60 protein-coding genes and 1 pseudogene (2 of these 61 running past the window's edge) are annotated in these 54,817 nt (G+C 48.6%); 33 read left to right on the top strand and 28 right to left on the bottom strand.

Annotated features, from left to right (window positions below):
• Positions 1-1,137, top strand: partial view of a hypothetical protein gene (locus K7B67_RS09095; RefSeq protein WP_252180033.1) — the 3' portion only. Its footprint begins 480 nt before the window's first position; 1,137 of the gene's 1,617 nt are visible here — the last part of the coding sequence; its start codon lies beyond the left edge, outside the window; it ends in the stop codon at positions 1,135-1,137.
• 201 nt (positions 1,138-1,338) lie between these two features.
• Here K7B67_RS09095 and purB read toward each other — a convergent pair whose 3' ends face one another.
• The 3 genes from purB to mnmA all read right to left on the bottom strand — a co-directional run bounded on the left by purB (position 1,339) and on the right by mnmA (position 4,640).
• On the bottom strand, positions 1,339-2,709 hold the full coding sequence (gene purB / locus K7B67_RS09090; RefSeq protein ID WP_252180032.1) for an adenylosuccinate lyase: 1,371 nt from the start codon (positions 2,707-2,709) through the stop codon (positions 1,339-1,341).
• A 78-nt stretch (positions 2,710-2,787) separates the two neighbouring features.
• On the bottom strand, positions 2,788-3,399 hold the full coding sequence (gene hflD, locus K7B67_RS09085; protein WP_252180031.1) for a high frequency lysogenization protein HflD: 612 nt from the start codon (positions 3,397-3,399) through the stop codon (positions 2,788-2,790).
• Between the two features lie 92 nt (positions 3,400-3,491).
• Complete coding sequence (gene mnmA / locus K7B67_RS09080) at positions 3,492-4,640, bottom strand: tRNA 2-thiouridine(34) synthase MnmA (RefSeq protein WP_252180030.1); 1,149 nt, start codon at positions 4,638-4,640, stop codon at positions 3,492-3,494.
• Between the two features lie 265 nt (positions 4,641-4,905).
• Here mnmA and K7B67_RS09075 point away from each other — a divergent pair, with 265 nt between their 5' ends.
• The 3 genes from K7B67_RS09075 (at position 4,906) to clpA (ending at position 10,126) form a co-directional block, all read left to right on the top strand.
• Entirely contained in the window at positions 4,906-7,137 is a 2,232-nt protein-coding gene (locus K7B67_RS09075; RefSeq protein WP_252180029.1) for an NADP-dependent isocitrate dehydrogenase, read from the top strand.
• A gap of 284 nt (positions 7,138-7,421) precedes the next feature.
• A complete protein-coding gene (clpS, locus tag K7B67_RS09070) occupies positions 7,422-7,805 on the top strand; it encodes an ATP-dependent Clp protease adapter ClpS (protein ID WP_252180028.1) in 384 nt (127 codons plus the stop codon).
• A gap of 20 nt (positions 7,806-7,825) precedes the next feature.
• On the top strand, positions 7,826-10,126 hold the full coding sequence (gene clpA, locus K7B67_RS09065) for an ATP-dependent Clp protease ATP-binding subunit ClpA (RefSeq protein WP_252180027.1): 2,301 nt from the start codon (positions 7,826-7,828) through the stop codon (positions 10,124-10,126).
• A 37-nt stretch (positions 10,127-10,163) separates the two neighbouring features.
• Here clpA and infA read toward each other — a convergent pair whose 3' ends face one another.
• From infA to aat, 3 genes are all read right to left on the bottom strand, one after another.
• Entirely contained in the window at positions 10,164-10,382 is a 219-nt protein-coding gene (gene infA, locus K7B67_RS09060; RefSeq protein ID WP_252180026.1) for a translation initiation factor IF-1, read from the bottom strand.
• A gap of 162 nt (positions 10,383-10,544) precedes the next feature.
• The gene (locus tag K7B67_RS09055) at positions 10,545-11,255 is read right to left on the bottom strand and encodes an arginyltransferase (protein ID WP_252180025.1); all 711 of its coding nucleotides are present in this window, start codon (positions 11,253-11,255) and stop codon (positions 10,545-10,547) included.
• Between the two features lie 25 nt (positions 11,256-11,280).
• Positions 11,281-11,970 (bottom strand): leucyl/phenylalanyl-tRNA--protein transferase, encoded by a 690-nt coding sequence (gene aat, locus K7B67_RS09050; protein WP_252180024.1) that lies wholly within the window; start codon positions 11,968-11,970, stop codon positions 11,281-11,283.
• 158 nt (positions 11,971-12,128) lie between these two features.
• Here aat and K7B67_RS09045 point away from each other — a divergent pair, with 158 nt between their 5' ends.
• From K7B67_RS09045 to K7B67_RS09035, 3 genes are all read left to right on the top strand, one after another.
• Positions 12,129-13,583 (top strand): aminoacyl-histidine dipeptidase, encoded by a 1,455-nt coding sequence (locus tag K7B67_RS09045; RefSeq protein WP_252180023.1) that lies wholly within the window; start codon positions 12,129-12,131, stop codon positions 13,581-13,583.
• A 267-nt stretch (positions 13,584-13,850) separates the two neighbouring features.
• Positions 13,851-14,249 carry a hypothetical protein gene (locus K7B67_RS09040; RefSeq protein WP_252180022.1) on the top strand — a complete coding sequence of 133 codons (399 nt, stop codon included), beginning with the start codon at positions 13,851-13,853 and terminating at the stop codon, positions 14,247-14,249.
• A 274-nt stretch (positions 14,250-14,523) separates the two neighbouring features.
• Positions 14,524-14,820: a 4a-hydroxytetrahydrobiopterin dehydratase gene (locus tag K7B67_RS09035; protein WP_252180021.1), complete on the top strand. Its 297-nt coding sequence runs from the start codon at positions 14,524-14,526 to the stop codon at positions 14,818-14,820.
• Positions 14,821-14,824: 4 nt separating this feature from the next.
• Here K7B67_RS09035 and K7B67_RS09030 read toward each other — a convergent pair whose 3' ends face one another.
• From K7B67_RS09030 to K7B67_RS09020, 3 genes are read right to left on the bottom strand one after another with little or no spacing between them, the layout of a single operon-like run.
• Positions 14,825-15,169 (bottom strand): SH3 domain-containing protein, encoded by a 345-nt coding sequence (locus tag K7B67_RS09030; RefSeq protein ID WP_252180020.1) that lies wholly within the window; start codon positions 15,167-15,169, stop codon positions 14,825-14,827.
• Positions 15,170-16,351 carry a VWA domain-containing protein gene (locus K7B67_RS09025; RefSeq protein WP_252180019.1) on the bottom strand — a complete coding sequence of 394 codons (1,182 nt, stop codon included), beginning with the start codon at positions 16,349-16,351 and terminating at the stop codon, positions 15,170-15,172. It abuts the gene before it with no gap.
• A gap of 9 nt (positions 16,352-16,360) precedes the next feature.
• Positions 16,361-17,197: a MoxR family ATPase gene (locus K7B67_RS09020; RefSeq protein WP_252180554.1), complete on the bottom strand. Its 837-nt coding sequence runs from the start codon at positions 17,195-17,197 to the stop codon at positions 16,361-16,363.
• 126 nt (positions 17,198-17,323) lie between these two features.
• Between K7B67_RS09020 and K7B67_RS09015 the strand changes: the two genes are divergently transcribed.
• The 5 genes from K7B67_RS09015 (at position 17,324) to K7B67_RS08995 (ending at position 21,815) form a co-directional block, all read left to right on the top strand.
• Positions 17,324-17,794, top strand: a complete 471-nt coding sequence (locus K7B67_RS09015; RefSeq protein ID WP_252180018.1) for a hypothetical protein — start codon at positions 17,324-17,326, stop codon at positions 17,792-17,794.
• Between the two features lie 894 nt (positions 17,795-18,688).
• Positions 18,689-19,162, top strand: coding sequence for a hypothetical protein (locus tag K7B67_RS09010; RefSeq protein WP_252180017.1), 474 nt, complete (start codon positions 18,689-18,691; stop codon positions 19,160-19,162).
• 199 nt (positions 19,163-19,361) lie between these two features.
• Positions 19,362-20,276 carry an SPFH domain-containing protein gene (locus K7B67_RS09005; protein ID WP_252180016.1) on the top strand — a complete coding sequence of 305 codons (915 nt, stop codon included), beginning with the start codon at positions 19,362-19,364 and terminating at the stop codon, positions 20,274-20,276.
• Positions 20,277-20,293: 17 nt separating this feature from the next.
• Positions 20,294-20,743, top strand: coding sequence for an NfeD family protein (locus tag K7B67_RS09000; RefSeq protein ID WP_252180015.1), 450 nt, complete (start codon positions 20,294-20,296; stop codon positions 20,741-20,743).
• Positions 20,744-20,759: 16 nt separating this feature from the next.
• On the top strand, positions 20,760-21,815 hold the full coding sequence (locus K7B67_RS08995) for a potassium channel family protein (RefSeq protein WP_252180014.1): 1,056 nt from the start codon (positions 20,760-20,762) through the stop codon (positions 21,813-21,815).
• 21 nt (positions 21,816-21,836) lie between these two features.
• Here the strand turns inward: K7B67_RS08995 and K7B67_RS08990 are convergent, their stop codons facing one another.
• Positions 21,837-22,613, bottom strand: coding sequence for a class II glutamine amidotransferase (locus K7B67_RS08990; protein ID WP_252180013.1), 777 nt, complete (start codon positions 22,611-22,613; stop codon positions 21,837-21,839).
• Positions 22,614-22,670: 57 nt separating this feature from the next.
• Entirely contained in the window at positions 22,671-23,045 is a 375-nt protein-coding gene (locus K7B67_RS08985; RefSeq protein WP_252180012.1) for a hypothetical protein, read from the bottom strand.
• 199 nt (positions 23,046-23,244) lie between these two features.
• Between K7B67_RS08985 and K7B67_RS08980 the strand changes: the two genes are divergently transcribed.
• Together K7B67_RS08980 and htpG are read left to right on the top strand one after the other, a co-directional pair.
• Positions 23,245-23,955 carry a DUF599 family protein gene (locus tag K7B67_RS08980; protein ID WP_252180011.1) on the top strand — a complete coding sequence of 237 codons (711 nt, stop codon included), beginning with the start codon at positions 23,245-23,247 and terminating at the stop codon, positions 23,953-23,955.
• Positions 23,956-24,096: 141 nt separating this feature from the next.
• Positions 24,097-26,010 (top strand): molecular chaperone HtpG, encoded by a 1,914-nt coding sequence (gene htpG, locus K7B67_RS08975; protein WP_252180010.1) that lies wholly within the window; start codon positions 24,097-24,099, stop codon positions 26,008-26,010.
• 50 nt (positions 26,011-26,060) lie between these two features.
• Here the strand turns inward: htpG and K7B67_RS08970 are convergent, their stop codons facing one another.
• On the bottom strand, positions 26,061-26,477 hold the full coding sequence (locus tag K7B67_RS08970; protein ID WP_252180009.1) for a hypothetical protein: 417 nt from the start codon (positions 26,475-26,477) through the stop codon (positions 26,061-26,063).
• A 200-nt stretch (positions 26,478-26,677) separates the two neighbouring features.
• Between K7B67_RS08970 and K7B67_RS08965 the strand changes: the two genes are divergently transcribed.
• Genes K7B67_RS08965 through cyoD form a run of 4 tightly spaced genes read left to right on the top strand, consistent with a single transcriptional unit; the run spans position 26,678 to position 30,468 of the window.
• A complete protein-coding gene (locus K7B67_RS08965) occupies positions 26,678-27,571 on the top strand; it encodes a COX aromatic rich motif-containing protein (protein ID WP_252180008.1) in 894 nt (297 codons plus the stop codon).
• Positions 27,572-27,574: 3 nt separating this feature from the next.
• Positions 27,575-29,557, top strand: coding sequence for a cbb3-type cytochrome c oxidase subunit I (locus tag K7B67_RS08960; protein ID WP_252180007.1), 1,983 nt, complete (start codon positions 27,575-27,577; stop codon positions 29,555-29,557).
• Positions 29,554-30,156 (top strand): cytochrome o ubiquinol oxidase subunit III, encoded by a 603-nt coding sequence (gene cyoC / locus K7B67_RS08955; RefSeq protein ID WP_252180006.1) that lies wholly within the window; start codon positions 29,554-29,556, stop codon positions 30,154-30,156. The genes K7B67_RS08960 and cyoC overlap by 4 nt, the downstream gene beginning before the upstream one ends.
• Positions 30,157-30,165: 9 nt before the next feature.
• Positions 30,166-30,468: a cytochrome o ubiquinol oxidase subunit IV gene (gene cyoD, locus K7B67_RS08950; protein ID WP_252180005.1), complete on the top strand. Its 303-nt coding sequence runs from the start codon at positions 30,166-30,168 to the stop codon at positions 30,466-30,468.
• Between the two features lie 70 nt (positions 30,469-30,538).
• On the opposite strand, the gene K7B67_RS08945 is transcribed toward cyoD, so the two are convergent.
• The 4 genes from K7B67_RS08945 to K7B67_RS08930 all read right to left on the bottom strand — a co-directional run bounded on the left by K7B67_RS08945 (position 30,539) and on the right by K7B67_RS08930 (position 35,466).
• Positions 30,539-31,960 carry an L-serine ammonia-lyase gene (locus K7B67_RS08945; RefSeq protein ID WP_252180004.1) on the bottom strand — a complete coding sequence of 474 codons (1,422 nt, stop codon included), beginning with the start codon at positions 31,958-31,960 and terminating at the stop codon, positions 30,539-30,541.
• Positions 31,961-32,161: 201 nt separating this feature from the next.
• The gene (locus tag K7B67_RS08940; RefSeq protein WP_252180003.1) at positions 32,162-33,184 is read right to left on the bottom strand and encodes a protein DA1; all 1,023 of its coding nucleotides are present in this window, start codon (positions 33,182-33,184) and stop codon (positions 32,162-32,164) included.
• A 66-nt stretch (positions 33,185-33,250) separates the two neighbouring features.
• Entirely contained in the window at positions 33,251-34,372 is a 1,122-nt protein-coding gene (locus K7B67_RS08935; RefSeq protein WP_252180002.1) for a tyrosine-type recombinase/integrase, read from the bottom strand.
• A complete protein-coding gene (locus K7B67_RS08930) occupies positions 34,369-35,466 on the bottom strand; it encodes a DNA-binding protein (RefSeq protein WP_252180001.1) in 1,098 nt (365 codons plus the stop codon). The genes K7B67_RS08935 and K7B67_RS08930 overlap by 4 nt, the downstream gene beginning before the upstream one ends.
• Before the next feature lie 197 nt (positions 35,467-35,663).
• Here K7B67_RS08930 and K7B67_RS08925 point away from each other — a divergent pair, with 197 nt between their 5' ends.
• On the top strand, positions 35,664-35,966 hold the full coding sequence (locus tag K7B67_RS08925; protein WP_252180000.1) for a high-potential iron-sulfur protein: 303 nt from the start codon (positions 35,664-35,666) through the stop codon (positions 35,964-35,966).
• A gap of 161 nt (positions 35,967-36,127) precedes the next feature.
• Here K7B67_RS08925 and K7B67_RS08920 read toward each other — a convergent pair whose 3' ends face one another.
• Complete coding sequence (locus K7B67_RS08920) at positions 36,128-36,457, bottom strand: hypothetical protein (RefSeq protein WP_252179999.1); 330 nt, start codon at positions 36,455-36,457, stop codon at positions 36,128-36,130.
• A gap of 235 nt (positions 36,458-36,692) precedes the next feature.
• Between K7B67_RS08920 and galU the strand changes: the two genes are divergently transcribed.
• The 3 genes from galU (at position 36,693) to K7B67_RS08905 (ending at position 38,673) form a co-directional block, all read left to right on the top strand.
• A complete protein-coding gene (galU, locus tag K7B67_RS08915; protein ID WP_252179998.1) occupies positions 36,693-37,529 on the top strand; it encodes a UTP--glucose-1-phosphate uridylyltransferase GalU in 837 nt (278 codons plus the stop codon).
• Between the two features lie 498 nt (positions 37,530-38,027).
• A complete protein-coding gene (locus K7B67_RS08910; protein ID WP_252179997.1) occupies positions 38,028-38,396 on the top strand; it encodes a type II toxin-antitoxin system RelE/ParE family toxin in 369 nt (122 codons plus the stop codon).
• On the top strand, positions 38,368-38,673 hold the full coding sequence (locus tag K7B67_RS08905) for a helix-turn-helix transcriptional regulator (RefSeq protein ID WP_252179996.1): 306 nt from the start codon (positions 38,368-38,370) through the stop codon (positions 38,671-38,673). Before K7B67_RS08910 ends, K7B67_RS08905 begins: the two co-directional genes overlap by 29 nt.
• 137 nt (positions 38,674-38,810) lie before the next feature.
• On the opposite strand, the gene K7B67_RS08900 is transcribed toward K7B67_RS08905, so the two are convergent.
• Genes K7B67_RS08900 through K7B67_RS08890 form a run of 3 tightly spaced genes read right to left on the bottom strand, consistent with a single transcriptional unit; the run spans position 38,811 to position 40,534 of the window.
• A complete protein-coding gene (locus K7B67_RS08900) occupies positions 38,811-39,488 on the bottom strand; it encodes an MFS transporter (RefSeq protein ID WP_252179995.1) in 678 nt (225 codons plus the stop codon).
• The gene (locus tag K7B67_RS08895; RefSeq protein ID WP_252179994.1) at positions 39,448-39,963 is read right to left on the bottom strand and encodes an MFS transporter; all 516 of its coding nucleotides are present in this window, start codon (positions 39,961-39,963) and stop codon (positions 39,448-39,450) included. The genes K7B67_RS08900 and K7B67_RS08895 overlap by 41 nt, the downstream gene beginning before the upstream one ends.
• 52 nt (positions 39,964-40,015) lie before the next feature.
• The gene (locus K7B67_RS08890; protein ID WP_252179993.1) at positions 40,016-40,534 is read right to left on the bottom strand and encodes a MarR family transcriptional regulator; all 519 of its coding nucleotides are present in this window, start codon (positions 40,532-40,534) and stop codon (positions 40,016-40,018) included.
• A gap of 79 nt (positions 40,535-40,613) precedes the next feature.
• Here K7B67_RS08890 and K7B67_RS08885 point away from each other — a divergent pair, with 79 nt between their 5' ends.
• The 3 genes from K7B67_RS08885 to K7B67_RS08875 all read left to right on the top strand — a co-directional run bounded on the left by K7B67_RS08885 (position 40,614) and on the right by K7B67_RS08875 (position 42,432).
• Positions 40,614-41,468, top strand: a complete 855-nt coding sequence (locus K7B67_RS08885) for an EamA family transporter (protein WP_252179992.1) — start codon at positions 40,614-40,616, stop codon at positions 41,466-41,468.
• Positions 41,469-41,632: 164 nt separating this feature from the next.
• The gene (locus tag K7B67_RS08880) at positions 41,633-41,911 is read left to right on the top strand and encodes a DUF1778 domain-containing protein (RefSeq protein WP_252179991.1); all 279 of its coding nucleotides are present in this window, start codon (positions 41,633-41,635) and stop codon (positions 41,909-41,911) included.
• On the top strand, positions 41,908-42,432 hold the full coding sequence (locus K7B67_RS08875) for a GNAT family N-acetyltransferase (RefSeq protein ID WP_252179990.1): 525 nt from the start codon (positions 41,908-41,910) through the stop codon (positions 42,430-42,432). Before K7B67_RS08880 ends, K7B67_RS08875 begins: the two co-directional genes overlap by 4 nt.
• 24 nt (positions 42,433-42,456) lie before the next feature.
• Here K7B67_RS08875 and K7B67_RS08870 read toward each other — a convergent pair whose 3' ends face one another.
• From K7B67_RS08870 to K7B67_RS08855, 4 genes are all read right to left on the bottom strand, one after another.
• Complete coding sequence (locus tag K7B67_RS08870) at positions 42,457-42,774, bottom strand: HigA family addiction module antitoxin (RefSeq protein ID WP_252179989.1); 318 nt, start codon at positions 42,772-42,774, stop codon at positions 42,457-42,459.
• An 11-nt stretch (positions 42,775-42,785) separates the two neighbouring features.
• Positions 42,786-42,989 carry a type II toxin-antitoxin system RelE/ParE family toxin gene (locus tag K7B67_RS08865; protein WP_256484812.1) on the bottom strand — a complete coding sequence of 68 codons (204 nt, stop codon included), beginning with the start codon at positions 42,987-42,989 and terminating at the stop codon, positions 42,786-42,788.
• A 96-nt stretch (positions 42,990-43,085) separates the two neighbouring features.
• Positions 43,086-46,187 carry an efflux RND transporter permease subunit gene (locus K7B67_RS08860; protein ID WP_252179987.1) on the bottom strand — a complete coding sequence of 1,034 codons (3,102 nt, stop codon included), beginning with the start codon at positions 46,185-46,187 and terminating at the stop codon, positions 43,086-43,088.
• A complete protein-coding gene (locus tag K7B67_RS08855) occupies positions 46,184-47,323 on the bottom strand; it encodes an efflux RND transporter periplasmic adaptor subunit (protein WP_252179986.1) in 1,140 nt (379 codons plus the stop codon). The genes K7B67_RS08860 and K7B67_RS08855 overlap by 4 nt, the downstream gene beginning before the upstream one ends.
• Positions 47,324-47,536: 213 nt before the next feature.
• Here K7B67_RS08855 and xthA point away from each other — a divergent pair, with 213 nt between their 5' ends.
• From xthA to K7B67_RS08835, 4 genes are all read left to right on the top strand, one after another.
• Positions 47,537-48,355, top strand: a complete 819-nt coding sequence (gene xthA / locus K7B67_RS08850) for an exodeoxyribonuclease III (protein ID WP_252179985.1) — start codon at positions 47,537-47,539, stop codon at positions 48,353-48,355.
• 117 nt (positions 48,356-48,472) lie between these two features.
• Positions 48,473-48,733 carry a type II toxin-antitoxin system Phd/YefM family antitoxin gene (locus tag K7B67_RS08845; protein ID WP_252179984.1) on the top strand — a complete coding sequence of 87 codons (261 nt, stop codon included), beginning with the start codon at positions 48,473-48,475 and terminating at the stop codon, positions 48,731-48,733.
• The gene (locus tag K7B67_RS08840) at positions 48,733-49,047 is read left to right on the top strand and encodes a type II toxin-antitoxin system RelE/ParE family toxin (RefSeq protein ID WP_252179983.1); all 315 of its coding nucleotides are present in this window, start codon (positions 48,733-48,735) and stop codon (positions 49,045-49,047) included. Before K7B67_RS08845 ends, K7B67_RS08840 begins: the two co-directional genes overlap by 1 nt.
• 142 nt (positions 49,048-49,189) lie before the next feature.
• The gene (locus tag K7B67_RS08835; RefSeq protein ID WP_252179982.1) at positions 49,190-49,693 is read left to right on the top strand and encodes a DUF29 domain-containing protein; all 504 of its coding nucleotides are present in this window, start codon (positions 49,190-49,192) and stop codon (positions 49,691-49,693) included.
• A gap of 104 nt (positions 49,694-49,797) precedes the next feature.
• Here the strand turns inward: K7B67_RS08835 and K7B67_RS08830 are convergent, their stop codons facing one another.
• On the bottom strand, positions 49,798-50,613 hold the full coding sequence (locus K7B67_RS08830; RefSeq protein WP_252179981.1) for an MOSC domain-containing protein: 816 nt from the start codon (positions 50,611-50,613) through the stop codon (positions 49,798-49,800).
• Positions 50,614-50,838: 225 nt separating this feature from the next.
• On the opposite strand from K7B67_RS08830, the gene K7B67_RS08825 reads away from it, so the two are divergent.
• Positions 50,839-51,117, top strand: coding sequence for a type II toxin-antitoxin system RelB/DinJ family antitoxin (locus K7B67_RS08825; protein ID WP_252179980.1), 279 nt, complete (start codon positions 50,839-50,841; stop codon positions 51,115-51,117).
• A gap of 11 nt (positions 51,118-51,128) precedes the next feature.
• On the opposite strand, the pseudogene K7B67_RS08820 reads toward K7B67_RS08825, so the two are convergent.
• Positions 51,129-51,242: pseudogene (locus K7B67_RS08820) on the bottom strand (helix-turn-helix domain-containing protein); the annotation flags it as partial.
• Positions 51,243-51,363: 121 nt separating this feature from the next.
• On the opposite strand from K7B67_RS08820, the gene K7B67_RS08815 reads away from it, so the two are divergent.
• Positions 51,364-51,633, top strand: coding sequence for a ribbon-helix-helix domain-containing protein (locus K7B67_RS08815; protein ID WP_252179979.1), 270 nt, complete (start codon positions 51,364-51,366; stop codon positions 51,631-51,633).
• Positions 51,633-51,908 (top strand): type II toxin-antitoxin system RelE/ParE family toxin, encoded by a 276-nt coding sequence (locus tag K7B67_RS08810; protein ID WP_252179978.1) that lies wholly within the window; start codon positions 51,633-51,635, stop codon positions 51,906-51,908. Before K7B67_RS08815 ends, K7B67_RS08810 begins: the two co-directional genes overlap by 1 nt.
• A 1,402-nt stretch (positions 51,909-53,310) precedes the next feature.
• On the opposite strand, the gene K7B67_RS08805 is transcribed toward K7B67_RS08810, so the two are convergent.
• Positions 53,311-53,559, bottom strand: coding sequence for a hypothetical protein (locus K7B67_RS08805; RefSeq protein WP_252179977.1), 249 nt, complete (start codon positions 53,557-53,559; stop codon positions 53,311-53,313).
• A 137-nt stretch (positions 53,560-53,696) separates the two neighbouring features.
• Positions 53,697-54,260, bottom strand: a complete 564-nt coding sequence (locus tag K7B67_RS08800) for a hypothetical protein (RefSeq protein ID WP_252179976.1) — start codon at positions 54,258-54,260, stop codon at positions 53,697-53,699.
• 124 nt (positions 54,261-54,384) lie between these two features.
• On the opposite strand from K7B67_RS08800, the gene K7B67_RS08795 reads away from it, so the two are divergent.
• Positions 54,385-54,817, top strand: the start of a protein-coding gene (locus tag K7B67_RS08795; RefSeq protein ID WP_252179975.1) for a hypothetical protein. It continues 815 nt past the right edge of the window; only the first 433 of its 1,248 coding nucleotides appear in the window; the start codon lies at positions 54,385-54,387; the stop codon falls past the right edge of the window.

Below are 54,817 nucleotides of genomic sequence, written 5' to 3'. Positions count from 1 at the left end.
CGCAAGCAGCCTTTTCATCCTTATGAAAGGCCAGCAAACTCTAAGCGTGCCGTCGATCTTTCGAGCCGTGAAGTGACTGACTTGAAGACTCCTTCCAGACCATATCTCTATACTTCCAAGCGTTATAAAAAGTGCTGTGCGGATAATAGTCCACGAAGTCATTACTTTGCTACGTATGCCAATCTACCGAGCGTTAAACCGGAAACGGTGAGGATTGGCAACCAGGATCTGATTACCCTGGATACTTCGCAATCGTTTATTAACCCGGATCTGGCGAAAGGAAAAGACTATCTGGAAATGTATAACTTCAAGTTTTTGGCTGATTTTTTAAGCAAAAACAACGAGATCAAATACATTGTTGATATTGGCTGTGGTGACGCAAAGATATCTCTGTTATTGCAAAACTATCTTAATGAACGAAACCTCAAGATCAAAGTAATTCCTGTGGATGTGAGCAATGCTTATGATGATTATCCTGTCGGCGTCAGTCCACTGCCCATCAACCTGATTCCGGCTCAGGAAATTGTTGGCGCTACACCGGCAACTACTTTGTTTATCGCCATTCACCCTTTTACCGATAAGGGCGCACCAGCGAATCGGTTGATCTACGAAGTTGTAAAGGGAAAAATTGACTATTACCTCACCACACTCCTGAAAAACAATCCCGGCTGTTTTGTACTGGCCACCGAAGATTTCTATTGTTCCGCACCCCATCATTATATTCCTCCAGAAATGGTGTACTCCAAACATTACTATGCATACGCAAATAGCTTTACAAATGAGGATCGTGAGACAGAGCCTCGTCGCAAGGCAGAAGCCGCGAAGCTAAGTGCAGGAAAAAGTGACCTTTACCGTTTAAACCAGTTGCTGGCAAAACTTCCTGAAAACCGGCAAGAGTACCTGACCTGGATCCCACGAATGACGAAAACATTACAAAAGGATTTTCCCAAAGAGCCTACACGACTTTGGCCAGATAATATCTTCCAGCTTTATCTTCAACAGCGGACGTGTATTAAGCGTATAAAATCATGTTTTGAAATTCAAAGTGACTTATTAAAAAAAGAATTAGAGCCGCGTTGCTGGCATATCTATCGTCAGGATGCCGGTGCCGTGGATACACAGGCTGGGCTGCACTAGCACATCATTTCAATGAGTTTGATGTAAACAATCTACGTTCATCCTGAGCGCCCTTCGACTCCGCTCAGGATGCACGGTCGAAGGATGTGGACTCCGAACCAACAATGAAGACCGTGCCCGACACCCTTCGACTCCGCTCAGGGTGAACGGAGTTTGGGTGCCATTGATAGGGGAACCCGTCAATTACATTGAAACCGTGTGCTAGACCGCTTTGGCCTGGGCCGCTGCGTTACCCACATAGTTGGCAGGTGTCAGCTTCTTCAGTTCCGCTTTTACCTCAGCTGGCATGTCCAGGTTGTCAATAAAGGTTTCCAGAGTGGCCTGTGTGATACCGTCCTGGCCGCGGGTCAGAGCTTTTAGTTTTTCATAAGGCTGGTCGATGCCGTAGCGGCGCATGACGGTCTGGATAGGCTCTGCCAGAACCTCCCAGGCATTATTCAAGTCCTCATTCAGGCGGTCGGCATTGGCCTGTAGCTTGCCGATACCTTTCAGGGTGGAGCCATAAGCGATCAGGCTGTAACCCAGACCCGCTCCCAGGTTACGCAGAACTGTTGAGTCTGTCAGGTCACGCTGCCAGCGGGAGACAGGCAGTTTCATGGCCAGGTGCTGCATAACGGCATTGGCAATGCCCAGGTTGCCTTCGGAGTTTTCAAAGTCAATTGGGTTCACTTTGTGGGGCATTGTAGAAGAGCCTACTTCACCGGCCACGGTTTTCTGTTTGAAGTATCCCAGGGAAATATAACCCCAAACGTCACGATCAAAATCAATCAGGATGGTGTTGAAGCGGCAAATGGCGTCAAACAGTTCAGCGATGCAGTCGTGGGGTTCAATTTGCGTGGTGTAGGGATTCCATTCCAACCCCAGGCTGGTGACAAACTGTTCTGCATGCTGCTGCCAGTCAATTTCAGGGTAGGCGGACAGGTGGGCATTGTAGTTGCCAACAGCACCATTGATTTTACCCAGTGGGGTGATCCGGGTTATTTGCTGAACCTGACGGCGCAGACGGTAGGCGACATTTGCCATCTCTTTGCCAAGGGTGGTGGGAGAGGCTGTTTGTCCATGGGTGCGGGAAAGCATCGGCTGATCTGCATGTCGATGGGCAAGGCTTTCGATTTCCTTGATGATCTGCTGCATGGGAGGAAGTACCGCTTCTTCCATGCCAGTTTTTAGCATCAGGCCGTGGGATAGGTTGTTGATGTCCTCGGAGGTGCAGGCAAAGTGAACAAACTCGCTGATAGCAGCCAGCTCACTGTTATCCTGTACCTTTTCTTTGATCAGGTACTCAACGGCTTTAACGTCGTGGTTGGTGGTGCGCTCAATGTCTTTGACACGCTGGGCATCGGCAAGGGAAAAATTGTCTACCAGTTGCTGCAGAAGCTCGTTAGCGACCTGGGAAAGTGCAGGCACTTCGCTGATTTCGGGGTGGCTGGCCAGTGCCTGTAACCATTTAACTTCAACAGTTACCCGGAAACGGATCAGGCCGTATTCACTGAAAATGCTTCTCAGGCTCTGGGTCTTTTCCCCATAGCGACCGTCGACAGGGGAAACAGCAGTCAGTGCAGACAGCTCCATGGTTTACACGCCTTATGCTCGTAGAAAGGGCGCATCATACCGGAAAACTGCTAAGGATGCAGGGGGGTATGAATCGATTTACAGCTGGCTCAGGCCATCCAGCAGTTTTTTACGATTGAGTAATAGCTGCCAGCGACTGCCCCCTGTCTGGCGCCAGAGAATGGCTGCGCGTATTCCGGCAAACAAGATTGCGCGTATCTTGTCAGCATTGCCCGGATTTTGCAGGTGCCGGAGATCCCCCGAAACTTGCACTCTTGTCTTAAATGTACTGATGGTGTCCAGGTAAATACTGGCAAGGCTGGCAACCACATTTTCATGAACAATGCCAAAATGGTCTGCCTGCTCCTTGCAGCGTTGCAGACGCTGGGAGATTTCCCCCAACATAGTGCGGTTGCGGGAAAGTTTGCGTTCAAGGTGAATCAGGGTCAGGGCGTAGCGAACGGTGTCGGCCTGGATGGCGTTGGCCTGCCGTTGCAGGACATCTTTTAGAATTTTTCTGCCGGTCAGGAGGTTATGGTAGCCATTGAAGACCTCTTCAACACTGTCTGGAGAGGTGGCAAACAGACTGCCGATCAGTGGCTCCAGTGGTTCTTCGCTGATTTGTCCGCTTTTGGCCAGTCGTTCTACAAGACCAGCAGCCTGGAAAATAGCTGAGAGGGCCGCTGCCTGTTCCTTTACTGTGTATTGCACCTGAGTTTCTCTACCTTAATGCGTGCTTTCTCTATCCGGAAGATTCTGCTCCCGGATGTGGAGAGTTGGGTGTCAGCGAGCGGGTCAACAGCTCATTGCAGATCGACATCGCTCAGGGAGTGGTGTCTGGTTTCAATAACGCCGCCGCCCAGACAAATGTCATTTTGGTAGAAAACCACAGACTGCCCCGGGGTGACGGCTCTCTGAGGCTCTTCAAATAGTACCAGATACCTTCCGTCTACCGTTTGCTTAAGATGGCAGGCCTGATCCTGCTGCCGATAGCGGATCTTGGCGGTCAGCCTGGCAGGCAGTTCGGGCGCCGAGCCAGAGATCCAGAATAGTTCAGAAGCCGTCAGGGCCTGGGAAAACAACATAGGATGATTGTTGCCCTGGGCTACCACCAGCTGGTTGTTGTTAAGGTCTTTCTCAACAACATACCAGGGAGATTCTGAGGCGCCTTTCAAACCACCAATACCAAGCCCCTGTCTCTGGCCGATGGTATGGTACATCAGGCCGGAATGCTCACCAATAGTTTCACCCTGAACGGTGACAATGGCACCCGGTTGAGCTGGAAGGTACTGTTTCAGGAAATCCCGGAAACGACGTTCACCAATAAAGCAGATACCGGTGCTGTCTTTTTTGTTATGGGTGATCAGGTTGTGTGCTTCGGCAATACGCCGAACCTCAGGTTTTTCTATTTCCCCTACGGGGAACAATGTTTTGGCCAGTTGTGCGGCGCCGACCTGATGCAGGAAATAGCTTTGATCTTTGTTGGGGTCAAGACCCTTTTTCAGGCAGGCCTGATCATTAACGTAATCTCTGCGGGCGTAATGCCCCATGGCGATATAGTCAGCTGCCAGTACCTGGGCATAATCCAGAAACGCTTTGAACTTGATTTCTTTATTGCAGAGAATGTCGGGGTTGGGAGTGCGTCCGGCCTTGTATTCCTGCAGGAAGTGCTCAAAGACATTGTCCCAGTATTCGGCAGCAAAATTGGCTTTATGGAGTTTAATGCCAATTTTGTCGCAAACAGCCTGGGCATCTTCGAGATCAGTCATGGCGGTACAGTATTCAGTACCGTCATCTTCTTCCCAGTTTTTCATGAACAGACCTTCCACCTGATAGCCCTGCTGCTTGAGCAGAAGCGCAGATACCGAGGAGTCTACACCGCCGGACATACCCACGATGACACGGATGTCCTGAGGGTTTTTATCAGAAAAAAATGCAGAAGAATCCGTCATGGTTACCGTATCGCTGAATCAGGGATCGGGCATTGTACCTGTCTGGCGATGTCACTTCTATAGACTTTTTAGTAAGTAGGACTACGGTACTCAAACAGAGGATGGTGACGAAAAACTACATTTATTCCTTACGCACATTGGTATATCTTATAGGCCACAACGCCAAAAGCGTTATGGGGCTGTGCTTAAACGTGATAACAGTGGTCGTCAAACTCCACTTAAACCCCTCCGAGACACCACAGCCAGTTGTTTTTTTGGAGAGAATATGACAACAGATACAACCAAAATTATTTACACCATTACCGATGAAGCTCCTGCCTTAGCCACCTACTCTCTGCTGCCAATCCTGCAGGCTTTTACCCAGGCCGCGGGTGTAGCTGTTGAAACCAGGGATATTTCACTGGCTGGTCGAATCATTGCTAATTTCCCCGAGAAGCTGAGCGCTGAACAAAAACAGAATGACGCTCTGACTGAGCTGGGTGAACTGGCTAAGACACCTGAAGCAAATATTATCAAGCTGCCTAATATCAGTGCTTCCATTCCCCAGCTGACCGATGCGATCAAAGAGCTTCAGGAGCATGGTTATGATATTCCTGATTTTCCCGTAGAACCCGAAAATGCTGAAGAAGAGGTGATCAAGGCTCGCTACGCCAAGGTGCTGGGCAGTGCGGTGAACCCGGTTCTCCGTGAGGGTAATTCTGATCGCCGTGTTGCCACTCCTGTCAAAGAGTATGCCAGAAAGAATCCTCACTCCATGGGGGCCTGGACTGCCGATTCCAAATCCCACGTTGCACATATGCGCAGCGGTGACTTCTATGCCAGTGAGCAGTCAGCTGTCATGCCTGAAGCAACGGATGTAAGAATCGAGTTTGTTGGCAGGGACGGATCGGTGACTGTGCTGAAGCAAAACACCAGTCTGCTGGCCGGTGAGGTCATTGACAGTGCGGTCATGAATGTGAAGGCTTTGAGGGCGTTCTATGAAACCTCTGCCCAAGAAGCCAAAGAACAAAATGTTCTGCTGTCGCTGCACCTGAAGGCCACCATGATGAAGGTTTCCGACCCGATCATGTTTGGTCATGCAGTGACGGTCTTCTTTAAAGAGGTGTTTGAGAAGCACGCTTCTGTGTTCGCCGAGCTGGGCGTTGATCCGGACAATGGTCTGGGTGATGTTTACGCCAAAATTGCCAAACTGCCTGCTGAGCAGCAAGAAGAAATAAAGGCAGATATCCAGGCTGTTTACAAGGCTCGTCCTGAGCTGGCGATGGTGGATTCCGATCAGGGGATCACTAATCTGCACGTGCCGAACGACATCATCATCGATGCTTCCATGCCCGCCGCCTTGCGCTCTTCTGGCCAGATGTGGGGGCCGGATGGCAAGTTGCATGATACCAAAGCCATGATTCCTGATCGTTGTTATGCAGCTATTTATCAGGAAGTCATCGATTTTTGCAAGCAGCACGGTGCTTTTGATGTTACTACCATGGGCAATGTTGCTAACGTGGGTCTGATGGCTCAGAAAGCTGAAGAGTACGGCTCTCATGATAAAACGTTCAAGGCACCCGCAAGCGGCATCATCCGTGTTGTAGAAGAGTCCGGCAGCACGGTGTTTGAGCACCCCGTTGAAGAAGGTGATATCTGGAGAATGTGCCAGACCAAAGACGCACCGATTCGCGACTGGGTGAAGCTGGCGGTGAACCGTGCCCGGGCAACCGGTGCCCTTACTCTGTTCTGGCTGGACGAAAATCGTGCTCACGATGCCAACCTGATTGCCAAGGTTAACGAGTACCTGAAGTTTCATGATACTGAAGGCCTGGATATCCGTATTCTGTCTCCAGTAGACGCCTGTCGTCTAAGCATGGAAACCATTCAGGCGGGTAAAGATGCCATTTCCGTAACGGGCAATGTTCTGCGTGATTACCTGACTGACTTGTTCCCGATTCTGGAACTGGGCACCAGCGCCAAAATGTTGTCTATCGTACCTCTGCTGGCCGGTGGTGGTTTGTTCGAGACCGGTGCTGGTGGTTCTGCCCCCAAGCATGTTCAGCAGCTTGTTAAAGAGAACCACTTGCGCTGGGATTCTTTGGGTGAATTCCTGGCCATCGCTGTATCGCTTGAAGATATTGCGGTTAAGACCGGAAATACCGCGGCTCAGGTTCTGGCAGACACTTTAAACGCTGCCATTGGCAAATACCTGGATGCCAACAAATCTCCTTCCCGTAGAGTAAAAGAGCTGGACAACCGAGGCAGTCATTTTTACCTCGCTCAGTTCTGGGCAGAAGCTTTGGTGGCTCAGGCAGCGGACCAGCAGCTCAGCAGCAAGTTTGCCGGTCTGGCAGAAACGTTGGTTGAGAAAGAAGAGCAAATTATTTCTGAGCTGACAGATTGTCAGGGTGGCACTGCTGGGTTAGGTGGCTACTATGAGCCGAATCCCTCTAAAGCAGCAGCAGTCATGCGTCCAAGTACGACGTTTAATGAGGCTATTGATAGCCTGATTTAACTTCAGACCTTCTTGTTATCCAGCAAAAATGGCTGCAGGTATTTTTCCTGTGGTCATTTTTTCTGGTTCTTTTACTTTTATATGTTGATTATCAGTCGATGCTATTTATGAAATTAACAGCTTTTGAAGTGACGATTGACGTAAATGGTTTTTCTTTGCTCTCCACGTGTTTAGAATGGTAATCAGGGCGTTGTGCTTTTGACGTTTGTACGTCAGTCGACACCTGGTTATGGCGGTCCAGAGCCTGGTTGATTCAGCTGTAAATTCACCTGGAAGCGAGTGCAATGCAGCAGATAGCAGTTCATCACTACATGAGTAATTTCAAGTGGCTTCGTCTAAGCTTAGAGAATGAAAGGACAGAGCAGGAAGGCGATCATGATGTCGCCCTGGCACCAGCTAAAGCCAGAGTTAAACCGCCCGCTATGTATCAGGTACTGCTCTTGAATGATGATTTTACACCGATGGATTTTGTGGTTGAGGTCCTGGAGAAATTTTTCAGCATGGGTACTGAGCAAGCAACACAGGTCATGCTGATGGTTCATACGCAAGGCAAAGCAGTATGTGGAATATTCAGCAAGGACGTAGCTGAAACCAAAGCCCAGCAAGTTAACGAGTACTCCAGAGAATTCCAGCATCCCCTGTTGTGCAAAACAATTAAAGCCGATTAGTGTTCTCAGGGTAATATCATATGCTCAATAAAGACCTCGAACTGACTCTTAACAGTGCTTTCCGTGACGTAAGAAGCAAACGGCATGAATTCATGACCGTGGAGCATCTGCTTCTGGCACTGCTTGATAATGAATCCGCCGCCCGGGTATTAGCTGCTTGTGGCGTGGAAACCGAAAAGCTGCGCAAGGAGCTGATCGACTTTGTTGATTCAACAACCCCGTTAATACCTGCCAACGATACAGAGCGTGAAACTCAACCTACCCTTGGTTTTCAGAGAGTTCTGCAGCGTGCTGTTTTTCATGTACAAAGTTCAGGAAAAAAAGAAGTCACCGGCGCCAATGTTCTGGTCGCAATTTTCAGTGAACAGGAGAGTCAGGCCGTCTACTTTCTCAAGCAGCAAGATGTTGCCCGCATAGATGTAGTGAATTATATCGCTCACGGTATTTCCAAACTGCCGGGCAATGAGCTGGAAGAGCTGGGTGGTGAAATCATGGAGGAAACCACTGACTCTGATGCTGCCGGTAAAGATCCACTGAAGGATTACGCCACCAATCTTAATGAGCAGGCCCGCATAGGTAAGATTGATCCGTTGGTGGGTCGGGCAGAAGAAGTTGAGCGGGTATCCCAGATATTAACTCGCCGTCGTAAGAATAACCCTCTGCTGGTGGGTGAGGCAGGTGTTGGTAAAACCGCCGTGGCTGAAGGGCTGGCAAAAAGAATAGTGGATGGGGAGGTGCCTGAGGTGCTCTCCGAAGCAGTGGTGTACTCCCTGGATCTCGGTTCGTTGCTGGCTGGCACCAAGTACCGCGGTGACTTTGAGAAGCGGTTCAAAAAGTTACTGAGCGAACTTAAAAAACTGGATAACGCCATTCTTTTCATTGATGAGATTCATACCATTATCGGTGCCGGTGCAGCATCCGGTGGTGTTATGGATGCTTCCAACCTGTTAAAGCCGCTACTGACCTCCGGCGATCTTCGTTGCATCGGCTCAACGACGTTTCAGGAGTTTCGTGGTATTTTCGAAAAGGATCGTGCCCTGGCTCGCCGCTTCCAGAAAGTTGATATCACTGAGCCAAGCGTTGACGATACCATCGATATTCTTCGCGGACTCAAAAGCCGCTTTGAAGAGCATCACACCATTGAATACAAGGATGATGCCCTGAAGGCCGCAGCAGAGTTAGCCAATCGCTATATCAACGATCGTCACATGCCTGACAAAGCGATTGATGTTATTGATGAGGCAGGCGCTTATCAGCGACTGCTGCCAGAAAAAGAGCGCAAAAAAATCATCGAAGTGGGTGATGTTGAAAGCATTGTTGCCAAGATTGCCCGGATTCCTCCCAAGTCTGTCTCTTCATCCGACAAAGAGTTGCTCTCCAAACTTGAAAGAAATCTCAAAATGGTGGTTTTCGGTCAGGATGCAGCCATTGTTTCTCTTTCAACAGCGATTAAGCTGTCACGCGCTGGTTTGAAAGCACCGGATAAGCCAGTAGGCGCTTTCCTGTTCTCAGGGCCGACAGGTGTCGGTAAAACAGAAGTGTGTCGTCAGCTGGCCAAGTCCATGGGTGTTGAGCTGGTTCGTTTTGATATGTCCGAGTATATGGAAGCTCATACCGTATCAAGACTGATTGGTGCTCCTCCTGGTTATGTCGGGTATGACCAGGGCGGTCTTTTGACCGAAGCGATCAACAAGACTCCTCATTGTGTCCTGTTGCTGGATGAAATTGAGAAAGGGCATCCGGATGTGTTCAACCTGCTGTTGCAGGTAATGGACCATGGCACCCTTACAGACAACAATGGTCGTAAAGCTGACTTTAGAAACGTCATACTGATCATGACCACCAATGCCGGTGCTGAAACCATGACTCGCAGTTCTATTGGTTTCACTGAGCAGGACCATACGACAGATGGCATGGAGGCCATCAAGAAAACCTTTACACCGGAATTCAGGAACCGTCTTGATTCTATTATTCCCTTTGAGTCACTGTCTGAAGATACCATCAAGCATGTTGTCGATAAGTTTCTTACCGAACTTCAGGCGCAACTGGATGAGAGAAGGGTTCAGATTGATGTTGATGATAAGGCTCAAGAGTGGCTGGCAGAAAAAGGCTATGATCGTATGATGGGGGCTCGTCCGATGGGGCGTGTTATCCAGGAGCATCTCAAAAAGCCCCTGGCGGAACAGATTCTCTTTGGCAAGCTGTCTGAGAACGGCGGTTTTGTTCGTGTGACGGTCAAGAAAGGAGAGCTGTTCCTGAAATTCGAGCCTGCCAAAAGCCTGACTTCAGATCTTGAAGCGGTGGATGGTGAGCAGGGCTGAAAAATGCCAGAGGGGGACAGGGGCAAAGGAGCCCCTGTCAGCGAGAGCGATAGGTAATACGGCCTTTGGTCAGGTCATAAGGTGTCAGTTCAACTTTGACCTTGTCGCCGGTCAGAATGCGGATATAGTTTTTACGCATTTTGCCTGAAATATGAGCGGTCACGACGTGGCCGTTTTCCAGTTCTACACGGAACATGGTGTTAGGCAGGGTGTCGATGACAGTGCCTTCCATTTCAAGACTTTCTTCTTTCGCCATTTAAAGTTTGACCTCAGGAGTGGAACGTTGGCTGAATAAATCTGGCAGCATTCTGCCTGAAAACCAATTTTAAAGCAAAGTGAACCCGCTTTTATCGAATGTTCTCGTAATACCCCCACCGAATCAGGTGGGCAAGGATGTCAATCAGGTAAATTCGCCCGGCTACTTCAGGGTAACCCAGTGATTGTTAACATAGACTTCCAGAGGGCGGTATTGAATCTTGTAACTCATTTTTTTGCAGTCCTTGATCCAATAGCCCAAATGAAGGTACTTAAGTCCTAACTTTTTGGTTTCTTCTATCTGCCAGAGAATGCAGTAACTGCCCAGGCTTCTGGTCTGGCTGATTTCGGGGTCATAAAAGGTATAAATAGCAGAGAGTCCATTGGACAGCTCGTCTGTGACGGCAACCGCCACCAGCTTTTCGTCCAGCCAGAATTTGTAGTAGCAACTGAACTCAGGGCAACCTACCAGAAAAGATTGGAACTGTTCCATTGAGGGGGGATACATGTCGCCATCACGGTGCTGTATGGAGATGTATTTTTTATAGAGCTGGTAGGTTTCATCGTCATATTCGGCTTCGGATCGTGTTACTACAATATCCTGGTTTTTTCTGAACAGCTTTTTGTGCTTACGTTTAGGTTCGAACAGGTTGGCGACGACCCTGGCCGGGATGCAGGCATTGCAGCCCAGGCACTGAGGTTTGTAGACGTGTTGACCACTTCTTCGAAACCCGATGTCGGCCAGATCCCGGTAGAGTGCCGGATCCAAATCTTTGTCGGGATCCATAAATAGTGTTATGGCCTGCCTGTCTTCCAGGTAGCTGCAGTTATGTGGCTGGGTTGCATAGAATTTAAGGTTTTTTAGTGCGCTCATCAGCTTCGGCCATCCATTGCCCTGTCTACTTCCAGTGTGCACTGGTTGCAGGTGTTCGGCAACCGTCTTTCAATGCTTTGAGAAATGCGTCCCGACTGATCATTCTTGCGCCCAGGGACTCAAGGTGGGGGCTGTGTATCTGGCAGTCGATCAGATGGAAGTCTCTGTTCAGTAGTTCTTTGCACAGCATAATCATTGCAAGTTTTGACGTGTTGGTTTCGAAGCTGAACATGGATTCGCCAAAGAAAACCTTATCAATCGCCACGCCATACAGTCCGCCCACCAGTTTATGGTCAGACCAGACTTCCACTGAATGAGCTAGACCCTGTTTAAACAGTGCTGTGTAAGCTGCTTTCATCTCGTCAATGATCCACGTGCCTTCCTGGTTGCTTCGAGGAGATGAGCAGGCCGTCATGACCTCGCTGAAAGCTTCATCAAAACTGACTCGATAAGAGTGCTTTTTCAGAAACCGTTTCATTGAGCGGCTGATGTGAAGTTGATCCGGGTAAAGCACCATTCTCGGGTTGGGAGACCACCAGAGAATAGGTTCGCCTTCGTTGAACCATGGGAATATACCTCTCTTATAGGCATCAGCAAGGGTTTCAGGGGCAAGGTTGCCTCCCATGGCCAATAGGCCGTTAGGGTAATCCAGCGCCTCATGGATGGCTGGGAATTGAGGCTTATGTGGATCAAGTAGAGAAATGGTTTTGCGCATTATCTGGGTAATCAGCAGAAAAAGTAGATTAAGGTTTCGGTTGTATTGTTAATGGGTTCGGCAATCTCGGACTCTGGTTGGTGTATTCACCACTGGGCGTGAGCTCTCCCAGAGACTATGTTCATAAACTCCTCCCCCCATATCAACAGGAGATAGCTGTGACCCAGCTTGTTGAATTATCCCCTCAACCTATTTGGCGACACTTTCAGGCGCTTTGCAAGATTCCTCGCCCCTCCAAACATGAAGATGCCGTGCGTGAATACGTAAAGGCGTTTGGCGAGAACCTTGGGCTGGAAACGCTTGTCGATGAAGTCGGCAACGTGATCATCCGCAAGCCAGCTACCAGAGGAATGGAAAATCGCCTTGGCGTCGTGCTCCAGAGTCATCTGGACATGGTGCCCCAGAAAAACGCAGATACGAACCATGATTTTACCAAAGATCCTATCAAGGCGTACGTTGATGGTGAATGGGTGACTGCCGAGGGAACCACTCTCGGAGCGGATAATGGTATCGGTGTGGTAGCAGCGATGGCTGTGCTTGAGTCGACGGAGATTCCTCACGGTCCCATTGAAGCTCTGTTCACCATTGATGAAGAGAGTGGTATGACCGGTGCGCATGGCCTTAAGCCCGGTTTGCTGAAAGGTGAAATCATGCTGAACATGGACTCCGAAGATGAAGGAGAACTCTATGTTGGCTGTGCCGGTGGTGTCGATGTCTCTGTTTCTCATGGCTATCAGCAAGAGTTTCTGGAAGAAGGATACAGCGGCTTCAGCCTTTCCCTGAAAGGCTTGAAAGGCGGTCACTCTGGGGTTGATATCAAACTGCAGCGGGGCAATGCCAACAAGCTGATGGTGAGGCTGTTGAAAGCCTTGTCTGAAGTGGATGTTCGAGTGGCAGAATACTCCGGTGGTACACTCAGGAATGCCATCCCGAGGGAGGCCTTTGTTCAGGTGGCTATTCCTTCAGATCGCCGCGAAGAGGCAGCACGTATCGTTGATGAGCACCTGAACATATTCCGCGCAGAGCTGGCGGAAGTAGAGCCCGATCTGAGTCTTGTTATGGCAGCATCAGAACCTGTTCAGAAGGCCATGACCCGGGCGGAACAGAGTCAGTTGCTGAATACCCTGCATGTCTCTCCAAATGGCGTCCACCGAATGAGTCTGAGTGTGGAAGGGGTGGTGGAAACGTCCAATAATCTGGCCATTATCAAGGTCAAAGAGGGTCAGATTAGCGTTGAAAATATGGTGCGAAGTCTGATTGACAGTGCCAGGGAAGAACATGCCGAGAGCATTGCCGGTTTGTATCGGTTGATGGGGGCTGAGGTCAGTAAGCAGGGGGCTTACCCCGGGTGGAAGCCCAATACCGAGTCGGCTATTTTGAAAACCATGACAGGCATTCATGAGCAGCTGTTCGGTTACCAGCCTGAGATCAAAGTGATTCATGCGGGCCTTGAGTGTGGCTTGCTGGGCAGTGCTTATCCAAACTGGGACATGATCTCCTTTGGCCCAACCATACGGTTCCCCCATTCACCGGATGAAAAAGTCCATATTCCGGCGGTTGAAAATTTCTGGAACTACCTGGTGGCAACGCTGGCAGCTGTTCCTGAAGCCTGATTGACCAATGATTGACTAATAGTGCTGCCAGAATGCACAAATAAACTGGCAGCATGGCAAAAAATTGTGTAAATTACGCTTTCCTATGTGGGGTAAGTGTAATAGACTTGCCTCCGTCTAAAGTCAGTCTGCTTTTGCCAGCCATTGAATGAAGAACAATTGATCTCATTATCAAACATTCCCCATACATGTGTGGATGCCCTGCGCTGGCAAGGGCTTTTTCCTATTATCATCAGTTCAAACTCTTTCCGGAGGTAGGTAATTAATATGGGTACCCTGAGCGCGGGAGGCCGTTTCTTTAAAAATGAAGAACTGGACGTTATTGAGCAACAGCGCCTGCAAGCTCTCCTTGAAATCACTGATCAGCACGATAAAGAAGTGACTCAACTGAAGTCACGTCTCGATGCGGCTGAACAGAAAGCTGAAAAGCTGAACAAGCAGGTCAAGAGCGCTGATAACGAGCTGAAAACGCTGCGAGCTAGCAACCCTGATCGTATGAAGAAGCAGATCAAGCGTCTGCAGGAGCAGAACCGGACTCTGACTTCAGAGAACGGGACTCTGAAAACCAAGCAGAAGCAGCTGACTCAGCAGCTTAATGCCAGCAAGCAGGAGCTGGAACAGCTTCAGGCTGACAAGGTTGAGCAGGAAGAAAGTGTAGAGGGCTGATAGAAAAGCTCTTATAGGTTGCAGCAGGCTGTGCAGCGTATGGATATGAGGCTCACGCCATCAGGCAGTTATGTCTTGAACAGACATATACTGTATAGCCCTTGCTGATTGCCATATTCAGGCATCCAGTTGTTATTTCTTTCTTAGGGGTTCGATCAAAGCCCGGAATTCGTTTATCCTTCCACGGTTGTCTGTATAAATTCCGCTAGCACCATTACCGTGTTTTTTGGCCGTTAGTGCTCAATAGAGCAATAAACCACCAAGAGGATAATTTATGAGTCACTGGACGTTGTGTCAGTACGAAGGCATTGATCACCTTGAGAAATCCTATACCTTCAAAAAGTATTCAAAGTCCCTCTGTTTTCTGAATGCAGTAGCGGGACTGGCGGAATCCTACATACATCATCCAAGAATGGTTATTGAGTGGGGCAAGGTAACCGTTGCCTGGGGAACTCATGAGTCTGATGAAGGCTCAGGTGTCCTGGCCAGGGATCGACATCTCGCTCAGGAAACGGATCGATTGTTCGAGCTTTTGCAGGCCAGGGAGATATCGGGTGATATCCAGTTGTGACTGATCAACCTTCAACGAATTTCGACACAGGCACCCAGCCCATGTGTTTTTGCCGGTTTTCTACCCAGGCCCAGGCGTTAATTTCACGCAGGATTTTTAAATCTTCACCCACGCTGACACTGAGTTCTCTGGCGGTGTAATCTTCAATGGCTGTTCCCTGATTCTGGCTCAAACGTCTTATCAGGGGCAGAGGTGCCCAGCCTTCTTTGCCGCATGTCGCCGTGACCCAGATCCACCCGGGAAACTCATCATCACTTTTCCCCAACATTAAGCGGTCACCTTCACTAAACGTCACTGGATCCGGATAGCAGGCTTGATAATCTTCTATAACCTTGACTGTTTTCATCATTCAGCTTTTTGTGGACAGTGCTTTCATGCCTTCTTCCAGACCCTTTACTGTCAGAGGGAACATTCTGCCCTCGAACTGTTCATGGATGATCTTGGTAGAGTGGGTGAAAGGCCAGCTGTCTTTGTTGATGGGATTTAACCAGATGCTGTTGTCAAAATGATCCAGAACACGCTGCATCCAGCTGTGCCCCGGTTCATCATTCCAATGTTCAACACTACCACCCGGAGAGGTGACTTCGTAGGGGGACATCTGGGCATCGCCAACAAAAATCACTTTGTAGTCTTTGCCAAAGCGGTGAATGATGTCCCAGGTTTCGGTCTTGTCATTGTGTCGACGGAGGTTGTTTTTCCAGACACTTTCGTAGAGATAGTTATGAAAGTAGAAAAACTCCATATATTTGAATTCGGAGCGGGCACAGGAAAACAGCGTTTCACAGACTTTGATATGAGCATCCATGGAGCCACCGATGTCCATAAAAAGCAGTACTTTGACTGAATTGCGCCTTTGCGGAACCATCTTAATATCCAGCAACCCTTTATTGGCTGTGGAGCGAATGGTGTCATCAAGGTCCAGCTGGTCAGGAGTCCCTTGTCGTGCGAACTTTCTGAGCCTGCGCAGTGCCATTTTCATATTGCGACTGCCCAGTCTTTCATCGTCGTCGAGGTTCTGGAATTCCCGCTTATCCCAGACCTTGGTGGCGCGCTGGTTTCTGCTCTCCTGTTGACCAATGCGAACCCCCATTGGATTGTTGCCGTAGGCGCCAAAGGGGGATGTGCCACCGGTGCCAATCCATTTATTGCCTCCGGCATGGCGTTTCTTCTGTTCCTGCAGACGCTTTTTCAGTGTCTCCATTAATGCTTCGAGGCTGCCAAGGGCCTTGAGCCTTTCCTGCTCTTCTTCGCTGAGTTGGTTGATAAATTCCTTTCTGAGCCACTCTTCCGGTAAAGTGGCTTCAAGCAGGTCATCAATGCTCTCGATGCCGTCGAAAAAAGCCTTACAGGCTTTATCAAAACGATCGTAGTAACGTTCGTCCTTGACCAGTATGGCCCTGGACAGTTGATAGAATGCTTCGTTATCCGCAAAGATCACATGACCTTCCATAGCCCTGAGCAGGTCAAGATATTCCCGGGTGCTGGCTGGGATACCAAAGGCGCGAACTGTATCGAAGAAGTTAATCAGCATCGGTGCATCCTATCGACGGGTCATAAAGGCGAGTCGTTCCAGCAGTTGAACATCCTGTTCGTTTTTAACCAGGGCACCACAGAGTGGCGGTATCGCGCTGCGGGTGTCTCTGTTCCTCAGCACGTCGGCTGGTATGTCGTCAGAGTTCAGTAGCTTCAGCCAGTCAATCAGCTCAGAGGTAGAAGGTTTTTTCTTCAGGCCGGGGATCTCCCTTAATTCAAAGAACACTTGCAGAGCTTCGGAAACCAGATCCTGCTTCAGGGCAGGGAAGTGGACATCGACAATCTGTTTCATGGTGGCCGGATCGGGGAAGCGGATATAGTGAAAGAAACAGCGTCTCAGAAAGGCGTCCGGTAGTTCTTTTTCATTGTTACTGGTGATGATCACGATGGGTCGTTGTCGGGCCTTAACCGTTTTTTGGGTTTCGTATACAAAGAACTCCATCTTATCCAATTCTTGAAGCAGATCGTTGGGGAACTCGATATCAGCTTTATCGATTTCATCAATCAGCAGAACTATTTGCTCGTCGGCTTCAAAGGCTTCCCACAATTTGCCTTTGACGATGTAATTGCCGATGTCGTGTACTTTTTCATCACCCAGCTGGGAGTCTCGCAGTCTTGAAACGGCGTCGTATTCATAGAGTCCCTGCTGAGCCTTGGTGGTGGACTTGACATTCCACTGCAGCAATCGTTTGCCCAAAGATTCTGCCACTTCTTCGGCAAGCATGGTTTTTCCGGTTCCGGGTTCGCCCTTGATCAGCAGAGGGCGTTGCAGGGCAATGGCCGCATTCACAGCGGTTTTCAGTTCGCTGGTGGCGATATAGCTGTCGGTAGAATCGAATTTCATGATCACAGTCGGGTTTCTTGGCGTTAGAGTTTTGTCGGCTATTTGTGGCAATTTTCGAAGTCTGCTTACCCTAAACTCGAGTATACTTAACATTCCGCTACAACTATAGCCGCCTGGATAAACGTTATGAACGCAAAGAGAACACTCATCATCCTTGCTTCATTCGCTGGATTGTCATGCGCGCACGCTGACGTCTGTTCTAAAGCAGACATAGTAGTGAGTTTCAAGATACAAAACCACACCAATGAGGACATGCTACTGGATATGGGAAACCCCTCATATGGCGTCACCCAAGACGGCAAAAGAAAATTTGTCGTGTTCTCTCAAGAAACTGTCGAGGTAAAAGGATGTAGCGACTCGCCGATTGCCGGATTTGAGAGCTATGTGCGTCTGTACGGAAATAATTACCGTTATATGTTCGACTGGTATGTAGACATGCCTCTCTATGGAGATCACGGCGTTAACTTCCATCGCTACACCCCTAATCATAGCTGTGATGTGACCTACTCCTGTCAGCATCATAGTTACAAGAAAATGCAGGCGTATCAAAGCTTCGATGGTGAAGCTCTCAAGATAAAAGTGACCTGTCATGATTAATGGCACATGATGATACAACCAAGTACCATGCATAACCACGCAATAACCTGTATTGTCTTCTGCCTGTAAAAATAACGTCACACTTTATTCTTCGGCAAGCATGGTTTTTCTGGTTCCGGATTCGTCCTTGATCAGCAGGGGGCATTGCAGGGCAATTCTTCTGACCCTTTGCTTTGGATAAAAGTGTGCATTTGTCGAAACTTAAAAGTGTTTTTGATATACAGAAAGATTATTTCAGGTTAATTGAGCCGCCGGTACATCAGAGTTAAAATTTTCGGGACGATGCAAGCGACAACAGGGTATGAGGCCTCATGTCCTGACCGCTTTCAGCTACCCAGCAGGTGAAGAGTATGAAGTTAGTTTCCAGTCTGGCGGGGTCAGTGGTTCTTGCGTTCGCATTCGCAAGTGCTTATGCACTGGATGATTTCATTTATTTTATAAGAAACGAAGATTCCGACCATAGCGTGTCCTACTCTTTCAAGGCTGGGTCGGGAAGCTATTGCATGTACGGGGTTTATACTCCAACGACTGACTCGATGCCACCCTATTACTTAAACATCAGCAAACTTGGCCTCCATTACAAGGCTACAATACTTACAAAGTGTTCCTATGGCAATAAACCGCGATCTCAGGATATCGTCATATCCCGGGATACCCCGCCAAAGGCGACTGCTGTCGTTACGTGGTTTTTGTTCTGTCCCCGCTGTGATCCCTGGGTTGAGACTAAATATGATCCTACCAACATGTTGCAGTGTCCCTATGATCGTTATGGATATACTTCTAGTGTAATGGTCGTTGTGGGTGAGAATCTCGTCAGTTCAAGTGCTAGTTGCACACACAACAATTTCCGGGAATGACAGCGGAACAATTGCAGAGTCTGAGAGGATAAACATTATGAACGTAAAGGCAACCCTCATCATTTGCGCTGTATTCGCTGGATTGTCATACGCGCACGCTTCCCACGAATGTAATAACGCAGGCGTAGTCGCGATTTTCAAGATAGAAAACCACACCAATGAAGACATGCTCCTGGATATGGGGGATCCCTCACATGGCTTTATCGAAAACAAAAGAAAATCTGTTGTCTTCTCTCAACAAACTGTCACAGCAGTAGGGTGTAACGACTCGTTGTTTCACGGATTTGAGACCTATGTGCGTCTGTACGGAAATAATTACCGCTACATGTTCGACTGGTATGTAGAGATGCCTCTAATTGGAGATAACAGCGTTGAATTCCGTCGCTACGCCCCTGATCATAGCTGTGATGTGACCTACTCAAATAAACACCATGGTGCCGGAAAAAAAATGCAGTCGCATCAAAGCTTCGGTGGGGCTCTTCTCTACATAGAAGTGAGCTGTCGTAATTAATGGGACATCAACCAAGTACCAGACATAACTACGCAATAACCCGTATTGTCTTCTGCCTGTAAAAATAACGTCACGGTTTATATCACCTGCATTCGACAACTCTTCCCATATCAAGTCCCATATCAAGTTTGTCTTGTGGTTTTTTTCTGTCAGACTGTCTGCTGGATTGATATTACTTTTCAGACGAAGGAGTGACTAAGTGGGTTTTGAGATTACAGCTATTGCATTGGTAGTCCTGATTGCTGTGCTGATTAGCACCGGTGTCAGGATGATTCCACAGGGCTTTCATTACACCGTAGAACGTTTTGGTAAATACACCCGAACACTGCCCCCCGGTCTGCACGTCATCGTGCCAGTTGTTGACAGGATTGGTAAAAAAATCAATATGATGGAGCAGGTTCTTGATATACCCTCACAGGAGATTATCTCTTCTGATAATGCCCAGGTAACGACAGACGCCGTTTGTTTTTATCAGGTGCAGGATGCCGTTCGTGCATCCTATGAGGTTAATGAGCTTTATCGGGCCATGCAGAATCTGGTGATGACCAACATCCGTGCGGTTCTGGGATCCATGGAACTGGATGAGATGTTGTCCAACCGTGACCGCATCAACAATATGCTGTTGGTTAAGGTGGACGAAGCCACCAGCCCCTGGGGCGTGAAAGTGACTCGGATCGAGATTCGGGATATTGCGCCTCCAAACGACTTGGTGGAATCTATGGCTCGGCAGATGAAAGCAGAGCGGGAGAAAAGGGCTCAGATCCTTGAAGCAGAAGGGAGTCGGGAGGCAGCCATTAAAGTGGCAGAAGGTGAAAAACAGGCTCAGATTCTAAAGGCAGAAGGTGAGCTGGAAGCCGCCAAAAGAGAAGCTGAGGCCAGGGAAAGACTGGCGGAAGCAGAAGCAAGAGCGACAGAAGTCGTTTCTCAGGCTATTGCTAACGGAGATGCCAGGGCCATCAATTATTTTGTTGCCCAAAAATACGTGGAGGCATTACAGTCTGTTGCGGCCGCGGAAAACAGCAAGACCATCATGATGCCACTGGAAGCCGGTAATGTGATTGGTTCCCTGGCGGGCATTAAAGAGCTGATGGACGATTTGAAGAAAACCCCCTGACAGGACTCGCAAGCACAATGGATTTTCTAAATACTTTACAACCCTGGCACTGGCTGATTGTTGCGTTTCTGTGCCTGGGACTGGAAGCCCTGGGTGCCGGTGGTTTCCTGTTGGGCAGTGCGGCAGCGGCTTTTTTATTGGCGGCGCTGCTGTGGCTGCTGCCTGAAATCAGTTGGGCCTGGCAGCTGGTCTGGTTTGCCGTAGGCAGCCTGATCTTTACGGTGGCGTACTGGAAGTTTTTCCGCCGGGTGAATGAAAAAAGTGATTACCCTCAGCTGAATCAGCGTTCTGCACAATTGATCGGTCGGGTGCTGGTTCTGGAACACGACCTGTCGGGCGGACAGGGAAAGATCCGGGTGGGTGATACTCTCTGGTCCGTCAAAGCGTCCGGAGATCTTGAGAAAGGCTGCTCGGTGATCGTCACAGGTACAGAAGGGATGATACTTCTGATCGATAAACATAGCTGAATAGGAAGGATAGGTATTGGGACTACTAAAAACAACCCTGCTTTTTATTAATCAAAATCTGTTGAAGTTGAGTTGGCTGGCTTTGCTTGCCCTTTTGTTGCTGTTATTTTTTGGCAGCTGGTTGTTAATGTTTCTGGCCGGAGAGCCCGAGCTGGCGGCTCCACAGAACTGGTTTTATTTTTTTGTGACTTCGGCGACTACAGTGGGTTATGGCGATTTCAGTCCACAGACAACCGGCGGAAAATTGACCGCTTCATTTCTGCTCATGCCAGGCGGTGTCGTGGTTTTTGCCGGTTTTCTTGGCAAACTGTCTTCATTTTTTGTTGAGTTCTGGAGGAGAAATATGAAGGGGAAAGGCGATTATTCAGCATTGACTGGACATATTGTAATTTTGGGCTGGCATCCTGAAAGGACGCCCAGAATGATCGAACTGATTTTCGGGGATACCCGCAGAAAAGAGCGTCAGGTGGTGCTCTGTGCTACAGAAGAAATGGATAACCCTTTTCCTGATCAGGTGTTGTTTATTCAAGGCAAGAAGCTCTGCGAAGCGGAGCTACTCACTCGGGCAGGCGTGACCCATGCTGACCGGGTTATCATCTACCGCGCCACCGATGACATGACACTGACCAGTTGCCTGTCTGTTGCAGCGCTGACAAAATCCGCTCATATCGTAGCCTGGTTCGAACAGGAGCATGTGGTCAAACTGCTTCAGTCTCACTGTCCGCAAGTGGAGTGTCATACCAGTATTTCCATGGAAATGCTGGTGCGCTCGGCCCAGGATCCTGGTTCTTCACGCATCCAGGGGCAGTTACTGTCAACGCTGATAGGCCCTACACAATACAGCGTTAAAGTCCCTGAGGACTTTGGCGGCGTGCGTTTCAGCCGATTGCTGGAATTTATGAAGAAACAGCACGAGGCCATTGTCCTTGGCGTGGCTGAAACGGCCACCGGCGACGACCTTGTTCTTAACCCCAATGGTGAACAGCGGGTAACCGCAGGCCAGTTGGTGTATTACATGTCAGCAGAGAGAATTCGCACCGGGGAAATTCGCTGGTGCGATATTCAGGAATAGTGAGTTACCCCGACCAACATTTTACGCCTGATGATAATCAACCTGACCGTTCTGGAATACAATAAATTCTCCGGACTTCATAACGTTCCAGGACTCGTTGGTAGTCAGAGGTTCGGTGGCCACCACGGTGACAATATCGTTTTTTGTTGTCACCTTTTTAAAATCAACACTTAATGAATCATCCTTCAGCGTTGCTTTTTCAAAGGGTGCCCTGCGGGTGATCCAGCTTAATTTGGTGGAGCAGAAGCAATAAAGGTGTTTTGAATCCGTTAATAGCATGTTGAACACCCCCAGCTCTCTTAATTCCAGTGCCAGTTTATAGATATAGCGGTGCAGGGTTGCAGCCCGGGCAGGGGGCTTGGGAAAGCGTTTCCTGAGCTGGCACATTAGCCAGCAGAAAGCATGCTCGCTATCCGTGGTGCCTACTGGACGGTAATAGCAAAGTGGCTCTTTCTTGATACCTTTAAGCTGGCCATTATGGGCAAAAGTCCAGTTTCGCCCCCAGAACTCCCGGGTAAAAGGATGGGTGTTTTCCAGGGACACCCGCCCGGCATTGGCCTGGCGGATATGACTGATGACAATATCGCTCTTGATCGGATAATTCCTGACCAGTCTGGCTATTTCAGAATCGCAGCTGGGGTGAGGGTCGCGAAATTCACGGACACCTGCCCCTTCATAAAAGACGATCCCCCAGCCATCACTATGGGGACCGGTGCGTCCACCTCTCTGCATCAAGCCGCTAAAGCTGAAGCAGATATCGGTGGGTGTATTGGCGCTCATGCCCAGCAGTTCACACATCTCAACTGTCCGTTCTTATTGTTTCCTGATACTCGTTGTCCCGGTTACAAAAATACATCAGCAGGTGGGTTCCTGCCTTTTGGGCGGTTGCTGGTGACCAGAGGGCACCGGTGCTTTTTTGGCTTTTACCGGTAGGATAATGGCGATTAGAAGGGCTGCCCCAGCCGTTATCAAAGTGATCAGTCCTGCCCTGGTCATGGCTTCAACGCCATGGGTCATGCCATCATACATCATAGTGAACAGCGCGGGAGACAGCAGATCGGAACCTGCGGTTAACCACCAGGGTGTATAAAGCAGCGCCGCAGCTGCAAAACGCAGTGCCCGTTTGACGCGCACGGACAATCTTCTGGTGATCAGGATCAGGGAGACCAGACAGCCCGTTGCACCGACCAGGTAGGCAGCCCAGCCCAGAATAAAATGTGAACTTGTCATTCTTTCTCCTGAATGAAGGTAATTGAAAAGAAAATTCAGGTAGTCGATCCTGAGGTGCCGTCGATAAAAACTGAAACAATTGTCTATATTAATGCTGGTGTTAATAATTGGAGCCACTTTAACACATGTTTTCGGCATTTTGATCTTTGTCGAAGATCGCGGAATCAAATCACAACAATAACCCAAGAGGATGGACACTATGGCCAATCTATCTGGGATTGCCTCCTGGTTTGACTGGCTGGCACTCCTCTCGCTGATCGTACTTTGGGCAGGATATACCTTTTTTGCCTATCGAAAAGGGCAGGCGACTTCCTGTCTGGCCAGCGTACTGGCACTCTACAGAAGAGACTGGATGTACCGGTTGCTGGGCAGGGACAATCGAATAGCTGACGCCAGTCTTCTGGCCAGTCTTCGGGCATCGGTCAGCTTCTTTGCTTCCACCAGTATTCTGGTCATGGCGGGCCTGATTACGGGCATCGCGGCATCAGAAGAGGCGGTCGGTGTTTTGTCCAGCATGCCTTTTGTGACAACCAATACCCGTGAATTATGGGAACTCAAGGTATTGGTGATGCTGATTATCTTTGTCTACACCTTCTTTGAGTTCACCTGGAGCCTCAGGCTGTACAACTTTACCTGTGTGCTGATGGGCAGTGCTCCCCTGATGCAGGATATCAGTGGCAATAAACTGGAGCAGAAAGAGTTTGCAGACAAGGTGGGTTATATCATGACCCTGGCGGCCAACCACTTTAACTATGGTCTGCGAGCCTATTATTTTTCCCTGGCCACACTGTCCTGGTTTATTCACCCGTCCCTTTTCATAATCAGCACGGTCACGGTGGTGGTGATTCTGTATCGTCGGGAGTTCCATTCCAAAGTGCTTGATGCGCTCTCTGTTGATACCAAAGAATAGCGTTTAAAAAAATCCAATAGTCTGCCTTGAAATCCAAAACCCTGTCCCCACATTAGTTTCAAAGTAATTTGTAATCAGGCTGACTGCTCAGAAGAACCTTCTGAACGGCGGCCTCTGCCAGAAAGCAATGTAGAGGGTCAAATGACTGTCGAAGCCAAAAAAGAAACACTGGGTTTCCAAACCGAGGTCAAGCAACTCCTTCACCTCATGATCCACTCCCTGTATTCCAACCGTGAAATCTTTTTGCGGGAGTTGATCTCCAACGCTTCCGATGCTGCGGACAAACTGCGCTTTGAAGCACTGCATAAGGATGGCCTGCTGGAAAGCGATCCCAACCTGGATATCCGTGTTGATTTTGACAAGGAAGCCAGAACCATCACCCTGGCTGACAACGGCATTGGTATGAACCGTGAGGATGTCATTGCTCACCTGGGCACCATCGCCAAGTCCGGCACCGCTGACTTCCTGAAACAGCTGACCGGTGACCAGCAAAAAGACTCCCAGTTGATTGGCCAGTTCGGTGTCGGTTTTTACTCTGCTTTTATCGTTGCCGACAAGGTCACTGTTGAAACCCGCAAAGCCGATGTATCGGCTGATGAAGCCGTTCGCTGGGTGTCCGATGGTTCGGGTGAATTCACGGTTGAAGGCATCAGCAGGGAAAAGCGTGGCACCGCCATCACCCTGCACTTGAAGGATGATGCCGAAGAGTTTGCTGACAGCTGGCGCCTGCGTAACATTATCCGCAAGTACTCTGACCATATCTCCATGCCGATTCTGATGGTCAAGCAGGATATGCCTTCAGAAGAAGAGGAAAAACAGGAAGACAAAGCGCTTGAGTGGGAAACAGTGAATACCGCCAAGGCGCTGTGGACCCGTTCCCGTTCCGATATTTCTGACGAAGAGTACAAAGAGTTCTACAAACACATCAGCCACGACTTTGCCGATCCCATGAAGTGGAGCCATAATCGTGTTGAAGGCAAGCTGGAATACAACAGCCTGCTGTTCATTCCTGCCAAGGCGCCTTTCGATCTGTATAACCGCGATATGCAGAAAGGCCTGAAACTCTACGTTCAGCGCGTTTTCATTATGGATCAGGCCGATGAATTCCTGCCCATGTACCTGCGCTTTATCAAAGGTGTGGTGGATTCTAACGATCTGTCCCTGAACGTCTCCCGTGAAATCCTTCAGAAAGATCCTGCTGTCGACAGCATGAAAGCGGCATTGACCAAGCGTGTTCTGGACATGCTGGAAAAAATGGCCAAAAAGGAAGAGGAACAGTATGCACAGTTCTGGCAGGAGTTTGGTCAGGTACTGAAAGAAGGTCCTGCCGAAGATTTTGCCAACCGTGAGAAGGTCGCCAAACTGCTGCGTTTTGCTTCCACCGAGAGCAAGGGCGCTGATCAGGATCAGTCGCTGGAAGGCTATGTTTCCCGCATGAAAGATGGTCAGGACAAGATCTACTACATCACTGCTGAAACCCACAATGCGGCGGCTAACAGCCCTCACCTGGAAGTGTTCAGGAAGAAGGGCATCGAAGTGCTGTTGCTGAGCGATCGTGTTGATGAGTGGCTGATGTCTCATCTGAACGAATTCGATGGCAAGCAGTTTGCCGACATCGCCCGCGGTGACCTGGATCTGGGTCAGCTGGACGATGAAGACGACAAGAAAGCCCTGGAAGAGAGCGCCAAAGAGAAGGAAGACCTGCTCAAGCGCGTCAAAGATGCCCTTGGTGATCAGGTTGAAGAAGTTCGGGTAACGCACCGTCTAACGGATTCACCGGCCTGTCTGGTCGTGGGTGAGAACGATATGGGTGCCCAGATGCGCAAGATCATGGAAGCTGCCGGTCAGGCCATGCCTGAAGCCAAACCGATCTTTGAGATCAACCCGGAGCATCCTTTGATTACCCGTCTGGATCAGGAAGCCGACGAAGATCGTTTCGTTGACCTGTGTCGTGTGGTCTTTGATCAGGCTAACCTGGCTGCAGGTGGCCAGCTGGATGATCCTGCCAGCTACGTTCAGCGTTTGAACAAGCTGCTGTTAGAAATGTCAGCCTAAGAACGGTGGGAACTGGAACTTGATGTAAGTTCCAGTTCCCAACAGTTCAGTTACTTGACCCGTTTATTCCATCCTGCCTTAACGTCGTCCTTAAAGTCTGACCAGCCTTTTTTGACACGGTGCTCTAACTCATTCAACTCTTTTCTCGCTTTCAATTTAATGCGCTCAGATCTTGAGTCCGTGTACTCCAGTTTGACATCAATGCTGGCCTTTTCTGACTTGTGCCTGAGATCACTGGCGGTTCTCATCAAGTTCTTAAGGGTGAGTACCTGACACAGGTATTCAGTGATGGGCTTAAACTCTAGAGCCACGTCTTCTAAAAACTCGGCCAGTTGATTAAGCAGACTGCCCAGGGTGGGGGTGAATTCGACATCCCAATTCTGAAAATGTCCCCTGTCGGGTTGTTGTGGGTTCTTAGTCTCAGACTGATGCGTTCTCCCTGAGGGTTGTTGTCCTTCTACTCTCATAAACGATACCTCCCTGGTCGTTTGAATGATGCATGACTCAGAATAGGTGAGAGAACTCCGGGGGTAGTACACGACTATAGTCGATAAGACAAAAGGCTAACTTGACAAAATTATTGCCAGTTCAGTCCATTGTCTCCAGTTTTGATCTACGCTGTACTGAGGCTAGAACCGGTTTTTTTGATCGACAGTGGCATTCATACATGAAGTCCGTCCGTGCTGTGTATTTGTCAAAATGGCTGACTATTTTGTTAGCGCTGCTTCTGATATCGGGCTGCAGTTTGCAGTCGTCTCCCATTCTTTATCCAAAAGGACCGGTTGCCGAAACCGAGCGGGATTTAATGTTTCTGGCGACAGTCATCATGCTGTTCACCTTGCTACCCGTTTACCTGATTACTTTCTGGTCATGCTGGCGTTATCGAGCCAAGGGTAAGGGGAGCTATCGGCCAGACTGGCACAAGTCTGTTTTCGTTGAGCTGTTTATCTGGGTCGGCCCGCTGGTCATTGTCGTTGTAATAAGTATTCTCGTTGTTATTTACACCTACCGACTGGATCCCTACAAACCCCTGGCCAGTGATAAGAAAGCGTTCAGGATTCAGGCAGTGGCACAGAACTGGAAGTGGCTTTTTATCTATCCAGACCAGCAGGTAGCGGTGGTCAATGAGCTGGCTTTTCCCAGTGACAGAACCCTGAATATTGAAATTACTTCAGACACCGTTATGACATCGTTCATTATTCCTGCCCTGGGTGGCCAGATTTATGCCATGGCCGGGATGACCACCCACCTGAATCTCAAGGCCTATGAACCTGGTCGTTTTTCTGGAAGAAATACTCAGTTCAGTGGTCGGGGCTTTCCCCATATGGTGTTTGACGTTCAATCGCTGTCTGAAGGCGATTTTAAACAATGGCTCGATAAGGTCAAAAAAGCGAATAAACGACTGGACTCGATCAGTTATCAGGAGCTGATCAAACCTGAGGAAAAACACCTGGTTGAGTATTACTCCTGGGTTGAACCGGAGCTGTTCAGTCAAATCATTGCTAAATACACCGGCGCAAACGGTGCCTTACCTCTGCAAAAACCCCGAAGTCTGGAGTAAGCCATGTTAGGCAGATTGACCATTGACGCACTGCCACTCTACAGCGGGATTGCTATGGGAGGCGCTGCTGTTGTCGTGATGGCCGTGCTGTTAACAGCTCTGGCCGTAACCTGGGCAGGTAAATGGCGCTATTTATGGGAAGAATGGCTGACCAGTGTCGATCATAAGCGAATCGGCATTATGTATATCCTGCTGGCCCTGGCCATGCTTGCCCGGGGGGTTATTGAAGCGATCATGATGCGAGCCCAGCAAGCCATTGCCCTGAATAATGGTGGGTATTTGCCGCCGGAGCATTTTGAGCAGATTTTTACTACCCACGGCACCATCATGATCTTTTTTGTGGCCATGCCGTTTCTTACCGGTCTGATCAATGTCGTCGTTCCTCAGCAACTGGGTGCCAGGGATGTCGCTTTTCCCTTCATGAATTCGGTCAGTTTATGGCTGACTGCGGCTGGGGCCGGGCTGGTGAGCATTTCTCTGGTTCTGGGCAAATTCTCAACGGCGGGCTGGACCGGGTACCCACCTTATTCAGGTGTTGGCTTCAGTCCGGGAGTTGGGGTGGATTACTGGATCTGGGCACTGCTGGTCAGTGGTGTGGGCAGTACCCTGACTGGCATCAACTTCATAACGACCATTTTGAGATGCCGGGCTCCGGGCATGAAACTGATGCAGATGCCGTTGTTTGTCTGGACTACTTTCTGCACCAGTATCCTGATGGCCTTTGCCTTTCCAGCCCTGACAGTAGTAGTAGCTCTGCTGGGACTGGACCGGACACTGGGGATGCACTTTTTCACTAATGAGCTGGGTGGCAATATGATGAACTTTGCCAACCTGATCTGGATCTGGGGGCACCCTGAAGTTTACATTCTGATTCTGCCGGCATTCGGCGTTTATTCTGAAGTAACGGCGGTATTTTCCAAGAAAAGGCTGTTTGGTTATCGTTCGTTGGTCTACGCCACCATGGCTATTGGGCTGTTGTCGTTCACAGTATGGTTGCATCACTTCTTTACCATGGGCGCCAGTGCCAACGTCAATGCCATATTTGGTATTGCCACGATGATTATTGCCGTTCCCACAGGCGTTAAAATATTTGACTGGCTGTTCACCATGGTCAGGGGACGGATTGTTTTTCATCCCGCGATGCTGTTTACCATCGGTTTTATTATTACCTTTGTGATAGGGGGAATTACCGGAGTATTGCTGGCTATCCCTCCGGTGGACTACCTGATGCACAACAGTACCTTTTTGGTGGCGCATTTTCATAACATGCTGATACCCGGTGCCTTGTTCGGCTACTTTGCTGGCACTCAGTTCTGGTTCCCCAAGGCTTTTGGTTTCAAGCTGAATGAGTTCTGGGGCAGGATGGTGTTTTGCTTCTGGTTTATCGGTTTCTATCTGGCCTTTATGCCACTCTATGCCCTTGGACTGCTGGGGATGCCAAGAAGACTTGAGCAATACACCCATCCCGATTGGCAGCCTTTTCTGCTGGTGGCCTTTATCGGCGCCTGTTTTGTGCTGGTGGGTGCTTTCAGTGTCTTTATGCAGTTTTACGTCAGTATCAGAGACCGTAACGAAAACCGGGACCTGACCGGTGACCCATGGGATGGCAGAACCCTTGAGTGGGCCACCTCCTCACCGGCAGCACCTTACAACTTTGCTGTCATTCCCAGGGTCAACGCCGTTGATGCTTTCTGGGAGATGAAAAAGAAGGGGGAGGCCTATCATTTTCCTGGCCAATATAAGCCTATCGTCATGCCCGCTAACACCGGAGCAGGTGTGTTGATCGGTCTGTTCGGGTTTTTGGTGGGGTTTGCTTTCGTCTGGTATCTGTGGTGGCTAGCCATTCTCGCCATGATTGGTGCTATGACGACAGTGGTCGTCAGAAGCGGTAATGATCACAGTGAGGAGATTATTACGTCGGAAGCAATCATGGCCATTGAGAGTCAACGTAAAGCTCAGTTGATGTCCGCAGGAAAGCCCTTATGAATCAGGAAATGCTTCAACAAGCCTTGATTGAACACCATAAAGAATGCCTGGATAACCGGGAGTTCGGGTTTTGGCTTTACCTGATGACAGATGCGATTATCTTTGCTCTGCTGTTTGCCACCTATGTCAGCATGTTCAGAAATACCGCTAACGGTCCTGAACCCATCAATCTTTTTGATCTCAGGCATGTTTTTCTTGAAACCGCTTGTCTGCTGATCTCCAGCGTTACTTTTGGTTTTGCCTGGTTGGCTGCAATCAATAAAAAACGACCATCAGTCATCTTCTGGTTAATCATCACCGTCGTTTTTGGTGTTTCTTTTGTCCTTCTGGAAGTCGTTGAGTTTTTAGAAATGATCCGGGAGGGAGCAGGCCCCCAGGCCAGTGGTTACCTGTCGTCTTTTTTTACTCTGGTTGCCACCCATGGTATCCATGTAAGTATTGGCATGACCGGTATCCTGATGATGGCTCTACAGGTCGTCATAAAAGGGCTGACGCCTCAGGTCTGCTCCAGATTGTTTCGCCTTGGCCTGTTCTGGCATTTTCTGGATATTGTCTGGATCGGGATCTTTTCTGTGGTTTACCTGCCGGTATTCATTTAGGAGGCCGTCGTGCAAGCACATGAACATAGCCTGAAGGACTATCTCACAGGGCTGGTACTGGCGATCATCCTGACGGTTATTCCTTTCTGGGTCGTCTGGTCCTCGGCTTTCCCGGCAAAACCACTGTTTGCCATTATTGCGCTGTGTGCTTTGGTTCAAGTGCTGGTCCATTTACGCTTTTTTTTAAACATCAGCCTCAAGCGCACGGGCAAGGACTATCTGACAGCGCTGTTTTTTGCCGGGGTCCTGATTTTTATCATGGCAGGTGGAACCATCTGGATACTGTTTGATCTGAACTTCAGAATGATGTGAGTAAGAGCAGGCAGCAGCGGTTCTGCTGCCTGTAGAATCAGGCGATAATCAAGCGACAATCAGGCGACAATCAGGCAACAATAGCGTTATATTTTTTCGCTTCCTTGGCGTGAATAGCCAGTCCTCCCAGTGAGGTTTCACGGTATTTGGCCTGCAAGTCCAGACCGGTTCGGTACATGGTTTCGATGCAGCTGTCCAGTGATACCGCGTGAGTACCATCACCACGCATGGCCAGGCGAGCCGCGGTGATCGCCTTGATGGCCGCCATACCATTTCGCTCAATGCAGGGGATCTGAACCAGACCGGCAATAGGGTCACAGGTCATACCCAGATGGTGCTCCATGCCGATTTCTGCGGCATTTTCCACTTGTTCAATGGTTCCTCCCTGAACGGCTACCAGGGCTGCTGCCGCCATGGAACAGGCCGATCCCACTTCCGCCTGACAGCCCGCCTCTGCACCAGAAATGGAAGCATTCATTTTGATTAATGAGCCGATGGCTGCCGCGGTAGCGATAAAGTCACGGATACCCTGAGTATTATTTCGAGAAATAAACCGGGTGTAATAAGCCAGTACCGCCGGGATCACTCCGGCTGCACCATTGGTTGGTGCAGTCACTACTCGGCCACCACAGGCATTTTCTTCATTGACGGACATAGCAAACAGGGTCACCCAGTCCATGATGGCAAAATGGTCGCTCAGCATCGCTTCGGGATTGGCCATCAAGTGTTTGTGCATATTGGCAGCCCGACGTTTAACACCACTCACAGGCAGGTGACCTTCCTGGGACAGTCCGCGATCAATGCAGGCTTTCATAACCGCCCAGATGCTGTCGATTTTGTTATTAACCGTATCAATATCGCCATTGTGTCGGGCAAGCTCATTGGCCAGGGCCAGCTGGGCAATGGACAAGTTATGCTTACGACAGAGTGTTAACAGTTGTTCGCCTGAACGGAAAGGGTAGGGAATGTCAATCGGGTCAGGGCTTTCTTCAGAGTGGCTGGACGTTTCGGGCTGGGAAAACTCCTCCAGCGTCTTGATAAAACCACCACCAATGGACAGGTAAGTATTCTCATGAATAACCATACCGTCGCTGTCTCTGGCCAGTATTTGCATGCCATTGGGGTGCTCGGGCAGACAGGTTTCGTTATGAAAAACCATCTGGGTGTCGTAGTCAAAACTGACAGTGTGTTCTCCAGCCAGCTTGATTTGCTGCTTCTGTTTGATCTGCTCGACGATATTATCGGCCTCATCGGGGTCAACCGTGTCAGGCTGAAAGCCAGCCAGGCCCAGCATAGTGGCCTTGTCAGTGCCGTGACCGTGGCCTGTCAGGGCAAGAGAGCCGTACAAGTTGACTTTAACGGTGGCAGCTTTATGGATACTTGTTTTTTCACGAAGCTCGGACAAAAAACGCTGGCCCGCCCACATGGGGCCAACCGTGTGTGAACTGGAAGGACCAATACCAATCTTGAAAATGTCGAAAATACTCAGCATGACGCTCTGTCAACTTTTGGTTATTGTCGTCTAGTGTGATGGATAGCCAGACGTTTATCAGTACGAATATGTACACAGTCCGCCGAGAGTAACCGAGATCAAATCAGCTGTGAATCGCCATCTCAGCAATGGCAAGAGTGACACCCTGAACGGGGTTTGGGTGCCATTGATAGAGGGGGCAGCTTCCATTCTCCTGCTGACTTAATGATAAAAAAATGCAGCCCAGCGGGTAGGAAAGGTTTTTCTTTCCTTAATGAATTGCAGCAGGGTTTTCAGAGGCATTAATTTCAGGGAAGCCCTGGCTTTCTGAAAGCCAAGACCGTAGACAGGGTCATCACTGTTTTCTATCGCCATGATCCGGAACTGTGCGTTTTTTGTATCCTGATTTTTCAACCAGATGTACTCCATCATGACACACATACCTTCTTCGACTTCCAGGGGCAGATCACGATAGTTGTTGTAGAAGAACCAGGCATGGGTTAATTCATGGATGGCTACGGTCTGAAAATGCTCTTCCGGCAGATGCTTTTGAATCAGAATATCGTTGAACTCTCTGGCTATGACCTGACCATTTGCTGCCGTAGAAGTGCTCCATCGGGTCAGGCCCAGTATTGGCCTTTCATTATGGAAGTTATGTCGGCTGGCTTCCCGGAGTTCATTTCGGCCACACAGTGTTAACGGTGTGCTGGATTGATGTAAATTTAATCCTACAGAAGCGAGGGCAGAGCGCATCTGTTCCATGATTTTGTCCCCCTGTTCCTGACTGATAACACCGCGAAGATTGCAGAGGTTGCAGATCACCAGTCCATCCGGGAAGGACATGCCACCATCGGTAATGTTTTTGCAGACTATCCGGCTGCAACTTGAGCACTGGGTGTAATCCTCGTGCAGTTCACAGAAGGCATTACCCCAGAAATCCATCAAATAATGTTTACTGAGGGGTTTGCGGCAGACTTTACAGAGGGGATTATTCTGTTTTTGGTAACAGTCTGGATGCCAGGGCATACCATCGTTTTCTATGTATCTATCTTTGATGGTTTTTCGGCATCCGGGGCATTTCAGGCACCGTGGATGAAAAGGACGGCCATTAAAGCCAACAAACGATTTGTTCAGTAGCGGCTTTTTACAGGTTCGGCAGTTAAAACAGTGTGGATGCCAGTGACTGCCAAGGGCTTCCAGAACATTTCCATGGATTGGCTTTCGACAGCTCTTGCAGATATTCATGTCCTTCCCTGGCATGTGATGCTTACTCAATCATTTTAGCGGCAGCGGGTTAAGGCTGTTGATGATTCAGAGATAATGATTTTCTGTCATTTTCCTTAACCGTCTGGCCTCAGTGTGGTAGTACTGGCTGGTGGTATTGATAGAGTCATGGCCTGCAAAGATAGCCAGATCTTCTATATCCATCTGATGGGCAAGATGGGTCAGCGCCGTATGTCGCAGGGCGTGAAAAGGCATGGTTTTAAATCGACTTGCCCGTTGGCAGCCAGGGTTGTCAGCCCCACCGCAGAAATCCATAAAATTTTGCCACCAGAAGCGTAAACCTCTGGAAGAAAGCCCGCCTATTTTACCCTGGATTCTGCGTGCTCTTGGGGCCAGTGGAAAATCATTCCCCAGCAGCCCTTCATAGTGAAACCTTTGTCTGAATATTTTGATCTCTTCAATAAGCTTATTATTCAGTGGCAATTGACGACGCTTTCTGCCTTTTCCCAGGATGCTGAGAAAATAGCCGCCCTCACTATCTGGATGAATATCATTACAACTATGCCCGGTCAGTTCAGACTCACGAAGTGCGAGACTGTAACCCAGCATGATGATATAGCGTGTTCTTGCCGACTCTGATTCAGAGACGTGCTCACTTTGTCTGTGCAGTTCAAGGCAATTCAGCAAGTGTTGCCATTCCCCTTCATGGAAGAATCGAATAGTGGATGTGCCTCTGGCCAGCTTTTCTCCGGAACGGATCAAGGAAACAGCAGGGTTACCCAGTGTGTATCGATTTTTCTCCAGGAAAGAGAAGAAAGATGAAAGTACGTCAATGATCTGGTCGGTGCTTTTCCCTGGTTTGATCGATGTTTTAAACAGTATTCTTTCCGGTTGTCCGGGGAGGACTCCTTTTTTTAACCAGCGGTCCGGCAGATTTTGCACATGGTGAAGATACATCTGAAGGTGCTTCAGACGTACTTCCTTATAATTCAGACCCATATCCTGGTACAGCCAGGCGCTGAAACGCAAGATTTCTCGTTCGTAGCGCCTGAGTGTCTCGCTAGAGCGGGCGGCAGATTTGTTCAAAAACAGAGTCAGAATTTCACTGTCATTGACAGCGCCTGTCATATCAGTGCTTAACGATGATAGGTCGTATTGATGGTCAGGATGAGGCAGGCGCAGAAGTTCTGAAAGGGCAGGCAAGCTCATGACCTGGCCTCTTTGTTTTGTTCAATGTTTTGTTCAATGGTGAGCTTTAGAGCATCGTTATAGCCTTTAAGTCGTTCAACTTCGCGTTCTAATGTTTTTGTTGAATCAAGCTCTTCTTGCAACGTCTGGTTTTTGAGTTCAAGGGCAGCCTGGTGTTTCTTAGACGCCTTAATAGCATCCTGGTCATGTCGGGCCTTTTGTTCTGTATCCATCAGCTGTCGTACGGCATTGGAAATAGCCTCGGTGGGCAGGTTCAGAAGTAATGTCAGCTCCTTGATGACTTGCAGCTGTGGTTCTGATTCTTTGACGATGGCCTTGTAATGATTCCTTTCTTCGCAGGCTTCCAGATGGGCCCTGGACTTGGCTTCCAGTCGATATTGGATTTCGTTATGGGCCTTCTCAGTGGCCAGCCCGCACTCTTTTTGCTTCTCAAGCTTTGCTTCGATATCGGTTCTTAGTCGACGCTCACTGTCGACCGTTTTGATCCAGTGATTGACTTGTGACTGGTACTGGCTGTCGAGTTTGGTTTCAAGGAAGGTGAGGGCGTTGGCGTGTTCTTCTTTGCTGGCAGCAAGGGCTTCCTCGTGCTTTTTATTCTTTTCAATCTCTGCGTTTAGCTGTTCCTTTAATTGAATAATGCTTTTCTCACACTCTGAATGTTGCAGGCTGAGTTTCTCATTGTTTGCTTGTAACGCCTCATTTTCACCGGCTAATTGCTCCAACTGTTGCTTCAAACCCATTTTTTCTTCAGTCAGTTGTTGTACTACCTGTTGAAGCTCATCAATTTCCTGATTGGCCTGGTCTTCAAAGTCACGCTGCGAGGCGGTTGCATCATGTTTCCATTGAATGAGCGAGCGCTTCAGGACACGCACCAGGTCAGCAGGTAATTCTTCATCTGCTTCCTTCTGGGCATCATCCAGAAAGCGCCATTCATTGTAATAAGGCAGAACCGTCTGTTTCCCCATTTTGGCAATGCGGGCCAGCTTATCGGCATTGATGCGCTCACCCCGGGCCTTGAGGTCGTCCAGGACTCTGAAAACCAGCTCTCTGCGCTGAATATCCTTCTGATTCTCGCTATCGGCCTTGTTATCCATGATTGTTTATCCAAAACTGAACTGTTAATACCAGTATTATAATACTGGTATTAATAGTATTAAAGTTATTCTTTTACTACCGGTAACTGAACTTACCGGTAGTAAATAACGGTTTTTTATGAAAAATCTAAAGATCTGCTTTGAGTCCGATTGCGTACAAAGACACTCTGCCAAACGACACACGATGAGGGTTGAAAATGGATAGAAGAAGGTTCATGCAGCTTGGCTTGGCTTGCAGCTTAATCCCTTTGGTTGCACTGGATACCGGGGCAGCCCCAGCAGCCACTGATGAGGTTCAGGAAGACGATCCTCAGGCTAAAGCGCTTAACTATGTGAAGAAGGCTTCCGAGGCCAAAGGCAATCCAAAATATAAGGAGGGGCATATCTGCAAAAACTGTATGTTCTTTGAGCCCAGCAAGAATAATGGTTGTACACTTTTTGCCGGTCGCAGAGTAGAGGAGGGGGGGTGGTGCGCAGCCTGGGCTGCAAAACCTGAGTGAGGTCAGACCCTGTTGAACGCTTTTAAACGACACACTTTTAAACTACCAGAGTCAGACAAGTAATAAACCGCAATGTGGGCTCAAGCTGGGTGGGCTCAAGCTGGGAAAGCCGTTCTGGCGACAACTCCCATTAGCAGCATTACTGAGCCCAAAGGGAGTCTTCATCTAATATTGCGCGCTTTAGATTTTATTTTTTCGACCAGCTTTTTACCTTTGGGAGTCAAGGTCAGCTTGAAATAACGACCATCGTCTTCATGTTGAGCCTTTCTAATAAGACCCAGACCAGGACGGTCATGACGGCCTTCGCCCAGACGCTTGACACTGACAGCAATATCACTGGGTGTGCCACAGGTCAGCTTTTCAGCATTTACCAGGTCGGTTATAGTCTCACCAGGATTTTCAGCCACTACCAGCAGGATCTGCCATTGGATGATAGTAAGTGGGTATTCCTGAAGCAGGTGGGTAAGTTTAATCAGACCTTTTAGTGTCATTATTAATCTACCTTTTGGTTAAGTTATAGGTACGTTGTGAGCTGAGGGCGTCGTATACTTCTTGTTCGCCAGCCTCTAAAAGCGTATCGCACAACGGGTGCGACAATAGAGGTACCAGAACAAATATTAGACAGTTTTATACTGATCTGGCAAATTTTAAGAGTCAGGTCGTCTATTTTAATGCAAACGTAACCCCGTTGTTACACTTCGAAACAAGTAAGGCCGTTATTGACCCATGATTAAGAAATGTCTTTTTCCTGCTGCTGGTTACGGGACACGCTTCCTGCCCGCGACGAAATCCATGCCCAAGGAAATGATGCCCATCGTCAACAAACCCCTGATTGAGTACGGCGTTGATGAAGCCCTCCAGGCCGGACTGCAAGAAATTTGTATCGTGACAGGTCGTGGTAAACGGGCTCTGGACGACCATTTTGATATTAATTATGAACTGGAACACCAGATTCAGGGAACAGCCAAGGAAGAAACCCTTTCGGGTATCCGGGGTTTGATGGACGAATGTACCTTTTCCTATACACGACAGCGTGAAATGAAAGGGCTGGGCCATGCCATTCTGACCGGAGAAACCCTGGTCGGAGATGAACCATTCGCTGTCGTTTTAGCCGACGATCTCTGTGTTAACCTTGATGGCCAGGGTGTTCTGTCCCAGATGGTTGAACTCTACAAACAGTTCCGTTGCAGTATTGTCGCCATTGAGGAAGTACCTGCCGAAGAGGCGTACAAGTATGGTGTGATCAGTGGTGAAATGATCAAGCCAGGGCTCTACCGTGTCGAGGATATGGTTGAAAAACCTGCTCAAGGTGAAGCGCCCAGCAACATGGCCATTATTGGTCGCTATATTTTAACGCCGGATATCTTCGATATTCTCAGAGAAACCCCGCCGGGCAGTAATGGTGAGATCCAGATAACAGATGCCCTGCGTGAGCAATGCAAGACGGGTCTGGTGCTCGCCTATAAGTTCAAGGGAACACGCTTTGATTGCGGCAGTATTGAAGGCTACATAGAAGCAACTAATTTCTGCTATGAGAATATCTATAAGGCGGAGGTCAGGTAAATACAGTTTGTAAATACAGTTTAAGGAGACCGGCTTGCAGAGCCGGTTTTTCGATAATTATAACTACGCATAATATATATTATGTTAAATGCGAAATATGATCCAAAAATTGATTCAGAGGCATTGATCATTTCTGCGTCAGCTTAACGTAAGATGTTTTTTCCTTGGAACTATTCAGGATTCAAGACCCTCTTCCTCTGTTTTATGGAACTTTTTTTTATTCACTGGTCAAAGCACAAGTACCCGTAGAGGGTGACTTACCTGCATCATGGGTAAGGCTAGGAAAATAAAGCGATGGACAGATTAACTAACACCTCATGTTCGGGATCAAGCCAGTCTGGTTATAGTGCTAAAAGCGATGCAAATGGGAATTACGGCACTGCCTAATGCAGAACCGTCAGACCTCTGAGCGGTGAGCCATCTGGAATCCTTAAATATAGATTGCACTCTATATAGATTGCGATCTATAATCACGTCAGAGATAATTAAGCGTCAATTATGTGGGCAATACTTAACCGACCACTCTTTGTTGATTGGTTTAAAACGTTAGATAGTAAAGACAAGGTTAGTGTCAGGGCATCCCTTGGATTACTACAAGAAATAGGGCCGACTCTACCTCGACCATACGCTGACACTTTGGAAGGCTCCAAAATCAGCAACCTGAAAGAGTTACGCGTGCAAAGTAGTGGAAAGCCTATCCGGGTTTTCTTTGCTTTTGATCCCGAACGCCAGTGTGTTGTCCTGTGTGGAGGAGATAAAACTGGTGACAAGCGTTTTTACAAGAAGATGATCCCTATCGCAGAGAGTGAATTTGAGGAGCATCTAAAGGAGCTAGAGAATGAAAAGTCAGCCACTAAGCGCACTTGACGATCTAATGACAGAGGACGAACTGAGACAAGCTCATCAGAAAACTTCTGAGATGTTGCTTGAACTCAATCTGGCTGAAATACGCCATAGTGTTCAAATGTCACAGGCACAAGTTGCCAAAACTATGGGTGTAAAACAACCCACCATTGCCAGTCTGGAAAAGAATGGCAAAGACGTAAAATTGCTTTCCCTAAAGCGATATGTAGAAGCACTCGGTGGCCAATTACGCATCGATATTGAGATGCCTGATGGCCATCACTTTGGTATGAAAGTTTGACATCCTGCCCGCCGTGAACGACGGGGATTCCTACTATTAGATGGCAATGCCCTGCCGCAGTGTATCCCTTACCAATAACGGGATACACCTTATTCGACAATCTGCTCTACCTTTCGGATTGTCTGGGAAAGTAATAGTCATCGAACCTGAGATGCATGTTTCTGCTGAAGATACAACAGCCCGAATGATAGTACAGCCAACGTTGAGGCGTCAATAATCAAAGCCCATGCGCTTTGATAGCCAAAGTCTTCAATAAATGACCCCATAAACATGTACGTTGGCATCAGCCCTATATTTCGGATGGTGAGCAAGGTGCCGCTGATTCTTCCCCGGTGACTGGCTGGAGATTGATTGGCAATGTAAACGCCTTCTTTGGTTAAGAGTAAAACCTCAGCAGCTGCAAGGAAAAACCAGGCAAAAAACTGCATGGGTATATTGGCATATGAGATGACCAAACCATAGCCGATCACAAAGAGGACTCCTGACATAGCCAAGCTGTTCAGTTCGCAATGACGAGAAGTCAATCTCATCAGAACAGGCGTGATAAGCACCACGGAAATACTTGCAAAGGTCATCAACTGACCAAACAGAATAGCTCCTTCTTTATCAAAGATAAGGCTGTAATATAGAGGACTGGTCAAGGTCATTTGGTTCAGGGTAAACCAAAGCAAGGTACATAAAATTCCAAACACTAGCAGACGAGGTCGCTCTTTGAGTATCGGCCAAACTCCTCCATCTGTACTCTTTTCCAGCTCAGATATCTCTTGCTCATCCTCAATGTGCTGAGGCTTGTCTTTGACGTAGATTATAGGCAAGATAGCTCAGCGACATAACGGCATCACGATTTTCAGGATTAGAATGGTCGGCAACCAAGGCATTGCTGGCCGGTACTGCGATACCTATGAAAAAGTACCCCAGGAACAATAGCCCCGGTGCAACCAGATGGTGCTCTGCAAAAAATCCGCATGAGATAAGAACCAAAGCACCAAGCAGTTCGCCAATCACCATAATATTTTTATGGCCGTAAGCATCAGAAAGTTTGCCACCCAAGAGGCTACCAGCCATGTAGGTACCTGTCACAACCATGACTAACGTACCCGCCTCGGAGGTTGAATAACCCTGTTTTTGAGTGAGCAGGAGTACCATGAAAGGGATAATAAAATTGCCCAATCCCAGAATAAATCTCGCAATGGCAAGATAATAGATGTGCTTCGGCAACCCCTCATATAATGAAAAAATAGTACTGATCCGTTGTAGCATGCTTAAGCCTTTGTTTTCTGTTGTTGTCATGATTTTTCAGTGGTCGTTAACCCTACTATGCTTCGGCTTTTACACCCTACGCTTATCTTTCTAGCTGAGATAAAAATTTTCTCAATAGCTGATCCAGCTGCTTTCTCTCTGCCTTCGACATTCCCGATACGAGTTTCTCTTCATTCTTTAAATGCTCAATAACGGCACTTGAGATGAGCCTATGGCCCTCGGAGGTCAGTTGAACGAATTTGCTTCTGCCATCATTTGGATTATCTGTTCTCTGAACAAGTCCCCGTTTTTCTAGTTGGTTCATGCGGTGGGTCATTGTACCCGAGGTTACCATCAGAGAAGAAAACAGATCGGTTGGCGCAAGACAATAAGGTGCCCCCGCTCTTTTTAAAGTGGCTAGTACGTCGAACTCCCAGCTATTGATAGAAAATTGTGAAAAGACTTCCTCCAGCTTTGGTTGCAACAATGAAGAGCAACGTTTCAGTCGCCCTATCGTTCCCATGGCTGCCGTGGCCAGCTCCGGGCATTCTTCTTTCCATTGATTGAGTATCTCATCTACGGCATCGGTCTGATATTTCAAAATGCATCCTTTTGTTTTCATTTATCTTGAAGTTAAGATAAAAACGCTTTAAGGTGCATTATATCTTAACTTCAAGATAAATGAGAAAAACAATTTAACCATGAAAAGATTACCTCTTTTATTAGCGACAGCATTGGCTCCGGTCATTTGGGGGTCTACTTATATTGTCACTACAGAGTTTTTGCCAGCAGACAAACCCTATATGTCAGCTTTTATACGGGCATTTCCGGCTGGGATAATTTTGATATTGATAAGTCGCTCTTATCCAAGAGCCAGAGAGTGGGGAAAAATCATTTTATTAAGTGCCCTGAACATCACTATTTTTCAGGCAGCTCTGTTTATTGCCGCCTATCGACTTCCAGGTGGGATTGCAGCCGTCATTGGAACTATACAACCTTTGATTGTGATTTGGTTGATCTGGGTTATGGACAAAAAAGCACCATCCAGTTTAACCATTCTCGGTTGCATCTCATGCATCGTTGGCATGTCATTGCTTCTGCTTACGCCTGCCGCATTAGCAGAACTGGATGCTTTAGGTGTAATAGCGGCTTTTACAGGGGCAGTCTGCATGGGTCTGGGAACATTTCTTGCGAAAAAGTGGACTTTTTCTATCAGCATCACTGGCTTTAGCGGCTGGCAGCTTTTCCTTGGCAGTCTGATGCTGCTGCCTGTTGCTGCGTATGAGGATCTACCGCTGCCAGCATTGACGGCAGAGCATATTGTTTCTTACGTTTATCTGTCTGTCATTGGAGCGGTGGTTGCCTATTTTCTTTGGTTCAACGGTGTTAAAAAACTATCAGCTGTGGCTGTTTCAGTCCTGGGTTTACTGAGTCCGCTGACCGCAGCGTTATCAGGCTGGTTCTTCCTGAATGAAAGCATGTCGTTTATATCACTGCTTGGTTTTGTAATAGTTTTGACGAGTATTCTGCTGGTTCAGAAGTCAGTTACTGATTGACTGTTAAACCCCGTTCATCCTGAGCGGAGTCGAAGGGCGCTCAGGGTGAGTTCCAGAAGCGTTCGTATTTGACGTGGACTATGTACGCTTTTATTGCGTACAACTTGCTAATAGACGCTACTATGATGTACAATTTGAATACGTACAAATAGGAGGGTTTTAAAATGCCTCAGATCCCAGTAGAAACTAACGACCGTATGTCACTACGTATTGCCTCAGACGAAAAATCGCTGTTAATGCGTGCAGCTGCTTTACAGCACACCAACTTGACTGAGTTTGTGCTCCGCAATGTGATGTCAGTAGCCCGGAAGATTATTGAAGAGAATGAGCGACTGGAGCTGACCGAAATAGACAGTCTGCATGTTCTGGATCTTTTAGATAATCCGCCGGCGCCCAATGATAAATTGATGGCCGCAGCATTTGCTATGCCGAAACCATCATGACATTACCCATCTGGCACGAAGAACCCATTGGCAAACATCATGATCGCAGTGCTTTCGACTGTGGAGATGGGTCGTTGAATCAATTTCTATACCGCCACGCTAGGCAAAGCCATGAAAAAGGAGGAGCCAAAACCTACCTTGCTATTAGCGAGCACAATGAAAAGATATTGGGCTACTACAGCCTAAGTCCCGCTTCCATTGCCTATGAACGTGCACCGGAGGTGATTAAACGCGGTCTGGCTCGACATGATGTGCCGGTATTTCGGCTTGGCCGTCTCGCGGTAGACACCTCAGTTCAGGGACACGGGCTGGCCGGCCAATTATTGCTGGCAGCTGGAAGGCGTTGCTTGTTGGTAGCGGCTCAGGCTGGCGGGGTTGCATTGCTGATTGATGCCAAGAATGAACGTGTTGCCGGGTGGTACGCCAGCTATGGGGCTGTTCCATTGTTAGATGCTCAATTATCTTTGCTTTTACCATTCAAAACGATACATGCAGCGCTAACCACAGCGGGGAAGCTTTGAATGAATACAGGGCAGGATTCTGACCTAAGCAGCCACCAAGGGGTAAGCGTGCTTTAGTTTCTCCGCCAGAACCTCATTGTGCTTCGCCAACCACATGTCATTCATAAACTGAAGGTTCAGCCAAAACTCTGGAGTCGTTCCTAAAACCTTTGCCAGTAAAAAAGCGGTTTCCGCAGTCACCCCGCGCCTGCCGCCGCACAGTTCGTTGACTGTCTTCCGGCCAACGCCCATCGCTTTTGCCAGTTTGCCCTGGGTGATTCCAAGGGGTTCCAAAAACTCTTCTTTGAGCATAGTGCCTACGCTGGTAGGTTGATGAGCTGGGATTTTCAGTGCTTTAGCCATGGCTTTACCTCTTATCTGTATGTATGGGGATCCAGATGGAGACCGTGAGCCTCTCCCGCTTCCCATTGGAATATCAGACGGTACTGTTTGTTCACACGAATTGAGCACCAGATTTTTAGCTTTCCTTCCAAATGTTCAAACCAGAAAGAGTAGTTCATATTCAACTGGGCAAGGCACTTAGTTATTGAGATGAGTCTATGGCCCTCAGAGGTCACTTTCAGTTATGGATAGAAATAACTGTGGATTAAGTACCAGATAATCTCGAGATATCTGTAGACTAAGGCAATAACTCTAGACTAATCCTACTTCGATCAACTTAGAGCACCTTTTTTACGCGCCTGCCATTTCCCAGAGACCATCAACAAACAGGGAGTCACCAGCAACGTTAACACAGTGGCAAAGGTCAGCCCCCCTGCTATCGAGGTTGCCAGCTGATTCCACATCTGGGTCGAAGGTGCGCCAATCTCGATGGAATGGTCAAACACATTGATGTTCATGGACAACACCATGGGCATCAAACCCAATACGGTGGTGATGGTTGTCAGCATAACCGGTCTCAGACGCTGGGCACCGGTTCTGAGAACGGCTTCCCTGGTACTGTGCCCTTCTTTTCTCAAACTGTTGAAGGTATCGATCAAAACAATGTTGTTGTTAACAACGATACCCGCCAGGGCAATAACGCCGATGCCACTCATCACGATGCCAAAGCTCTGGTCGGTAATCATCAGTCCCAGGAAAACACCGCCGGTGGCCAGTACCACGGCTGACATAATTAATGCCGCCTGATAGAAGCTGTTGAACTGGGTCACCAGGATCATGGCCATGACAAACAGCGCAACACTGAAGGCCTGCATCAGGAACTGTCCGCTCTCTTTCTGGTCCTCTTCTTCGCCCTTAAAATCAAAGCTGACGCCGTCGCCTAAATTGGCCGCTGCCAAGGCTTCGGTCAAGATCGGGATTTGTTGTGAAAGCAGTGCGCCATCCACCAGGTCGGCTGAAAGCGTGATGGTTCGTTGGCCATCTTTACGTTTGATATTGTCGAGCTTGCTGCTGACTTCCCGCTCTGTAAAGTTGCCAATAGGCACCAGTCCGGCAGAGGTCATTAGACGAAGCTGGTCAATACTTTCCAAGTGTCGTTCACTTTCCGGGTAACGGATGCGGATATCCACTTCATCGTCGGAATCGTCCGGGCGATAAGACCCCACGGTTAATCCTGAGGTTACCATTCTTACCATGCTGCCAGTGGTGGCAACGTCGGCTCCGTATCGAGCTGCTTCAGCACGATCAATACTCAGGCGCCATTCGTAACCGGGTGCAGGTCCTGAATCCTCAATGTTGGTAAAGGAGCCCAGGTTCTCCAACAGGTTTCTTGTTTTAGCCACGGCATGGTAGAGGGTGTCAAGATTATCAGCTCTGACAATCAGCTCCAGCGGCTTGCTGCCGGGAGGGCCATCCTTGACACGCTCAACCGCTATATCCAGCCCTGAGAAACCGGCCAATCGCTGTTCAGCATCCTGAGCTACGGCCAGCGTTGTGTCACGGTACTGCCAGTCTTCAAGATTGACTCTCAAAGTCCCCACCACCTGATTATCTCCGGTTCTGGCATAGAGGGTTTCCATGCCCGGCAGATCCAGCAGGCGGGCTTCTATTGTTTCCATCAGAGCGTCTTTTTCATAAACAGAAAGATTCCCTGAGTTCACCTTGACGGTGATGATGATGGCATCGGTATCCACATCAGGAAAGAACTCAACACCCCGGGAAGTCTTGATAAAAAGCGTAAAAATCAGCGCTACCGTCATGCAGGTAACCAGCAGCACCCTGCCGGGGTGATTGATGGTCCGGGCTAAAATCGACACATAGCGTCCGGTGAAACCGGTTGCCTGGTCAAAGTCGCCTGACTCAACAGCCTCCATGGAAGCTTTTTCTCTGGCACCCAGCGAGCGGGGTTTGCCAATCATGGCACCCAGGGTCGGGATAAAAATCAGCGCCATCAGCAGAGAAGAAGCCAATGTCGCAATCAGAGTCAGGGGCAAGTACTTCATAAACTCCCCCATTATTCCCGGCCAGAACATCAGCGGGAAGAAGGCGGCCAGCGTCGTCGCCGTTGAGGCGGTGATGGGCCAGGCCATTTTGCGGGAGGCTTCCAGATAAGCCTGCTGGCGATGAATCCCCTCCCCCATTTTCCTGTCCGCATATTCGGTGACAACAATGGCGCCATCAACCAGCATACCCACCGCCATAATCAGTGAGAACAGCACCACCATATTAATGGTCAGTCCCATTATCTCCAGAATCAGAATACCCGACAGGAAGGAACCCGGTATTGCGATACCCACCAGAAAGGCACTTCGAGCTCCAAGAGCGCCAATAATAACCACCACAACAAGAATCACCGCCGACAGAACGTTGTTCTGCAAGTCAGTCAACATTCTTTTTATTTCTTTGGACTGATCACCGACGTAATCGACTTTCAACGTTCCTGGTGCGCTAGCAATGCCTTGGTCGATGATGGTTCTTGCCACTTCAATGGCTTCAATAATATTCTCACCGGGTCGTTTTTTTATTTCCAGGGCAATACTGTTTTTGCCGTTCAGCCGGGCATAACTTCCACCTTCTTTAAACGTACTGAGAACCGTAGCGATATCGGCAAAAGTCACCACCCGGTTTTCTTCTACCTTGACCGGTTGGGAAAGAATATCAGCCGGGGTTTTGTAAACGGCAGGTACCTTAATGGAGTAACTCCCCTGCCCGGTGTCGACACTGCCTGCGGCAACCAACTGATTATTCTGTGACACCAGATGGATGACATCGGCAGGAACCAGACCATAACTTTCCAGTTTCATGGGGTCGATGATAACGTCTACCACTTCTTCCCTGTCACCGGCGATGTCTACTTCCAGGATCGTCTTTTGGGCTTCCAGTTTATCCTTTAAGGCCCGGGCAACCTTTACCATGGTTCTTTCGGGGAGATGGCCCGAGAGAATAGCCGTAATCACAGGGTTTACACTGGCCATGGTAATCTGTTCAATAACCGGCTCATCGGTGCCGTCGGGCAGCTTGCTTTTTGCCAGGTTTACCTTGTCGCGGACATCGGCGAGTGCCTTATCCAGTTCGACCCCGGCCTCAAACTCAAGGGTAACAGAGGCGTGGGATTGTGAGGCGGTTGCCGATAGCTCCTTGACGCCTTCCAGCCCCTGAAGCTCTTTTTCCAGGGGCAGAACCAGCAACCTTTCTGAATCTTCCGGTGAAATGCCTTCGTAGCCAACGGAAACATACACGTAAGGAATAGGAATATCCGGCGAAGATTCCCTGGGAATCGTCAGATAGGAGAGCATCCCTGAAATAAGAATCAGGATAAACATCATCAGAATCGTACGACTACGGTTCAGTGACAAACCAATCAGACTGCTCATGGTGTCTCCCCTGCAAGCTTGTCTCCTTTCACCGCTAAGGCCTCTTTCACCGCAAGGGCCTGCGCCGGTTCAACCATTACCCGGTCCCCTTCCCTGACAAAACCCTGCCCTCTGGTGATCAATCTGGCACTGGCAGGAATACCGGTAAGCCAGATGCCGCTGGCTTCAGATTTGACAATATCGACAGCCGTGAAGTGCACCTGGTCCTTGTTATCCACCCATTTGATGCCAGGGTTACCGGTCTCATCCAGACTTAATAACGCCGGTGACACCTTGATGGCTTCAACCTGTTCCAGTTCCAGTTCAGCCTCAACACTCAAACCGGCTGGCGTCTCCATGGCGGCATTAGGCAGGCTGAGCTCTACCTTAAAGGTACGGGTGCCTGATTCAGCCAGCCGGGCTATGTTGCGAACTTCAGCAGAGGCTGTTGCCCCGGAAGCAAAACGAATATCGGCACTGTCACCCAGGGCAACGGATGCGATGTGTGACTGGGGCACATCGACAGAAACCACTAAAGGATCAAGGTCGAGTATCTCGGCAACGGGTTTTCCTATTTCAATATAATCACCCTGCTCGACAAAGCGGTCATTGAGGATGCCGGTCACCGGAGCACGGATTCGGGTGTTGTCGAAGTCGATTTCCAATGTTGAAAGTGCTGACCGGGCTTCGCTCAGGGCCACTTCCAATTCGGGCAATTCATTCTCAGCAATCAGGTTTTTATTTTTCAGGGACAGTGCTGAGTCGTAGTCAAGTTCCGCTTTTCGGACTCTGGCTTTGGCGGTGGCGATCTGGGCCGGTAATGCCCCCTCTTTTAAAGTAACGATGGCGTCTCCGGTTTTTATAAACCGCCCTTTCTGACCCGTTGCGGCTATGACTCTGGCAGAGATTTCGGCACTGATGGTCACGATCCTGTCAGGCTGGGTTTCGCCAAATAAAGTCAGGGTTCGGTGAATGGATTCAACAGGAAACACTCTGGCTGAGACCCTGGCCAGTGGTAATTCAACGGATGTGTTTTCCTTACGAGATGATGACTTACCGGTATCGGACATGGAAGTCACGTCTGCTGTCAGCAGATAGACGCCCAGAAGCCCCGCCATTCCTCCAGCAAGGATCCAGGATCGATTAATATCAGGCATAGAATATTCGCAGTGTGTTTTGGTTGTTTTTATGGTGTCGTACAACCTTGTACGGTTCTGTAGTAAAACTATAAAGAAGCTGACCATCAGGCAGCAAGTAAAGGCTGAAATTTTTGTATTTTTCTGACCTTTGAGCCTCGTAATGCAGCTTATAACCCACTGGCTTTTCAGCTATGATGCAGCTCACACAGCCAAGGAAGCCCCTTCAAAGTTATGAAAGTCATCACATTCAATGTCAATGGTATCCGTGTTCGCCTGCATCAACTCAAGGCCCTGATCGACAAGCATCAGCCGGAGGTCATTGGCCTGCAGGAAATCAAAGTGACTGATGAAGATTTCCCGGTCGAGGCTATTGAAGCCTTGGGTTATCACGTTGAGTATTTCGGGCAGAAAACACACTACGGCGTTGCGCTGATGAGTCGTAAGAAGCCTCTCAGGGTTGAAAAAGGTTTCAAAACCGATGCCCCTGATGCCCAGAGACGCCTTATTACCGCAGAATACCAGACTGACAGTGGTCAATCCTTCACCGTCATTAATGGGTATTTCCCCCAGGGTGAGAGCCGTGACCACCCTACCAAGTTCCCTGCCAAGCAGTCGTTTTATCAGGATTTGATGACCACCCTGGAAACCGGCTATTCACCGGATCAACCTTTACTGGTCATGGGCGACTTCAATATCTCCCATACGGACACCGACATTGGCATCGGTCCCGATAATGCAAAACGCTGGCTAAGAACCGGAAAGTGCAGTTTCCTGCCGGAGGAAAGAGCCTGGTTTGATCGTCTCCTGGGCTGGGGATTCACGGATTGCTTCCGTGTCTGCCCTGAAAAGAACCGTGAAGAACTCTACAGTTGGTTTGACTACCGCAGTCGTGGATTTGATCGTGAGCCTAAACGGGGTCTTCGCATCGATGGGGTTATCGCAACGGACTGTTTGATGGCGCACTGCAAAGCAACGGGCATTGATTACGATATTCGTGGTTTGGAGAAACCTTCAGACCATGCGCCGCTGTGGGTGGAGTTTGACGTCTGATTATTTGTATCTGACAAGTGCCTGTGCAACGGGTCTGATCGTAGCATGTGATTCTGGCGAAATCATTCGATTCGATTATAATGAACGAATCGAACGATATTATGGAGATTAATGACTATGCAAGCTCTTTCTGCCAATGAAGCCAAAACTCATTTTGGCGATATGTTGCTCAAAGCACAGCGAAGTCCTGTTCAGATCAGTAAGAATGGTAAGCCCGTTGCCGTGGTTATCTCAGCCGATGAATACCAAAATATTGAGGCGCTCAAGTTACAAATGTTGCAGTTAAGAGCTGCCCAGGCCAAAACTGATATAGAAGCAGGCAAGCTGGCTGATGGTGATGCATTTTTTGATGAGCTGGAGGCGGGCAAGCACGACTGATGGCTACTTATCGCTTAACTCCCGATGCACAATCTGATCTGGTCGAGATTCGCCGATACACAGTAGCACAATGGGGTACTGCTCAGTCCGGAAAATACCTATCTGAGCTCCGGCAAACAATCCATCTACTTGCTGAAACGCCATCCCTTGGCAAACATAGGGCAGAGGTCGGATCAAATGTTTTGAGTTTTCCCCATGCGAGCCATGTCATCTATTACATGATGCATGAGGAAGTATTGGTTGTATTTGGTGTGTTACACAGACGCATGGTTCCGCTCAATCACCTGATCAAACGACAGAGCATTTGTACCTGAGCACCCAAACTCCGTTCATCCTGAGCGGGGTTTGGTTGCCACCCATAACCCACAGCCCCTGAAAACCAGTCAGCCAACTTGCACCCGCCTCTTCAACTGCTATCCTCAAACCTCAAACAAAAAACCACACAGGATAGGCCGTATGAGTAATTTATACGAAACCGATTATCATCAGTGGCTTGGTCAACAAGCAAACTTGTTAGCTAATAAACAGTTTAATGAACTTGACCTTGAGAATCTTATTGCGGAGTTAGAAATGAGCAGAGAGGATGAAATTGACAAGCTTGAATCCTTTCTCCTTAACTTAGTTCTTCATTTACTCAAGTGTGACTATCAGACGACCGTGTTGAAAGATGGGTGTAATACACACTTTATTCCTAGCTGGTTAACCAGTATTAGCAACAGAAGAAGGGATATACAACGTATTATTAAGAAACATAAAAGTGTGGAAAAAGCTTGTGAAGAAGCGTTGGTAAATATTTATCCAGAAGCCAAACAGGGCGCTATTGAAGAAATGAATAAGTATGCTCGTAGTGAGGATCAAAAACTAACTACTGATAGTTTTCCAGACACTTGCCCCTGGAGTTATGAAAAGATAATGGATAGTAGCTGGGAACCGCTTAACGGAGTAGATCTCTTCAGCTAGTGTTGACTCGCTCCCATGCTTCAGTGTGGGAGCGTGACGCACTACCGGTATGCATTCTCACGCAGAGCATGGGAACCAGAGTTTTGCGACAGCCTCATTCGAGCCTAATCAATAACCTCAACACTGTCGCCTACCCGGATAATCCCTTCTGACTCATGGATCAGGTCTTGCCCAAAGATAACGCCCATCTCTGTTCTTCTATAACCCGACAGTGTCATCAACGGATCTTTTCCTGTCTTAACCCCTGTTGCCGGATCAACCGTTGTCATAACACAGCGACTGCAAGGCTTGGCGACACGGAAAACAACCTCACCTATTTTGATTCTTTGCCAGTGATCTTCTGCATAAGCCTCCGTGCCCTGAACAACAATATTGGGTCTGAAACGATCCATAGTGACCGGAGTATCAAGACGGCTGTTAAGCTCCTGTAGTGAAGCTTCGGTGGTGAGCAGAAAAGGGAAACCATCAGCAAAACCGGTGCGGTCTCCTTCATTGGCAAAACGAAGATCCACCTGGCGGTGCACCTGCTTTGAGAATTTCACCAGTCCGCATGGCAGGCCAAGACATTCACTGAGCCATTGCGATGCCGCATCACCGGCATCAAGCGCCTGCAGTTCATCCTTCCAAACCACCACCTGTTTTTCAGAAACTTCAGCCTGTTGCTCCGGGTCTTTGATAATGAGATCAGACATCCCTGGTGCTGACAGGGTTAATCCATGAGCATCTGGCACAGCGGAAATCAATGCCATTTTTGGATACTGGCGCTGGGTCATAAATTTGCCATCGGGCTCGACGACCAGCCAGCGCCGGTCATTAACGAATCCCATAGCATCAATGGCCGCCTGATCGACTGAAATCTTCTTGAGGGATTTCACCGGGTGAATGGCAAGATGGGAAACAATCAGGGAAGTGTCAGTCATTAGAGTCTCACTATGATGTTGCCGATTGGGCAAAAAGCCTGATGGCCATGCCCTCTGGATTTCAGAAAGAATGTACCAGATTTTTACTCATAACTTCGAGGAAAGCGTTACTTTGCGGCTGCCTGTTCTGGACTGGTAGGCACTTGAATATCGCCGATATCTTTCTGAAATTTGTTTTACAATGTATAACAATGTAGTACATATTTAACCTATGGAGAGTAAAACATGAGGCAAGAAACGCTCAGTGCCCGTATTGATCACGATACTAAGGCTGCCTTTACTAATATCTGCGAAGCCGTTGGTTTAAGTACTTCTCAGGCTATTAATCTCTTTGCCAAGGCGGTAATCAATCACGGTGGAATCCCCTTTGAACTGCGAGTTCAGCAGCCCAATAAAACCTCGGTGGCTGCGATGAAAGAACTGGATGAAGGCAAAGGTCACAGCGCCGAAACCGTCAGTGCTTTAATTAATGAGCTGACTGACGGGAAGGTGAATGATGTATAGCCTGGAATATGTCCAAGAACCTGCTTGCCATAATCCCTCAATTCACCATCAGGCCCGACGTAACGATAAAGTGTTTGACGGGATACGCCCAATTCTCGACATAATTCACTAACATTGGTGTCTTTGACTTTAAAAGCAATTTTGCAGGCCGGACACCAAAACTAATCACATCTGATAATGCTATTGACTTAATCACAATTAATCACTATTTTTCATAGTTATTAAAGCATAATGAGGATTCTAATCATGGCTCAAACAGATACAAAGGTACTTACTGCCCATGTGCCATTGTCCTTGGCTGAAAAAGTAGAGCAGCTTGCACAGAGACTTGAGCGATCAAGGGGGTGGATTATCAAACAGGCTCTATCCGCCTGGATTGACCAGGAAGAGGAGCGGGACAGGCTAACCCGAGAAGCTCTGGCAGACGTAGACGCAAATGCTGTGATTGATCATCAGGCCGTTCAAGAATGGGCAGAAAGTCTTGGAACTGAAAACCCCCTACCGGTGCCGCGCTAATGGAAATTAATTGGACGAGTAAAGCACTCTCTGATTTATCGCGACTGTATGATTTTTTAGCTCTTGTGAATAAGCAGGCCGCAGCTAAAACAGTTCAGTCTTTGACATCCGGCCCTGCGATTCTGTTGGAAAATCCAAGGCTCGGTGAAAGAGTTGAAGCTTTTGACCCCAGAGAAGTCAGAAGGGTTCTAATCGGACAATATGAAATGCGCTATGAAATCCAGCACTCAACCATTTATATTTTGAGGTTCTGGCATACACGTGAAGAGCGATGAGTTTTTCAGCCCACAACGCAATCTATACGCTTTTTACCGGTGTCGTTTAGATAGTCCTGAAAATCTTTTGGTAACCGGCCAGAGGAGCTACCGTACCAGAGCACTGCTTCGCCGTTAACCAGGTATTCGAAGGTGTGCTTTTGAGTGCTGCGAACAGGCCTTTGCAAGAATTACTTTACAGCTGCCTGTTCTGGACTGAACAACATAGAGGGTCTATTGTTTTTTAGCGAGGAAGTCTGCCAGCTGTTCATACCAACCACACGACACTGGGTGACTGCATCACAGTCTTCGCTGCATCAAAGTCTCCGCCTTCAGCCACTTCGGCTATGGGGATCATAACCGCCCTGTTCGGGTTATTGGCTCTGTAACCTGATAGCTTTTCCAAGGAGTCTTGTACGTGATGAAGAAGTTGAAGCATTACCTGGTTTCGTTAATCGCTACTGTCTTCCTGCTACCAGCTCTGAGCTTACAGGCTCAGCTCTTGCCTACCAATTCAAGCATTCCTCTCGCTAACCTTACCAGCTTGCTCTCTACTGCCAGTGATGGTTCGTCCTCTATTGAAAGTACTGATGCATCATCGTTTGGGGGTCGGAGCGCTCGGGCAGCACCCTCGTTCAATAGGCAGACATGCTATAGTCGTTATCTTAGTAATCGTCATAATCAGGGGGTGAAGAAATTTTTTGAAGCCAGTGGGCTTTCTTCCCAACGGAAACGGAGTTGTGTGGTTCGTGAACCCGAAAACTCGGTAAATATAAATGAGCTGGTAGCAGCTATTCCCGAGGACACCATTATAATACTTGGCTCCCGTGCTTGGCATAGAGCGAGACCGGGTGGGGACAACTTGTCTAAGCACTATATTAGTGGCCCCATCCATTTGAAGTACGCTCAAGCCCTTTTTGGGGCTCCTAATGACGGTCTTCAAGTCGTCATCGAGAACCGGGCAGGGTCTACAGCCCAAACAATGGTCGAGTTCGGAAGTTCCAGCAGCTTCGATTATTCGAAAAAAAAACCTAGTAACATAAAGTTCATTACCTTCAAACCAGCATCCGCGGGGACTTTTTCCAGCATTATCAACATAAAATGCTTTAACCGGGGACTGGGGATAGATAACAACAAATTCGAAACGGGTAAAGCCGAGCTGGGAGCCATTAACGTTGTTTGTCATCAACCTCTGGATGCCAGCCTCAGTGCCAGCCGCCGGGGCCCGTACATGAGGATCAAAGGAAACACGATCACAGGCCAAAGCTTCACAAAAAACTCAACAGCCTATATTCCCGAGCAAGGAATATTGATTGATTTTCCTTTTATTGCGAACCATACAACCCGGCTCTTTGTTGATGGGAACACATTCCAGGGCAACATGTCAGCAGCAGGTCAGTTTTATCTTGGCCACGGAAGCAATTTAGGTGTCTTCAGAAACACTATCAACATTGGCAATACCGGTGAAGTATCGACTGGAAATGGGCGAGCAATACAACGAAGTGGTTTTACATTTGCAGGTCCCGTAGACGCTAATAAAGGTCGTGTTCACTATAAAGTGGCCAACAATAATGTCACAGTGACAGGCACAGCTATCGTTCTCTCGGGACATATGGATCTGGACTTTGCCTGTAATAACCTGAATTCTTACCAGCCTTGGAAACAAACTCAAAGTAATCTCACTCTGGAAGCCATTCAGCCATCACTGCTGCAAGCTGAATGCAACCCAAGATCACTCAACAATACCTGGACTGCCAGAAGCAATAACCCTTGTGCTACTGCCTGCGATGGCTTGGTTAACGTTGAAAATCAATTCTTCTTCTTTAACTGTGTCGCCTGTCCAGTCCGAGTCCCCCCTGGTCCAAGCGTGTCCGTTCCTACCTGTCCAAGCGTGTCGGTTCCTGTTTGCCCAAGTGTGTCGGCTTCTACCTGTCCAAGCGTGTCCGTTCCTGTTTGTCCAAGTGTGTCGGTTCCTACCTGTCCAAGCGTGTCCGTTCCTGTTTGTCCAAGTGTGTCGGTTCCTACCTGTCCAAGCGTGTCCGTTCCTGTTTGCCCAAGTGTGTCGGCTTCTACCTGTCCAAGCGTGTCCGTTCCTGTTTGTCCAAGTGTGTCGGTTCCTACCTGTCCAAGCGTGTCCGTTCCTGTTTGTCCAAGTGTGTCGGCTTCTACCTGTCCTATCTGCCCAAGTGTGTCCGTTCCCACTTGTCCAAGTGTGTCGCCTTCTGTCTGTCCCGCCTGCCCAAGTGTGTCCGTTCCCACCTGTCCAAGCGTGTCGGCTTCTGCCTGCCCTGTTTGTCCAAGCAGGTCTGCTCCTGCCGCTTCCGCGTCCGTTGCTACCAGTCCGGGCATGTTCACCCCTTCAAGTACCAGCACACCCACTACTGCCAGTACCAGCAGCCCTCCTCAGCTTTTCTTATGCGATTTTCTTATAGGGCAGTCTGCGGGCGTTCAACGGCGGCTAGACCAATATAAAGACCTGGTGAGTGGACGACAGTGTATGGTTCTTAGTGCCGACCCGGCACAAGATTTAAGTGAGTTAATCACACACATTCCCGAGAACACTGTTCTATTGTTTTCTTCCGACACCCACCCCGGAGTGATGCCTTCGCCATCGGCTACCTCTATTACAGGTAAAATCCCGGTCGAGTACTTTACTGACCACGAAATAATTCTAAAGAACGGTCAGGACATGATTGGCGCAGCTGACGACGGCTTTGAAATCGTCATCAGGGATCGGCCAGAATTTAAACACAGGCATTTGATCAGGGTTGGAACTGCTAAAAACTTCCAGTATGGTGAGACCAAAGGCAGTCATATCAAACACATTACTTTCCGACCCACCGGCAATGATAAACGCGACCCCCTTGACGCCATTGTTTTTGCAGAGTGCTCTAACCGGAAACTGATTATTGAAAATAACCGGTTTCATT

It is taken from the genome of Endozoicomonas sp. 4G (assembly GCF_023822025.1).
Classification (GTDB): domain Bacteria; phylum Pseudomonadota; class Gammaproteobacteria; order Pseudomonadales; family Endozoicomonadaceae; genus Endozoicomonas_A.
The sequence above is the reverse complement of the archived record's forward strand: the minus strand, read 5'-3'. Positions and strand labels throughout refer to the sequence as shown.

What these genes read in the sequence shown, in the direction of transcription:
- K7B67_RS08990 (WP_252180013.1), bottom strand. Translation starts at nt 22,613, where the DNA reads ATGTGTGAACTGCTGGGCATGAGCGCCAATACACCCACCGATATCTGC.
- clpA (WP_252180027.1), top strand. Translation starts at nt 7,826, where the DNA reads ATGCTCAATAAAGACCTCGAACTGACTCTTAACAGTGCTTTCCGTGAC.
- K7B67_RS08925 (WP_252180000.1), top strand. Translation starts at nt 35,664, where the DNA reads ATGGATAGAAGAAGGTTCATGCAGCTTGGCTTGGCTTGCAGCTTAATC.
- mnmA (WP_252180030.1), bottom strand. Translation starts at nt 4,640, where the DNA reads ATGACGGATTCTTCTGCATTTTTTTCTGATAAAAACCCTCAGGACATC.
- K7B67_RS08960 (WP_252180007.1), top strand. Translation starts at nt 27,575, where the DNA reads ATGTTAGGCAGATTGACCATTGACGCACTGCCACTCTACAGCGGGATT.
- K7B67_RS09040 (WP_252180022.1), top strand. Translation starts at nt 13,851, where the DNA reads ATGGGTACCCTGAGCGCGGGAGGCCGTTTCTTTAAAAATGAAGAACTG.
- K7B67_RS08870 (WP_252179989.1), bottom strand. Translation starts at nt 42,774, where the DNA reads ATGGCTAAAGCACTGAAAATCCCAGCTCATCAACCTACCAGCGTAGGC.
- K7B67_RS08980 (WP_252180011.1), top strand. Translation starts at nt 23,245, where the DNA reads ATGGCCAATCTATCTGGGATTGCCTCCTGGTTTGACTGGCTGGCACTC.
- K7B67_RS08935 (WP_252180002.1), bottom strand. Translation starts at nt 34,372, where the DNA reads ATGAGCTTGCCTGCCCTTTCAGAACTTCTGCGCCTGCCTCATCCTGAC.
- K7B67_RS09025 (WP_252180019.1), bottom strand. Translation starts at nt 16,351, where the DNA reads ATGCTGATTAACTTCTTCGATACAGTTCGCGCCTTTGGTATCCCAGCC.
- galU (WP_252179998.1), top strand. Translation starts at nt 36,693, where the DNA reads ATGATTAAGAAATGTCTTTTTCCTGCTGCTGGTTACGGGACACGCTTC.
- K7B67_RS09010 (WP_252180017.1), top strand. Translation starts at nt 18,689, where the DNA reads ATGAACGTAAAGGCAACCCTCATCATTTGCGCTGTATTCGCTGGATTG.
- xthA (WP_252179985.1), top strand. Translation starts at nt 47,537, where the DNA reads ATGAAAGTCATCACATTCAATGTCAATGGTATCCGTGTTCGCCTGCAT.
- K7B67_RS08890 (WP_252179993.1), bottom strand. Translation starts at nt 40,534, where the DNA reads ATGAAAACAAAAGGATGCATTTTGAAATATCAGACCGATGCCGTAGAT.
- K7B67_RS08985 (WP_252180012.1), bottom strand. Translation starts at nt 23,045, where the DNA reads ATGACAAGTTCACATTTTATTCTGGGCTGGGCTGCCTACCTGGTCGGT.
- K7B67_RS08815 (WP_252179979.1), top strand. Translation starts at nt 51,364, where the DNA reads ATGGCTCAAACAGATACAAAGGTACTTACTGCCCATGTGCCATTGTCC.
- K7B67_RS09015 (WP_252180018.1), top strand. Translation starts at nt 17,324, where the DNA reads ATGAACGCAAAGAGAACACTCATCATCCTTGCTTCATTCGCTGGATTG.
- K7B67_RS08905 (WP_252179996.1), top strand. Translation starts at nt 38,368, where the DNA reads ATGAAAAGTCAGCCACTAAGCGCACTTGACGATCTAATGACAGAGGAC.
- K7B67_RS08895 (WP_252179994.1), bottom strand. Translation starts at nt 39,963, where the DNA reads ATGACAACAACAGAAAACAAAGGCTTAAGCATGCTACAACGGATCAGT.
- K7B67_RS09000 (WP_252180015.1), top strand. Translation starts at nt 20,294, where the DNA reads ATGGATTTTCTAAATACTTTACAACCCTGGCACTGGCTGATTGTTGCG.
- K7B67_RS08970 (WP_252180009.1), bottom strand. Translation starts at nt 26,477, where the DNA reads ATGAGAGTAGAAGGACAACAACCCTCAGGGAGAACGCATCAGTCTGAG.
- K7B67_RS08910 (WP_252179997.1), top strand. Translation starts at nt 38,028, where the DNA reads ATGTGGGCAATACTTAACCGACCACTCTTTGTTGATTGGTTTAAAACG.
- K7B67_RS08860 (WP_252179987.1), bottom strand. Translation starts at nt 46,187, where the DNA reads ATGAGCAGTCTGATTGGTTTGTCACTGAACCGTAGTCGTACGATTCTG.
- K7B67_RS09035 (WP_252180021.1), top strand. Translation starts at nt 14,524, where the DNA reads ATGAGTCACTGGACGTTGTGTCAGTACGAAGGCATTGATCACCTTGAG.
- htpG (WP_252180010.1), top strand. Translation starts at nt 24,097, where the DNA reads ATGACTGTCGAAGCCAAAAAAGAAACACTGGGTTTCCAAACCGAGGTC.
- K7B67_RS09055 (WP_252180025.1), bottom strand. Translation starts at nt 11,255, where the DNA reads ATGAGCGCACTAAAAAACCTTAAATTCTATGCAACCCAGCCACATAAC.
- K7B67_RS08855 (WP_252179986.1), bottom strand. Translation starts at nt 47,323, where the DNA reads ATGCCTGATATTAATCGATCCTGGATCCTTGCTGGAGGAATGGCGGGG.
- cyoC (WP_252180006.1), top strand. Translation starts at nt 29,554, where the DNA reads ATGAATCAGGAAATGCTTCAACAAGCCTTGATTGAACACCATAAAGAA.
- K7B67_RS08940 (WP_252180003.1), bottom strand. Translation starts at nt 33,184, where the DNA reads ATGAATATCTGCAAGAGCTGTCGAAAGCCAATCCATGGAAATGTTCTG.
- K7B67_RS09020 (WP_252180554.1), bottom strand. Translation starts at nt 17,197, where the DNA reads ATGAAATTCGATTCTACCGACAGCTATATCGCCACCAGCGAACTGAAA.
- K7B67_RS08945 (WP_252180004.1), bottom strand. Translation starts at nt 31,960, where the DNA reads ATGCTGAGTATTTTCGACATTTTCAAGATTGGTATTGGTCCTTCCAGT.
- K7B67_RS08835 (WP_252179982.1), top strand. Translation starts at nt 49,190, where the DNA reads ATGAGTAATTTATACGAAACCGATTATCATCAGTGGCTTGGTCAACAA.
- K7B67_RS09030 (WP_252180020.1), bottom strand. Translation starts at nt 15,169, where the DNA reads ATGATGAAAACAGTCAAGGTTATAGAAGATTATCAAGCCTGCTATCCG.
- K7B67_RS09075 (WP_252180029.1), top strand. Translation starts at nt 4,906, where the DNA reads ATGACAACAGATACAACCAAAATTATTTACACCATTACCGATGAAGCT.
- infA (WP_252180026.1), bottom strand. Translation starts at nt 10,382, where the DNA reads ATGGCGAAAGAAGAAAGTCTTGAAATGGAAGGCACTGTCATCGACACC.
- aat (WP_252180024.1), bottom strand. Translation starts at nt 11,970, where the DNA reads ATGCGCAAAACCATTTCTCTACTTGATCCACATAAGCCTCAATTCCCA.
- K7B67_RS08810 (WP_252179978.1), top strand. Translation starts at nt 51,633, where the DNA reads ATGGAAATTAATTGGACGAGTAAAGCACTCTCTGATTTATCGCGACTG.
- K7B67_RS08875 (WP_252179990.1), top strand. Translation starts at nt 41,908, where the DNA reads ATGACATTACCCATCTGGCACGAAGAACCCATTGGCAAACATCATGAT.
- K7B67_RS08930 (WP_252180001.1), bottom strand. Translation starts at nt 35,466, where the DNA reads ATGGATAACAAGGCCGATAGCGAGAATCAGAAGGATATTCAGCGCAGA.
- K7B67_RS08920 (WP_252179999.1), bottom strand. Translation starts at nt 36,457, where the DNA reads ATGACACTAAAAGGTCTGATTAAACTTACCCACCTGCTTCAGGAATAC.
- purB (WP_252180032.1), bottom strand. Translation starts at nt 2,709, where the DNA reads ATGGAGCTGTCTGCACTGACTGCTGTTTCCCCTGTCGACGGTCGCTAT.
- K7B67_RS08830 (WP_252179981.1), bottom strand. Translation starts at nt 50,613, where the DNA reads ATGACTGACACTTCCCTGATTGTTTCCCATCTTGCCATTCACCCGGTG.
- K7B67_RS08840 (WP_252179983.1), top strand. Translation starts at nt 48,733, where the DNA reads ATGGCTACTTATCGCTTAACTCCCGATGCACAATCTGATCTGGTCGAG.
- K7B67_RS08965 (WP_252180008.1), top strand. Translation starts at nt 26,678, where the DNA reads ATGAAGTCCGTCCGTGCTGTGTATTTGTCAAAATGGCTGACTATTTTG.
- K7B67_RS08885 (WP_252179992.1), top strand. Translation starts at nt 40,614, where the DNA reads ATGAAAAGATTACCTCTTTTATTAGCGACAGCATTGGCTCCGGTCATT.
- K7B67_RS08825 (WP_252179980.1), top strand. Translation starts at nt 50,839, where the DNA reads ATGAGGCAAGAAACGCTCAGTGCCCGTATTGATCACGATACTAAGGCT.
- K7B67_RS08880 (WP_252179991.1), top strand. Translation starts at nt 41,633, where the DNA reads ATGCCTCAGATCCCAGTAGAAACTAACGACCGTATGTCACTACGTATT.
- clpS (WP_252180028.1), top strand. Translation starts at nt 7,422, where the DNA reads ATGCAGCAGATAGCAGTTCATCACTACATGAGTAATTTCAAGTGGCTT.
- K7B67_RS08845 (WP_252179984.1), top strand. Translation starts at nt 48,473, where the DNA reads ATGCAAGCTCTTTCTGCCAATGAAGCCAAAACTCATTTTGGCGATATG.